This is a genomic window from Phycisphaerae bacterium, from assembly GCA_035384605.1.
Lineage (GTDB): Bacteria > Planctomycetota > Phycisphaerae > UBA1845 > PWPN01 > JAUCQB01.
Map to the genome: position 1 here is coordinate 1 of DAOOIV010000023.1, position 52438 is coordinate 52438.

At 60.7% G+C, this 52438-nt stretch carries 33 protein-coding genes and 1 pseudogene; 21 read left to right on the forward strand and 13 right to left on the reverse strand.

The window, feature by feature from the left end:
* Window positions 1–437: 437 nt before the first annotated feature.
* Entirely contained in the window at window positions 438–3122 is a 2685-nt protein-coding gene (locus PLL20_07600; protein ID HPD29842.1) for a hypothetical protein, read from the reverse strand.
* 221 nt (window positions 3123–3343) lie between these two features.
* Here PLL20_07600 and nadB point away from each other — a divergent pair, with 221 nt between their 5' ends.
* A complete protein-coding gene (nadB, locus tag PLL20_07605; GenBank protein HPD29843.1) occupies window positions 3344–4981 on the forward strand; it encodes an L-aspartate oxidase in 1638 nt (545 codons plus the stop codon).
* A gap of 540 nt (window positions 4982–5521) precedes the next feature.
* Here nadB and mtnA read toward each other — a convergent pair.
* Window positions 5522–6586, reverse strand: a complete 1065-nt coding sequence (gene mtnA, locus PLL20_07610) for an S-methyl-5-thioribose-1-phosphate isomerase (GenBank protein HPD29844.1) — start codon at window positions 6584–6586, stop codon at window positions 5522–5524.
* On the reverse strand, window positions 6579–7088 hold the full coding sequence (purE, locus tag PLL20_07615; GenBank protein ID HPD29845.1) for a 5-(carboxyamino)imidazole ribonucleotide mutase: 510 nt from the start codon (window positions 7086–7088) through the stop codon (window positions 6579–6581). The genes mtnA and purE overlap by 8 nt, the downstream gene beginning before the upstream one ends.
* Before the next feature lie 809 nt (window positions 7089–7897).
* Between purE and PLL20_07620 the strand changes: the two genes are divergently transcribed.
* From PLL20_07620 to PLL20_07630, 3 genes are all read left to right on the forward strand, one after another.
* Window positions 7898–8725: a FliA/WhiG family RNA polymerase sigma factor gene (locus PLL20_07620; protein ID HPD29846.1), complete on the forward strand. Its 828-nt coding sequence runs from the start codon at window positions 7898–7900 to the stop codon at window positions 8723–8725.
* A gap of 641 nt (window positions 8726–9366) precedes the next feature.
* Window positions 9367–10362 (forward strand): glycoside hydrolase family 130 protein, encoded by a 996-nt coding sequence (locus PLL20_07625; GenBank protein HPD29847.1) that lies wholly within the window; start codon window positions 9367–9369, stop codon window positions 10360–10362.
* 478 nt (window positions 10363–10840) lie between these two features.
* Entirely contained in the window at window positions 10841–13765 is a 2925-nt protein-coding gene (locus tag PLL20_07630) for a hypothetical protein (GenBank protein ID HPD29848.1), read from the forward strand.
* Window positions 13766–13846: 81 nt separating this feature from the next.
* Here the strand turns inward: PLL20_07630 and PLL20_07635 are convergent, their stop codons facing one another.
* Window positions 13847–14812, reverse strand: coding sequence for a magnesium transporter CorA family protein (locus tag PLL20_07635; protein HPD29849.1), 966 nt, complete (start codon window positions 14810–14812; stop codon window positions 13847–13849).
* A gap of 482 nt (window positions 14813–15294) precedes the next feature.
* Between PLL20_07635 and PLL20_07640 the strand changes: the two genes are divergently transcribed.
* Both PLL20_07640 and PLL20_07645 read left to right on the forward strand, forming a co-directional pair.
* Window positions 15295–17175, forward strand: a complete 1881-nt coding sequence (locus PLL20_07640) for a carboxypeptidase-like regulatory domain-containing protein (protein ID HPD29850.1) — start codon at window positions 15295–15297, stop codon at window positions 17173–17175.
* Window positions 17176–17438: 263 nt separating this feature from the next.
* Window positions 17439–18281, forward strand: coding sequence for a hypothetical protein (locus PLL20_07645; GenBank protein HPD29851.1), 843 nt, complete (start codon window positions 17439–17441; stop codon window positions 18279–18281).
* 25 nt (window positions 18282–18306) lie between these two features.
* On the opposite strand, the gene PLL20_07650 is transcribed toward PLL20_07645, so the two are convergent.
* The 3 genes from PLL20_07650 to gspE all read right to left on the reverse strand — a co-directional run bounded on the left by PLL20_07650 (window position 18307) and on the right by gspE (window position 22726).
* Window positions 18307–18465 carry a hypothetical protein gene (locus PLL20_07650; protein HPD29852.1) on the reverse strand — a complete coding sequence of 53 codons (159 nt, stop codon included), beginning with the start codon at window positions 18463–18465 and terminating at the stop codon, window positions 18307–18309.
* A gap of 178 nt (window positions 18466–18643) precedes the next feature.
* Window positions 18644–20641, reverse strand: coding sequence for a S8 family serine peptidase (locus PLL20_07655; GenBank protein ID HPD29853.1), 1998 nt, complete (start codon window positions 20639–20641; stop codon window positions 18644–18646).
* A 399-nt stretch (window positions 20642–21040) separates the two neighbouring features.
* Window positions 21041–22726 (reverse strand): type II secretion system ATPase GspE, encoded by a 1686-nt coding sequence (gene gspE / locus PLL20_07660; GenBank protein HPD29854.1) that lies wholly within the window; start codon window positions 22724–22726, stop codon window positions 21041–21043.
* 374 nt (window positions 22727–23100) lie between these two features.
* Here gspE and PLL20_07665 point away from each other — a divergent pair, with 374 nt between their 5' ends.
* The 3 genes from PLL20_07665 (at window position 23101) to PLL20_07675 (ending at window position 27999) form a co-directional block, all read left to right on the forward strand.
* The gene (locus PLL20_07665) at window positions 23101–24417 is read left to right on the forward strand and encodes a PmoA family protein (GenBank protein ID HPD29855.1); all 1317 of its coding nucleotides are present in this window, start codon (window positions 23101–23103) and stop codon (window positions 24415–24417) included.
* Between the two features lie 85 nt (window positions 24418–24502).
* On the forward strand, window positions 24503–27205 hold the full coding sequence (locus PLL20_07670; GenBank protein HPD29856.1) for a glycoside hydrolase family 38 C-terminal domain-containing protein: 2703 nt from the start codon (window positions 24503–24505) through the stop codon (window positions 27203–27205).
* A 257-nt stretch (window positions 27206–27462) separates the two neighbouring features.
* Complete coding sequence (locus tag PLL20_07675) at window positions 27463–27999, forward strand: prepilin-type N-terminal cleavage/methylation domain-containing protein (protein HPD29857.1); 537 nt, start codon at window positions 27463–27465, stop codon at window positions 27997–27999.
* A gap of 250 nt (window positions 28000–28249) precedes the next feature.
* On the opposite strand, the pseudogene PLL20_07680 reads toward PLL20_07675, so the two are convergent.
* From PLL20_07680 to PLL20_07700, 5 genes and pseudogenes are all read right to left on the reverse strand, one after another.
* Window positions 28250–31425: pseudogene (locus PLL20_07680) on the reverse strand (efflux RND transporter permease subunit).
* Between the two features lie 13 nt (window positions 31426–31438).
* Window positions 31439–32638 (reverse strand): efflux RND transporter periplasmic adaptor subunit, encoded by a 1200-nt coding sequence (locus tag PLL20_07685; protein HPD29858.1) that lies wholly within the window; start codon window positions 32636–32638, stop codon window positions 31439–31441.
* Between the two features lie 64 nt (window positions 32639–32702).
* Entirely contained in the window at window positions 32703–34448 is a 1746-nt protein-coding gene (locus PLL20_07690; protein ID HPD29859.1) for an efflux transporter outer membrane subunit, read from the reverse strand.
* A gap of 58 nt (window positions 34449–34506) precedes the next feature.
* Window positions 34507–35121 carry a TetR/AcrR family transcriptional regulator gene (locus PLL20_07695; protein HPD29860.1) on the reverse strand — a complete coding sequence of 205 codons (615 nt, stop codon included), beginning with the start codon at window positions 35119–35121 and terminating at the stop codon, window positions 34507–34509.
* Between the two features lie 558 nt (window positions 35122–35679).
* Window positions 35680–36648, reverse strand: a complete 969-nt coding sequence (locus tag PLL20_07700; protein HPD29861.1) for a polyprenyl synthetase family protein — start codon at window positions 36646–36648, stop codon at window positions 35680–35682.
* Window positions 36649–36866: 218 nt separating this feature from the next.
* Between PLL20_07700 and PLL20_07705 the strand changes: the two genes are divergently transcribed.
* Window positions 36867–38258, forward strand: a complete 1392-nt coding sequence (locus tag PLL20_07705) for an alkaline phosphatase family protein (protein ID HPD29862.1) — start codon at window positions 36867–36869, stop codon at window positions 38256–38258.
* A 23-nt stretch (window positions 38259–38281) separates the two neighbouring features.
* A complete protein-coding gene (locus PLL20_07710; protein HPD29863.1) occupies window positions 38282–39400 on the forward strand; it encodes a uroporphyrinogen decarboxylase family protein in 1119 nt (372 codons plus the stop codon).
* 160 nt (window positions 39401–39560) lie between these two features.
* Here PLL20_07710 and PLL20_07715 read toward each other — a convergent pair whose 3' ends face one another.
* On the reverse strand, window positions 39561–39836 hold the full coding sequence (locus PLL20_07715; GenBank protein ID HPD29864.1) for a glycogen-binding domain-containing protein: 276 nt from the start codon (window positions 39834–39836) through the stop codon (window positions 39561–39563).
* Between the two features lie 802 nt (window positions 39837–40638).
* Here PLL20_07715 and gap point away from each other — a divergent pair.
* The 10 genes from gap (at window position 40639) to PLL20_07765 (ending at window position 52230) form a co-directional block, all read left to right on the forward strand.
* Window positions 40639–41658, forward strand: coding sequence for a type I glyceraldehyde-3-phosphate dehydrogenase (gene gap / locus PLL20_07720; GenBank protein ID HPD29865.1), 1020 nt, complete (start codon window positions 40639–40641; stop codon window positions 41656–41658).
* A gap of 313 nt (window positions 41659–41971) precedes the next feature.
* Window positions 41972–42607: a hypothetical protein gene (locus tag PLL20_07725; protein ID HPD29866.1), complete on the forward strand. Its 636-nt coding sequence runs from the start codon at window positions 41972–41974 to the stop codon at window positions 42605–42607.
* 272 nt (window positions 42608–42879) lie between these two features.
* A complete protein-coding gene (pgk, locus tag PLL20_07730; protein HPD29867.1) occupies window positions 42880–43023 on the forward strand; it encodes a phosphoglycerate kinase in 144 nt (47 codons plus the stop codon).
* Window positions 43001–43201: a hypothetical protein gene (locus tag PLL20_07735; protein HPD29868.1), complete on the forward strand. Its 201-nt coding sequence runs from the start codon at window positions 43001–43003 to the stop codon at window positions 43199–43201. The genes pgk and PLL20_07735 overlap by 23 nt, the downstream gene beginning before the upstream one ends.
* A gap of 61 nt (window positions 43202–43262) precedes the next feature.
* Window positions 43263–43994: a nucleoside-diphosphate kinase gene (locus PLL20_07740; protein HPD29869.1), complete on the forward strand. Its 732-nt coding sequence runs from the start codon at window positions 43263–43265 to the stop codon at window positions 43992–43994.
* Window positions 43995–44595: 601 nt separating this feature from the next.
* Window positions 44596–45834 carry a phosphoglycerate kinase gene (locus PLL20_07745; GenBank protein ID HPD29870.1) on the forward strand — a complete coding sequence of 413 codons (1239 nt, stop codon included), beginning with the start codon at window positions 44596–44598 and terminating at the stop codon, window positions 45832–45834.
* Between the two features lie 100 nt (window positions 45835–45934).
* Window positions 45935–46624 carry a ribulose-phosphate 3-epimerase gene (gene rpe, locus PLL20_07750; protein HPD29871.1) on the forward strand — a complete coding sequence of 230 codons (690 nt, stop codon included), beginning with the start codon at window positions 45935–45937 and terminating at the stop codon, window positions 46622–46624.
* A 228-nt stretch (window positions 46625–46852) separates the two neighbouring features.
* Window positions 46853–49885 (forward strand): integrin alpha, encoded by a 3033-nt coding sequence (locus tag PLL20_07755; protein ID HPD29872.1) that lies wholly within the window; start codon window positions 46853–46855, stop codon window positions 49883–49885.
* Between the two features lie 343 nt (window positions 49886–50228).
* The gene (gene aroA, locus PLL20_07760) at window positions 50229–51506 is read left to right on the forward strand and encodes a 3-phosphoshikimate 1-carboxyvinyltransferase (GenBank protein ID HPD29873.1); all 1278 of its coding nucleotides are present in this window, start codon (window positions 50229–50231) and stop codon (window positions 51504–51506) included.
* Between the two features lie 79 nt (window positions 51507–51585).
* Window positions 51586–52230, forward strand: a complete 645-nt coding sequence (locus PLL20_07765; protein ID HPD29874.1) for a histidine phosphatase family protein — start codon at window positions 51586–51588, stop codon at window positions 52228–52230.
* The last annotated feature ends 208 nt before the right edge of the window (window positions 52231–52438 follow it).

A 52438-nucleotide genomic window follows, 5' to 3' on the forward strand; every position in this document is an offset into this window, starting at 1 on the left:
CGATTAAACACTTAAGGAAAACCGTGGCCGGTTCCCCGTCATCCGATCCACCCCGAACGCCTCGCCCAACCTCCCCGCCCCCCCACATCCTTGGCCGGAAGGACGCAGACTTGCCGACGATCAACGGCCCCATCGCCATCCCGACGACCGAGCCTGCGATTGAGGCACACGATTCGGCCCGCCGGTTCACAACCACGGCCGGCATCGGCGGCGCGACAAGAGGACCGCTCCCCGCCGGCCAGACGATCCTGGTCACGCCGTCGCTGACCATCTCAGCCCAAACCCGGAACGCACCACCTGACCCTGATCGATGCTCAGTTCGTCGACACGATCCATGTGACGTACCCCGCCTCGACCGGCCACCCGCTGGAGATTGCGGTCGGACCATAAGGGTCCGAAAGAGCGGGTGCAACCAGAGGAGATGGTGTCGGTGTTGCTCAGGGCACGGTGATGACGCGGTTCCAGATTCGGGTACCTTGAAGCTCGTTGAGGCCGACTCGTATTCTCTTGCCGACCAGGTCGCCGGCGTTGTCGATCAGAAACTCTTTGCGAGCGCTCTGCCCCGAGACGATGTTGATGAAGCGGCGACCCATGCGTTTTCGGGCGGGGGCGACGACGTATCCCTCAAAGCTGACCGGTTGGTCGGTGCGGTTGGTCATTGTTTGCTGCACCACGACGCGGGTACCGAGGCGATAGACGTTTACGTTGACGTCGATGTTTTCGAGCCCAAGCTCGAACCATGCCGGCGTGACGATCTGATATCGTTGGTCTGCATCGATCTCGAACTCGCCGACCAAGGGTGTGACCGCAGCCTCGGCGTTGATCGGGAAACGGATCTGTACCGGTGACCGTAACACCTCATTCGGCTGCAGAGCGAAGGGGATGCGATTGGGTCGCACGTCCCAGTCCGGCGGGGTGAGCAGGCGCAGCAGACCGCTGATCGGCTCGTGATAGGTGTTCCGAAAGATCACGTCGCGTTCGTATGCGTCAAAGCTGAACTCCACCATCGGCGGAGCCAGCACGAACTGGCGGCAAAACTCCATCAGCCAGGTTGGAACGTTGATGATGAACGTCGGCACCGGACCGATGGACACGAGCCGGTACTTGCCCAGCGGTTGCAGCGGCCGACGCACGCCCCACAGGTCGACCTGTTCGGCGTTTTCGCCCAGCCACAGCGTATGTTCCCGCCCCCCCGGCGGGGCGTATTCGTCCCAAACCATCATGATCGCCCGGCCGTTGCGATCGAAGAGCATGCATTTGGCCTGCCCGTCGAGGCTGCCGCGTGAAACGGGTTCCGTTCCACCCAGCAAATCGGCGATGGTGCGGAACACCACATAGTCCTCACTCGGGTCGACTTGCGCGGACAGCAGGTCAGCGTGTGCCGCCCAGGGGGCAGTAAGAAAGACGCCGCCTGTTTTCTGAAAATGAGCCTCGACAAGACGGCGCGACAGATCGCTGAGTCGCTGGAGACGCGGATAGCGACCTTCCGGCGGAGCCTCGACGGTGATCCAGGTTCTGGAGCGTTCCTTGTCGAGGAAGGGGGCAAGATGTCTTTCGACATCATCGAGCGGCACGTCGGCCGAAAGCAAAACGGCGTTGTAAGACGCCAACGGCTCAGCGGGCGGCACATACTTTGTGTTGATCGTTGAGGCGAGCAGCGGGTCGGTCATCAAGCTTTTCATCTCACGAACCAGAGCGGGCAGGATCCGCGGATACTTGTGATCCAAAAACGTCGACGCGTCGCCGTCGGCGCCCACCTGCCAGACGTGAATCAAGCCGGCATAACGCGACCAGAGACCTGCGATCAGCGGCTTCCAGCCGATCGGATCCTCGCTGAAGATCTCGAGCATGGAGCGAGTTTGTTCATCCGGTCTTTGGGCACCGGGCGGACAACCGTTGGCCAGAATGCCCACGGGATCGGCCTGCGTCTCGGCGATCATTTCCAGATAGTGATCGATCGCCAGATCCTGTTCGGTGGAGCCTGTGATTTGGCCTGACCACCACACCGGCACCTTGACGAGTTCAGGATGCAGATTCAGAAGCAGGTCGCGTTGTCCAGCCACGACACCCAGGCTCATGTCCTGCAAGACAATGCCGAATCCCCGACCGCTTTCGGTCGGGGGAGTGATTTGCGATGCCAGTCGGACAAAGCCGAGCTTGCGACGCACCAGGTCAGCCCCATCATCGGAAACAACGTCAAGTTCGGCAGTGTATGCTCCCACCGGCAGATTTCGGTAGACGGCTGCTTGCGGCTCAGTCATGTGGGTCGTCCGAACCGAAACGGGGCGCTCTTCGACCACTTGGCCCTCGGCGTCCCTGATGGCCAGCTTGGCCGACAGGTTCAAGCCATCCGGATCGCTGACCTCCGGATGGAGCGTCACCGGTTCCATCTCGGTGAACACGTTGCCGGGTCTGCTCGTTCGGAGACAGACTCGAGGCAGGCGATAAACGGTGATGTCGTCGAACCAGGCAGATCCTTTGATCTCCTGAAACTCAACAGACCGCATGGGTCGGGCGTTGGTGTTCCAAGTGCTTGCCTGGGTCAGCCAGACCGATATCCCAATGTAGCGGGAGTCCGGCACGTTGCCGGGCAGGCCGATCATCAGAGGCACCCATTCCTGAGGCTCACCGGTTCCTCCAAGGAGCTCACTGCACCGCTGCGTTCCCTCGATCACGCGGCCTTTGCGATCCAGGTAACGAGCAGTGACGTATGCTCTTGCCCAGGTCAAAGGTGACGTCTTGCACCAGGCCACTACGAGGTAGTCGCTGTTTGTGCGAACCGATATATCGCGCCCGACATAATGGAACGCGATTGACCCGCCATTAAGGTCGAGTCTGAAGCTGGGCGCACGATCGTGCCCTTCATTGGCGTCGAACTTGCCTTCAAGATAGAGTGGGAAACCTGCAGCCTCGTGCTGCTTCCAGTACATCGGGTACGGGTCGTAATTGCCGAAGCGCTGCTCGTCGAAATCGAAATGTTTGACCACCCTTCGGCCGGCAATCGCCGGACGTTCGATGGGCTCAACGTTCCTATCCGGCTGGGACGTTGCCGTGGTGGTCGCTGTTGAGGCCGGGAGAGACTGAGCGGCAGACTGAAACGTCCAGGGCCCCAGTGTCCCCAAGACTGTAATCCATACTAGTGCCTTTTTCGGCAAGTCAGTTATGCACCGGCGGGCAATACGCCAGTGGCATCTCCAGAGTGCCGCACAGACCCGCTCATCGGACCGGCGCGCAGCATAACCTCTCCTCGATGGTTCCTACCGAAGTTATCGGCTGATCCAGCGGCGAGAATCAGTCTTGGGCATTGAAGTCAGAGCCCCACCGACTTAGCATATGTTCCGAAATGACAGAGCTATACGACACAAGACGCTATCTGACTCAGTTTGACGTAAGGCGGATTCCCAACCTGTTTGCCGATGTACTGGTTATCGGTAGCGGTGTGGCCGGCCTGCGGGCGGCCATCGAGGCCGCCAAATATGCTCCCGTTCTTCTGGTCACCAAGGGGCGGGTTGACGAGTCCAACACCGCCAGGGCTCAGGGTGGCATTGCGTCGGTCATGGCCCCTGATGATACCTTCGACGCCCACATCGAGGACACGTTAAGGGTCGGTTGCGGGTTGTGTGACCGCGCAGCGGTCGAGCGGATCGTCCGCGAAGGACCGTCGCGGATTCAGGAGCTGATCGAGTGGGGGGCGATATTCGACCGGCGACAGAGTATGCTGAGCCTTGGCTTGGAGGGCGGGCATTCGGCCCCTCGTATCGTGCACGCGATGGGCGACGCAACGGGCCTGGAAATCGCCAACACGCTTATCCGCGTTGCCAGGGCTTCCGAGCAGATCCGAATCTTTGAAGACTGTTTCACCATTGACTTGCTTGTGGATGAGGGTCGTTGCTGCGGCGTCACAACGTTTCATCGTCACTTCGGGCACCAGATCTTCTGGGCCAAGCAGGTCATTCTGGCCAGCGGCGGTTATGGGCAGGTTTACCGCGAATCGACCAATCCCCCGATCACAACGGGTGACGGGCATGCGATGGCGTATCGTGCCGGCGTTCCCTTGCGCGACATGGAGATGGTTCAGTTTCATCCAACGACGCTCTATGTGGCCGGGGCGACGCGGGCGCTTATCAGCGAGGCCGTGCGAGGCGAAGGCGCTTATCTTGTCGATCGCGAGGGACGTCGCTTTATGGAGGCGTATCACCCCGACATGGAGCTGGCCCCGCGCGACGTGGTCAGCCGGGCTATTCTCAGCGAAATGGCCAGACAAAACGTCACCTGCATGTACCTGGACGTCGGCCACCTGAACGTGGACAGGTTCCGCAAGCGATTCCCCACCATCTGTCGCTTGTGCGAGGAGTTTGATATCGACATCAGCAAGGATCGCATACCGGTGCGGCCGGCGGCACATTACATGATCGGCGGCTTGGTGGTGGACGAAAACACACGCACGCCGATATCTGGCCTGCTGGCATGTGGCGAAGTCGCCAGCAGCGGCGTTCACGGGGCCAATCGGCTGGCCAGTAATTCCCTGCTCGAAGGGCTGGTGTTCGGCCGGGTCGCCGGGACGGTCGCCGGCGAGGCGGCCGCCGGGACTAACGGACCGGCTCAACCAAAGCTGATTCGCAGCGAGGTAGAGCGGTCGCAACGAACTTCGCTTGACCTGGCGGATGTTCTGAATTCTCTCCGCAGCGTGATGTGGCGCAATGTCGGGATCGAACGTACGGGCGCCCGACTCGCCGAGACGGAGGAAATCATCCAGTTCTGGGGTCGATACATGATGGACAAACTGTTTGATGACCAGCTCGGCTGGGAGACGCAGAACCTGCTCACGGTCGCCCGGTTGATGACTGCCTCAGCACTGGCCCGCCAGGAGTCACGAGGTGTCCACTTTCGTACCGACTACCCGAATACGGATCCCAATTGGAACGGCCGACACGTCATCGTTGAGCGATGCGGTGGAAAGTTGAAGGTGGATGTGCAGTGAAGCCGACAGAGTCTTGGCTGCCGATCCGTGTCGACGCGCCTTCCTGTGCGGAGCTGCCGACGTTTCCTGAACCCATTCGCGGGTGCTTCTATGGCGACCATGTGCAGCAGTGAGATGAACACGGCACGATCAGCAACCCCTCCGCGACCACACGGTTCCACGTAGAGCCCGTTCTTGACCCGCAAGACCAATTCAGGATGACGGACATCGTAGCGATCCCCGCTGCTGGTAGCGGTGCGGAAAGACTCAAACGGCTTGCGCCTCAAGAAATCGTCAATGGCGTCAAGCGCCACAACAGGATCATTGTAGCTCAGCTCGATGCCAAGATCGCAGGCTATCTTGTCAAGTCTCGGGGATGAGAAACAAGATGGGATTCGCCGGAAGGGTACCGACATACCAGACCGTGCTGGTGTTCGTTGTGCCGGTTTTGGCGCCTTTGCCGATGTTGTTGCGCATGTTACGGAGTTGGGGACGGTCAGTTATTCCCGGGCTTGCCGGAAGGGCACGCTGCTTCGCAGGGCAGTAGCGGGCCTTGGTTAGTCATCCCCCTGGTCGGCCGATGGTTGTACGGACTTGTTCGGGGGTTACCGGTCGGATGAGGCCGCGGTCGGTGATGATGCCGTGAATCAACCCGGCAGGCGTGACGTCGAAAGCGGGATTGTAGCACTTGACGTCTTCGGGGGCGGTGAGCCTGCCGAAACCACGGCGGATCTCATTCTCGTCGCGAATCTCGATCGGGATGGCCGGGCCGTCGTCGATGGAGAGATCAAAGGTCGATCTCGGGGCCGCGATGTAGAACGGGATGCGATGGGCCTTCGCCAGAACCGCGAGGGAATAAGTGCCGATCTTGTTGGCCGAGTCGCCGTTGGCGGCGATGCGGTCGGCGCCGGTGATGACCAGGTTGATCTTGCCTTGAGCCATCAGCAGGCCGGCCGTGTTGTCGCAGATCACGGTGACGTCGACGCCCGCTCGCGACAGTTCCCAGGCCGTGAGGCGGGAACCCTGCAACAGCGGCCGTGTTTCGTCGGCGTACACGCGGAACCTGCGACCGAGTTCGTGTGCCCGATAGATCACCGCCAGGGCGGTGCCGTATTCGGCGGTGGCAAGCCCGCCGGCGTTGCAGTGCGTCAGGACGCCGGCTCCGTCGGTGATGAGATGCCGGCCTGCATCACCGATCGCCCGGCACATGGCGGCATCCTCGTCGCGGATCGCGCGAGCCTCAGCCAAAAGTGATTCCTTGATGTCGGCGAGCGGTCGGCCCCGGAGCGTTTGAGCGCGGCGTTTCATCCGATCCAAAGCCCAGAACAGATTGACGGCCGTGGGACGGCTGGAGGCCAGATAATCGCAGGCTCTTTGGAGCCGGGCGTACAAATCTTCGTCCGTCGTCGCGTCGCGGACGCCCAGGACCGCGCCCATGGCCGCGGCCACGCCGATAGCCGGCGCTCCGCGGACTCTCAGGACTCTGATCGCCTCCCAAACCGATTCGACGTCGTGGCAGGCGATGACTGAGAACCGTCCGGGAAGGAGCGTCTGATCGATCATCTCGATATGGCCGTCGAGGCCGCCGATCCAATCGAGTGTTCTGTGAGGGGCAAGATCAGGCACCGGCAAGTTTTTCCTTGAGACTGCGGTTCTTCTGTTCCATGGCCGCGGCCTGTTCGCGTCGCAAATCAGCCAGAGCCTTCTTCAGACGCGGGTCGCTCAACGCCAGGATCTCCGCGGCCAACAGGGCGGCGTTTTTCGCCCCCGCAGAACCAATGGCGACCGTGGCGACGGGGATACCGGGCGGCATCTGCACAATGCTCAGAAGGCTGTCCACGCCTTGGAGGACACCAGACGGCAAGGGCACGCCGATCACCGGCAGGGTAGTGTGAGCAGCGACCACTCCGGGCAGAGCCGCGGCCATGCCGGCAGCGGCGATGAACACTCGCACGCCTCTCTGCTCGGCGGCGGCCACAAACTCCGTCACCCGGTCGGGCGTCCGGTGGGCGGAGATGACTTCCACGACCACCGCGATCCCCAGCGACCTGATCTGCTGGTAACAGGCCTCCATCACCGGCCAGTCAGAGTCGCTGCCCATCACGATTGCCACCGTCGCGTCACTCATTCTCTTCGGCTCCACAAGAGACAGACCGACCTTGTCGGCGAGCTTACCAGCGGTGGATCATTGTAATCGCCAATTGGCGCCTGGGAAGCCGTAAGGTGGTTGCCGGCGTCGAACCGGGCCTTTCCGGGGTGCGGGTGTTCGTTTTTGCCACGCGCGGGCGGTCCTACGGCCGTCGGAGGGAGGAAATCTCAGGGCTTTTTTTCGAGGCGCGTTATCGGCCGCTTATTGGAATCTCCCCCAAGCGGTCGTCGGGGAAGCCTGCGTGGAAAACCATATGTGGGGGGGCTGTGATTTCCGGCGACGCGTCCCATAAGCCGAGAGCCTAAGCACTTGCGTTTTCAGGCCTTTGCGCCGCTTGCTCATCGCAAAACTCGTGCTATTTTTACCACGGTGGGCGAGAGATTGTGACTTACGTGCGGTGCCAGGATCGACCCAATCCAAGGCACCGGTTCAAGGAAGGCATGTGATTGAAGTCACGAATCTGCTCACCACCTTCCCTCGCCGTGTCACAGGGACACGATTCAATGTTCGACAGTCGGCAGGAATCAGCACATCAGGTGCGAACGAGTCGTTCGCATCGCGACCTGAGAAGGCGTCATGAGCTTCAGGCCTGCCGCTCGTCGGCCTTCGGAGACTCAACTGAACGCATCGAGGTTGATACGGGCGGGAGGCGAGGTCGAACCCTGAGGCAAACGGTCTTCTTGCGGGGTGCAACCTGAGCGCACTGCGATCCGGAAACGTGCGCACAAGCCGCACAGATGTCTGGCCGTAGGGTTTTAACCGGGCACTCGTGGAGCATAGCCAACAATATGACAAGAAAGAGCCGACCAAACGAAGTGTCGTATGGAGCGAAGCCGGGGATCGATGACACGAAAGCAGTATGGAGAGAGTTTCTCAAGAACCGGAGGCGCGAATATCGCAATCTGCTCGTGGAGCGTTATGCGCCGCTGGTACAGATGCAGGCGGCCAGGCTGACGAGAAAGCTGCCCGCGCACGTGACCTACGAAGAGCTCTGCAGCGCCGGCTATGACGGCCTTATCGAGGCGGTAGAGGCTTACAACCCGAACAAGAAGGCCAAGTTTGAGACTTTCTGCCAGCAGCGGATTATTGGGGCGATCATGGACTGGCTGCGTTCGCTGGATCCCCAATCGCGGACCATCCGGGCATTCGAGAAACGATGCTGTCAGGTGACCGAGATACTGGAAAGCCGCCTTGCAAGGCCTCCGACGCAAGAGGAAGTTGCCGAGGCGATGCATCTTTCCGTCGAAAGGTATTCAGAATTGAGTCGCATTTCGCAGCGAGGCCGGGAGGTGCATTTTTCCGCGCTGGAGCCGCGAGGCGGTGCCGGGCTTAACCGCCAGACCGGCAGGCGCGTCTGGGACATCGGCGACGAGCGGCAACGGGATCCTTCGGAGCGCCTGTCTCGGGCAATGCTCATCGACCTGATCACCAGAGGTTTGACCCGGGAGGAACGGCTGGTGCTGATTCTGTATTACTGCGAGGATCTGACCATGGCCGAGATCGGCGCGGTGCTTGACCTATCGGAATCGAGGGTTAGCCAGATCCACAAGGATCTGCTGGAACGGCTGCGGAAACGATACAAGAATCGGCTTGCGCAGGGCCAACTCGTGGCCTGAGGCATGCCAAGGCGGACCGCCCTTTTTGCGGGCCGCAACCCAAGCGTTCTGCGATCCAGAAACACGCGCGCAAAATGCGCACCAGTTGCGACGGAAGAGACTAAAGGGACATTCCGGGGGAACGCACTCCCTTCGACTCTTGTCGTATCTCACGTTGCGAGTTGCCGGGGCAGGCGAAGCCGGCTTGCTCTGGCAAGACAAAAAAACAGAGAGCATGATCGGTCCGACGAGAACTCGAAGCCGCTGCTCTCTGGTTTTCGCACTTGCCGCCAGAGTTCGTCGGAGCACACACTCCGGCCTCACAAGCCCATCTGCTGCGGCGAACGTTGCCGGCTGCATGGCGAGACGACCTTTCCCCTGGTCGCACTCTTATTGTATCGGACAGAAAGCTCCGGTTCCAGGGATTATCCGAAACGAGAGTTCGGCATGGTAGCGCGGTTCGCATCGGAGTGCGGCTCGACAGGGCTCAATCGCCGATACTGCTCTGCATAAGTCTTTGCCTAATGAACAGTTACGTTCCAGTTGGCCATACGTTCAATGCGAAGTCTTGACGGGCTCTGTCGTCGTCCGGTAGGTTTGCGGCCCGATGCGGAGTGCTGGGCCGCCTTCTCGCAGACCCGTAGTCGAAGGAGTATCGAACGGTGGCGGTACGGAATTCAGGAACCATCGTGGGCCCCGCTTTGCCCAACATTCCATGGGAGGACCGGCCGCCCGGTTGTGGTGAGGTGGTCTGGCGTTACAGCCGGAACCCGGTTATCCCTCGTGATCTGATTCCCTGCGCAAACAGCATTTTCAACAGTGCCGTCGTGCCTTACAGGGATGGTTTTGCCGGTGTCTTCCGGGTAGACGATCGCCGTCGTTATATGCGTTTGCACAGCGGTCGGAGCAGCGATGGAATCAACTGGCGGCTGAACCCCGAGCCGATCGGGTTCCTGGGCCAGGATCCGGAGGTTTGCCGATTCGAGTACGGCTATGACCCTCGCGTTTGCCGGATCGACGATCGGTACTACGTCACCTGGTGTAACGGTTACCACGGTCCGACGATCGGGATGGCTTATACACAGGACTTCGAGACGTTTCACCAGTGTGAGAACATTACCCTGCCCTACAACCGCAACGGCGTGTTGTTTCCTCGCCGGATCAACGGGAAGTACTACATGCTGAGCCGCCCGAGCGACACTCGTCACACGTCGTTCGGCGACATTTTCTGCAGCGAGTCGCCCGATTTGGTGTACTGGGGCCGGCACCGCTTTGTCATGGGCACTCGCAAAGGTTGGCAGAGCACGAAGATCGGCGCCGGGCCGGTGCCGATCGAGACGCAGCACGGCTGGCTGCTGATCTACCACGGCGTGCTGACTTCCTGCAACGGTTACGTATACAGTGCCGGGGCGGCCTTGCTGGATCTCGATGAACCCTGGCGGGTCATCTACCGCGCGGCTCCGTACATTCTTTCACCGCAGCGCGACTATGAGTGCGTGGGCGACGTGCCAAACGTGGTATTTCCGTGTGCCGCCCTGGCCGACGCCGACACCGGCCGCATCGCCATCTACTACGGCTGTGCTGACACCGTTACGGGCCTGTGCTTTGCCCAGGTGGATGAGCTCATCGAGTTCATGAAGTGTCATTCAGAGGTATAGCCTTGCCTGTCTGGCCGAGCGGCGGCGGTCCGGAGGAAGGCCCCGCGGCGGACCGCCTTCTTGCGGGCTGCGGCCCAAGTGCATTGTGATCCGGAAACATGCGTGCAAGCCGCACAGATGTCCGGCCGTAAGGCTGTAAAGACGCCCCGCCCCGGTCTCCAATTCGATCCACCTGAACCCTTCTAGAAGGGTGCACAAGAAGCGTGACGGTCGCAAGGGGGTATCTGAAGAGCTTTTAATCCCCCGATGGTTCTTCACCTTTGCAGCAACGAGTATTGCTCTGGATGAATCAATTATATCCTGGGTGTATTTCCATCGACATGAGCAGACTCGGCTGTTGAGGATTTCGCCTGCTGCCGAAAAAAAACTTGCGACAGTTTCAGAGGATGTGGTATGCTATCAGGTGTTCACCTGAGGATCGCGGTTGAAAACATGGATCGGAGTCCCGATACAGGGCAAATCAGAGGAGGTTCATGATATGAAGCGCATTGGGCAGAGAGGTTACTGTGCGGCGGTGGTATACGTATTGGTTCTGGCGGCGCCCGTTCTGGCGGCCCCAACACAATTGCTGCAAAACACCAGTTTCGAGAGTCCGATCAGCGGCTCGCCGCCGGATTACTGGACGCTCGGGCCTGACGTGGATTACTGCAGCGCCCCGACCTACGGAGCAAGCGCACGCACGGGTAATCGCTTTGTCATGAATCCCAGCAGTTACAACTGTGATATCGGCGTTCTTGAGCAGACCGTTTCCGTCGTGCCCGGGTACTATAACCTGGCGCTGTCGTTTTGGGCGTGGGTGTATGACACGGGGGCTTGGCCAAGCGTTGTGGCAGGCGAGCTTCTCGTGGACGACGTCGTGGTGGCCGCAGCGGTCAAGAGCAGCACGGACGGCGTTCCGCCCTCGCAATCATACCAGCAGGTATGGGCTACCTGGGCGGGCGAGGTGGCCAGCGGCTGGGTGAAGGTGCGGTTCACGCTGGTCGGGGACGGCGCGGGGGGAACCGGGTGGGGCATTGCCGCGCTGGATGATGTGGAGTTGTTTGCATGCAGCGAAGGCACTTGTGCCGGCCAGCACGATGTCACGGACATCGAGCCGAACGTGATCAGCACGCCGGTGGCCACCGATACGACGGTAACGATCACCGGCACCAACCTCACGAATGTGACCGGAGTGCATCTCTGGAAAACACAGGTGGGAATGTGGAACAACAACGGAGCCAACGGCGTGTTAATTGCCGGCACGATTACTGCGCAAACCGCCACGTCCCTGACGGTCAGTCTTGCGACAGCGGGGCAAGCGGCAGGCGTGTTCGACTTGGTGGTCGAGCAGGCGGGCGTCAATCCGGTGGTCATCTCCAACGCCTTCGAGATCCTTGATCCGAGCGTGCCACAGAACCTCCTGGCGAACCCGAGCTTCGAGGTGGTGAACGTCGGCTCGGACGGGAAACCGCTTGCTCCCATGGATGCCGTGGGCAATGCGGCCATGTGGTTCGGAGATTACGTCAAGAACCCGGCCGCGAACCCCAACCCGACTTCCATCGACTACCGGACGGACTATTTTGGCATTTACGGTATCTGGTCCACGAGTCGGGGGCATCCCGGCACTTCCACGACATCCATGTGGCAAACGGTGCCGATAGCCCCGGGCTCGGCCGTGTCATTCAGCGGTTGGCTGGACTGCAATCGCTTCGGCACGTCTCAGGCCAAAGCGAAGGTCACCCTGTATGACGGCGACAAGACCGGCTCAACCATCGGCAGTCGAAGCATCGACCACACGACGGCCGGAGCCGGCGGGGATTATGGCACCTGGGTCGGGGTGACGATCAACGGGACGTCGTATTCCGGCTATGTGACGGTGGAACTGGCGACGGAATTGGTCTGCCCGGGGTACAGCGCGGCCGGCGCATTTGCCGACGCATTCAGCCTGACCGCCTCGCCGGCCTGCACGGGTCCGTTGCATCCGTGGATCGCTTATCCGGTGAGGGGACCGACAAACGTGGATCCCACCCTCGTGATCACCGGGGGATCGAATCTGGACGAGGTAAGCGCGGTCAAGCTCGTCTTCGTTGACCGCAAGGCTTCCGGAGATCAGGCGGAGACGGTGGTGCCGGGGACGATTCTCACCCACAGTCCGACCAAGTTGATCGTGAGCTTCCCGATGCATACCAGCGGTGCTCATGCCGACCTCTACAACCTCGTTCTTGAGAAGCCGAACGCTCCGCCGGCGAACCTCGAGTTCTATCGCGTGCGTCGAAGCACCGGCGCCGGTTCGCTGCGATTCCACGACAACGTGCCACGGACTTTCGTGGACGCTTTTGACCTGTTCTGCGTCGACCCGGTGACACTAACCGGCGTGTCGCCGAGCGCGATCGTGGTCCGCGAGGGGCAGACGGAATTGAAGATCACCGGTACGAATGTGACCGTCTTGGCCGACTCGGCCAACAGCATCAAACTCGTGCAGGGGGCGACCGAGCTGGTCGCGACGAATGTGGTTCCCAGCGGCAGCGACGTGGTGGCGAGATTCGATTTTGCTTCGGCGCCGGCGGGCTTCTACGACCTGGTGGCCGTTCGCGGTGATCAGTGTGACAGCCCCGCCCCGCTGCCCCTGGCGTTCCGCTACTCGCCTCCCGGCAGCCAGTTGCTGCCCAACGGCGACTTTGAGCTGGAGGGCCCCAAAGGCGGGGATGCCACACCGGTGGCCTTCTGGACCTCATATGAAACCGCCGTGCCGGTGCGGTACAACAATCAGTCATGGGTCCCTTCACCGTCGACGCAGGGCGGCTCCAATCGTGGCGGTATCTCGGAAGGAGGCGTCGGGGCGTCGATGCAACGAGTGATTCAGACGGTGCCCGTTCTGCCTCGCTATGAGCTCACGTTGACGGGTTGGATTTACGGTGGTGCGAGCGCGGGCCTGATCCACGATCATCAGGTACTCATTCGCGACGGTGGGCCGAACGGCCCCATCATCGGTTTCTTCTCTGTCACCGATCCGGCAAGCGTCTGGACCCCCTTTACGATCAAGGCCGCACCGACCACTTCCGAGGTGACGGTGGAGTGGGGGCACGTGCCTGATTCGGGGAATCCGGGCAACCCGCCGGGGACTGTTGCGACCCATGTCGACGAACTGTTTCTGGTGCAATCGGCTTCTCCCTGCTCTTTCCCGGTGGCGGCCGACGTCGACGGCGATGGTGACGTCGATCAGACCGATTTCGCCGTTTTTCAGTCGTGCTACACCGGCGCGGGGGGAACTGTGCCGGACGAACCGGCCTACTGCATCTGCTTCGACGTCGAAGGTCCGGGAGGCATACCGGACAACGACGTCGATCAGGCGGACTTGAACTGGTTCGAGTCGTGTGCCTCCGGTCCCGGTGTCCCGCTTGATGCGAACTGCATCAATCAGTGACGGTGCGGAAATCAAGGATCACAAGCCGAGCAGCCCCGGGCCGTCCGGCGTGCGGACCTTTTCGTCGGTACAGAAACGCAGCTATGGCCGGTACCTGCGCCAGCAGAGCATGAACAACAGGACCGACAAGAGTGCCAACCCCATGATGATCTCGAAGGCATAAGGGAGATGCTGCATCGGGATGGCGACATTCATGGAAAAAGCGCTGACCACGAACGTCGGCACCATGATGGCAATGGTGATGATGTTCAGCGTCTTCATCAACACGTTGATGTTGTTGCTGACGATCGAGGCCCGGGCATCCATCAGGCTGGCCAGGATGTTGGAGTACATCTCGGCCTGCCGATAACACTGATTGTTTTCGATGATCAGGTCATCGAGGAACTCGACCTCCTCGGTGCTGAAACCGAGGCGGGCGGCATTGTTCTTCAGCCGCTCCAGCACGGCACCGTTGGAATTGATGGCATTGACGTAGTAGACGAGGCTCTTCTCGAGGGTGAACATGTTGATGAGGTGCTTGTTCTCCATCGAGGTGTTGATCTCTTTCTGCAGCTCGTCGGAGATCATGCTGATGCCCTTGAGATGCTCGCGGAAGTGAATGACCGACCGGGCGATCAGCTTGAGAATGACATCTGCCGGGGAATGAACGCGGGTCAGGGGCACGCCGTCGAACAACGGCACGTCTTCTGATACGACGATCTTGACGCGATCCTTGAACAGGAAAGCGCCTACTGACCCGACCTTGAACAAGAACTGCTCTCCGCCGGAGTAGTTTTTCGGGCGCTTGAAAATCACTGCCACGTGTTCGGGCTCGAACTCCAATCGCGAGAGTTCGTCGGGGTCGAGAGCGCTATTGAAGGTGTGCTCGTCGACCTTCAGCTCGTCAATGAGGTACCGCTTCTCGTTCTCGTCCGGGTTGCTAAAAATGGTGACGTGCGCATGCTCCTCCTGCACCTCGGACAATCGGCGGTCGAGAATGTTGTACTGCTTCCTCATGGGGTCCGGAGTGTAGCCGTTTTCCGGTTCAATGAAAACAGGCGCGGCCATGCCGGGAATCCTGGAAGGGGCGGGCGTCTGCCGTGGTGCGACGATACGGTCCCGCCCGCCCATTGCCGCCGTGTCCCCCGGAGGCGTTCAGCAGCGGTGTCGGTGAACCTGACGGGCCGGGCCGTGACCGTTGGGCTTGGTTACGGCGCGATCCTGTGCCACGATGAACCAGCGACGGACTGGAAAGCCTCGCTTTCTGTCGGAGTCGCCGCTGCCGACGCGGGCGTAATCCGCTTTGCGGCAAGCGTGGTCCGGTTGTTCGTCGTCGGCTGCGGGGGTATGAGACGCGGGCCTGGATGCAGCGTCCGCAAAAGAAATCATCAAAGTAATACTGAAGCTATTTGCCCGTCCGACGACCTTGTGATATTCTTGTTTCATGTCGCGGAGTTGATTCAACGAGGATGAACAGGATCGCCGATCCATCTGAGTCGACCGTTTTGTGACGGCATGCGGAATTGAGGTCATTCGAGGGAGGTGCTTTGATGAGCCGAAACATGGGCCGGTTTGCCCTGCTGCTGGCGGTGACAGTTTCGGCAAGCTTGTTTGCCGGGACGGCCTGGGCCGCCGTTTCAATCACCGGCCACGGCCGATACGAGAAGATCAAAGGCAAGCCCGGCATGGGGTACGTCGAGCTCTACGAGGCGAATCTGTTCCTCTCGCCGCCGAGCAGTTCCTTCGTGGGGCCCTCCAGCCGTCTGGGCGGATCCGCTTATTACACCGGAACGGCGTGCGTCAGCGGCACGACGCATGACGGCGTGTATTGCTTTGAAAACGTTCCGGCCGGCCAGTACTCGATCTTGGTCAATCAGCCTCTGTTTTACATCGCTCCCAAGGTGGTGAGCAACATCAGCATCACCAGTGGTCAAACGGTCACCGTCAATCCGGAGCTGCCCATCGACTATTCGACTTACTTCAAGAATGCCTGGACCGGTCCGGCGAACCGCTGGTATCAGACCTTCGTGGCCACGGGCATTTCGATCCGCGGCATCATGTTTGCGTATGCCGGCGACGATCCGGACAATGTCGAGGTGGCGGTGCTCAAGGACAACGGAAACGCCAACGTGGTCAACTGGCAGTTCATTGGGGCGCGCATCGAGCCGCAGGTCGGTGATGTGACTGACAACTGGGTCCGGTGGCGATCGGGAGAAATCCCGACGGTGCCGGGCGCGCGATATGCGGTGCGTCTGACGGCCAACGGCGGCAGCGGCAATCTGCAACCCTACAAGCGCGATAAGGATGCCAACAGCTACGCCAACGGGCGGGCGTATGATGCTCAGGGCAATCCGCAGAACTTTGACCTCAACATCACAGTGTTCTCCGACAACGACGGCACGATTGTGACGATGAACAGGCGGGTCACCGGACTGGGCTACCTGTGCGATGGGGGCTTTTTCGGGCCCCGCTGGGGACAAACGTTCGTTGCCAAGGGGAAGGGCCTGGCCGGGGCCGACGTTTGGGCGGCGGGGGCCGAAAGGAAGTGGAACTTGGAGTTCCTATGGAAGGTCCGGCAGGGAGGCCCGACGGGGCCGCAGATAGGACCGGACAAGATCACCCTCGCGGCGTACCAGGCTTTCGGCGTGGGGCTTCACGGCGTCAGCTACAACCCCGGCGAGGTTCCTCTTACCAGGGGGCAGACCTATTTCATTGAGTTCAACATTCACAATCCGCCGCCCGAGTCCCCGGGATTCAATCCTTACCTGATGAAGCCGGCGTCCGGGGCTTCCTGCGGCGGTGGCGATGATCACGACAGCTACGCGGACGGCATCGCCTATCGGGACAACGTGCCTCGCCCTGATGATGATCTGGCCATGACCATCATCGAGTACGCCATTCAGGGTCCGGAGATCACGCTGAACAAGGACACGCTGGCACACAGCGTTTTCCTTGGCGATTCCCAAGGCAACGACACCTTCACGATCGTCAACGGCGGGGACGGAACGCTCAACTACGCGATCGAGGAGATTCCTCCGGTGAGCTGGCTCGATGTCACCCCGATCAGCGGAACCGCCACGACCGAAACCGACACCATCACAGTCAGTTATACGACGGCCTCCTTGCCCGTCGGGCACTACACCACCGTCATCCGCGTCAGCGGCAATGCCGCCAACAGCCCGCAGGATATTGCCGTGACGATCGACGTCCACAGTGTCAAGGCCGATTATGACGGCGACGGTGACGTTGACCAGGACGACTTCGGCCGCCTGCAGAAATGCTACGGTGGTGCAGGCGTGATCATCACCGATCCCGACTGTGCGGATGTTTCGCTGGACAGCGATGAGGACGTGGACGGCGATGATTTTCTCGTCTTCGAGAATTGCATCAGCGGCAGCGATGTGAAGGCAGACCCCAACTGCGCCGGGTGAGACCGACCCCTCTTGCCGCTTTCAGAGCGCCTCATCTTCGGGTTGCGATGGTATGATCGTGACCCGAGTGTCATAGCGGCGCAAAAGCACCTCTTGAAACGCTTGAGAATCGTCTTTTGGAAGGTCTTATGCGCTTATTTCAAGCGGAGGGAATGAGAAGATCTAACGCTACATAGGGTTGTACAAGGGCGCATAGCGCTGTACAATGGCAGCAGCATTCGGTGGGCTGATCAGATTCTGGGCCGGAAGGATCATGTTTCTGTATGACTCCGTTCAAGACGGCGCCGTTGAGCGATGATCGGAGGTGGATCGTGGAAGGGTGCCTCACGACCGGCTTGAAGCTTGCAGCCGCGGCGTGGCTTGGGCTGTGGCTGGTGCCGTCTGCAAATGCGCAAGACTGCAATTTCAACGATGTTCCCGAGGCTCAGGACATTGCGGTCGGCACAAGCCAGGAGTGCAACGGCAACGGCCTTCCCGACGAGTGCGAGATGTACGAAGAGGCCAAGCTGACGGCATCCGACACCGAGTCGCAGGACGATTTTGGCTACTTCCTTTCGCTCGATGGTGATCTCTTGGTTGTCGGTGCCTACGGCGACAATGACCGTGGAACCGGTTCCGGATCGATCTATCTCTTCCGGCACATCAGGGCCGGCTGGATTGCATGGGCGAAACCGACGGCCGCCGATGGCACCGCAGGTGACTCCTTCGGTGCCGTAGATTCGCGCGGACAGACCCTGGTCGTTGGCGGGCCGGGTTGGTTGCAGAACGTCGGTTCGGCCTACGCGTATCGTCTTCAGGATCTCGACTGGGACCGCACGCCGGATACCTGCGACCTTTGCCCCGCCACGATCGGTGGGGTGCTCGTCGACATCAATGGTTGCCCGCCGTTCGTGCCGGGCGACTTCGACCGGGACGGCGACGTGGACATGAATGACTTAGCGGTTTTCGAGGCCTGCGCGACGGCCCCGGCCATTTCGCAGCCAAGCCCGGATTGCGTGTGGGCCTGCTTCGACACCGACGATGACATCGACCAGGCGGACTTCGCCGTCTTTCAACGGTGTCTCAGCGGGGAGAAGCCGGCGGCCGATCCGAACTGCGCGAGTTGATTCGGACGCGGCGATGGCAGACCACTCAACTTGTCGGCTTGGTGACTGTCGACAACTGCCGGCCCAGCTTGGCCAGGTACTTGGCGGGGTTGGCCTCGAACCTGTTCTTCCCGGGCTTGCAGCAGAAGCGCGTCCGCCGGCCGGGATGAGCGAGATGGACGGCCGGCTCGGTTTCTTTGCCCATTGCCGGGGAGGTCTTCGGGGCGACAGCCGGCCAAGGGGATGAGTGGGCGATACAGCAGAGCCGTTACCTGCCTTGTGGTTGACACGCGTTTACCCGTTGCGTTGACGAACGCACCATCGCTGACATGGAGCATATGTGCCCGGTCGTCATTTCATCTCTTGTGGGGCGGGGATGCGGTCTATTCGTGCGGGCGGGGAATGCCTCCTTCGCACGTGTTCTCGAGGTAGTCAATGAAGGAGTCTTCCGCTCCGGCCAGCACCAGGAGAGGCACACTAAAGGACCCTTCGAACTCATGAAACGTGGGGGCGCGGTCGTTGTGGGCCATCTGGAGTACGCCTGCGAACGCCCCGCTCAGCCGCACGATCCATGGGTTGATGCCGTCGAACGGACTGCGCTGGTCGATTTGGCAGGCGTCGAAGGTGATTGACCCGGCCATACCCATGCCGCTCTCGCCGGTAGTAAAGTCGGTGAACGATGCGGCGGCCGTGTCCGGACCGGCCTCCTCGGGGGTCGTAATGATGTAGGTGCCGAGGACGAATTGAGTCAGGCTCAGACTCGTAAAACCAATGGAGGCGTCGCCGTCTCCGCCGCCGCACGTGAACGATGTGCCGCCGAAGGACCCCGCGATGGCGGGGCGGTGGTCTGATTCCGTCTCGTAGTAGGTCTGGTAGGTGCCGTAGCCATCAACCGTGTAGACGATCCCCGCCGGACATATCCTGCTCAGCACCAGGCCGGAGGCGCCAAAACTGCCCAGACCCATGGGATCGATCCAGGAGCGAATGGGATCGCCTACACCCATATCGATCAGCAATTGGCAGATTGAGTTCGTGAACATCAGGCGGCCGAAGGGATTGCCATAGAGGGGGTGGGCGCAATCGACAATGTAGTGCTTGACCTGAGCGGGTGTAAGTGTGGGCTGGATTGACTTGAGAATCGCCGCCAGCGATGCCACCATGGGCGTTGCAAAGGACGTGCCTGAACCGGTCACGTACACACCGTCGAAGACCACGGGAACATCCTCGGCGGGTGCGGCGACATCGACGACCGGGCCGTAGTTGGTGAAACTGGCAGGCCTGTCAGGCTCACAGCGGGCCGTGCCCGCCACGGTGATCAGATTAGGCAGGCCGATGCCGCCGGGGGCGCTATTGTTTCCGTCCAACTCGGTGGTCTCGTTTCCCGCCGCAGCCACAAACACGACACCAGGCAGGCGGGCGATCCTTCTCTTCCAGGTTTCCCGGATCACTCTGAAATGCGGGTCGGACGGTTCGTAGCCGATGCTCAGGTTGATGACCTGTGCCCCCGCTGCTGCGGCCACGAACGTGTAAAGCATCTCGTGGGCGACGCAGCTCCCTGTGGCCGAGGTGCCAAGCTGGATACCCTCCCAACCGGCCACCGCCAGACTCAGGTTGTCCAGCAAGAACCGCGACGCGATGCCGTTGATTCCTTGCATGTCGTCGTCGGCAGCGATCATGCCGCATACCATCGTGCCGTGCCTGTCTGGATCGCTGTCAACGGGAGGTCCGCGCAGGTTGTTGAGATAAAAGACATCCGTATTGTCGAACTCTCCGGTCGTCGGGTCCAGCCCGGAATCTATCACGGCCACAGTGACCGGATTCAGCGCGAGGTGCGGGCGGAAGAAATCAAACATGGTCAGGGCGTTGTAGTATTCCGTTTCGGTGAACGCACACTTGTCGATGTTGAAGATTTCAGCATTGTCGTTCGCCGCCGGACAGCTCTGGTTCAAGCGTGAGGCCACGTTGTAGCCCGCGGCGGTGACGTTCGGGTCCTCCTCGGCCTGAGCAACGGCCGCATCGAGTTGCGCCCGTGTCGTCGTGGACAGCTCGATCTGATAGAAATCAATGTCCGGCACCTGGCCCACGATGGTGCCGCCAAGCCGGTGGGCCAACGCCTCGACCGTCGAACGGGTAGTGCCCTCGTTCATCAGGAGCACGAGCTGGTTGACCGCGAAACGGATAGTTGCACCGGTGCCGGTGGTTTGCTCGATGATCATGGCCGGGTCGACAGCGCCGGCGTAAACATTCGGATCCGGCACATAGTGGTCAAACGGTCCACCGTCGTTGCCGCCATCGGGCACGACATTCCTGCCGCAACCCGACGACCAGAGCACCATCAGTCCCATCGCAAGCCCACCGGCAATGCGGGTGATCGTGGTCATGGGAGCCTCCGGTCGATCAACGGATCATGAAGAAGAATGCTTCATTTGCACCGGCCCCATTGGCGACAGCCGGCTCAACCGTTCCCGGCCTGGACCGCCGCGAAGCAAGAAGTGAACTCGTCAGATGCGGCCCGCCATTGCCAGCAGTGACCGATATTAAGTGTACTTGGAGAGCCGGCGCGGATCAAGAGTCTCGTTTCGTTTTCTGAAGCGGTTCGAAGTCGCTCGTCGGTCCTGAAGGCACACGGACCTTATGTCGGAATACCGTATTTGCCTCAAGTGCTGCTTCTCAAGGAAGACATACCGCGGTCTTGGGCCATAAGTCCACGTTCGAAGTCTTGTGTGTTTTCCCTCTTCATGATCGGTGTGCGCAGCCAGTTTCAGCGGTATGATCGAACATCACCCGACATTGGTGACGCGGAGGACCTCTTCGCAGGTGGTGTGGCCGGCGAGGACCTTGTCCCAGCCGTCCTGGCGGAGCAGCCGCAGGCCGTTTTGCATCGCGACCTGTCGGATTCGCCCGGCGGAAGCCCGTTGGACCACCAGTTCGCGCAGTTCGTCGTTCATCACCAGCAGTTCGTAGATTCCGATACGCCCACGATAGCCGATCTGCCGGCATTCGCGGCAGCCGACGCCGCGGTACAGGACCTGCCCCTTCTCGATGACGAAATCCTGCGGCAGGGCGTCGCGGTCGGGCTTATAGGCCTCCTTGCAGTGAGGGCAGATGGTCCGCACGAGTCGCTGAGCCAGGATGCCCTCGAGGGAGCTGGAGACCAAGAAGGGCTCGACGCCCATGTCCAGGAGACGCGTGGTTGCGCCGGCCGAGTCGTTGGTGTGGAGGGTGCTGAACACAAGGTGACCGGTCAGTGAGGCGTTGATCGCCACCTCGGCGGTCTCGCGGTCGCGGATTTCGCCGACCAGGATCACGTCAGGGTCGTGACGCAGGAACGAACGAAGCGCCCGGGCGAAGTTGAGGCCGATCTTCTCGCTCGTCTGCACCTGGTTGACGCCGTCGAGGTAATACTCGATGGGATCTTCGATCGTGAGGATCTTGATCTCATCGGAAACGATGGTATGCAATGCGGCGTACAGCGTGGTCGTCTTTCCGCTGCCGGTCGGCCCGGTGACCAGGATGATGCCGTGGGGCATGTTGATCAGCCGCTGGAACTGGCTGAGCACATCCGGCCCCATGCCCAACTGCTGGAGCGACAGGTTGATGGATTGCCGGTCGAGGATACGCATGACCACCGCCTCGCCGTAACCTGTTGGGATGATCGAGACGCGAAAGTCGATTTCGCGGCCGTGAATCCGAGCCTTGAAACCGCCGTCCTGCGGAAGACGCTTTTCGGCGATATTCAGGTTGCTCATGATCTTAATGCGGCTGATGATGGCCGCCTGAAATCGCTCGATCTTGGGCGGCAACACGGTGTTCTGCAGAACCCCGTCGATTCGATACCGGATCTTGAGGGTATGCTCGTACGGCTCGATGTGAATATCGCTGGCCTTGTCGCGAATGGCTTCGGTCAGGATTTCGTTGACCAGGCGGACGACCGTGGCTTCCTGGGCCATCTCGACCAGGTCGCCGTTTTCGTCAACTGATTCGCTCAGCAGCTCGACGTCTTCGTCTTCCGGCTGGTCCTCGATCATCTCGTCGATGGTGGAACCGCCGACGCCGAAGTGCTGGCGGATCAGCCGCTGGATCTCGCTTGCGCTGGCCAGCACGGCCTCGACCTTCAGGCCGGTAAGCATGCGCAATTCATCCAGGGCCGTGAAGTCAAAAGGATCCGCGGTGGCTACCCGAAGGGTGTCCGCGGTCTTTTCGATGGGAATCAGGCCTCGCTTGTGAACCAGGCGTGTTGGCATCAGCTTGAGCAGATCTTTGTCGATGGTGATCTGCGTGAGGTCCACCACCGCGATGCTCATCTGCTCGCCGAGCGCCTCGAGCACGTCTCGCTCGTCCACGAAACCCATGCGAACGAGGATCTGATCGATTCGTTCCTGTGGGTTCTTGCGCGCCGCTTGGGCTGCCTGGAGATGCTCCGGCCGGATCTTGCCCCGCTCAAGCAGGATTTCGCCGACACTCACTGGTCAATCCCCACAAGCCCGCTAATTACCCGTGTCCCAACAACCGGTTCTGGTTCGGCGCCCCGCCGCTGATCGTCGGCGTGGGCGCACCTCACCCCCGGTCTCCAGATTGCTTATAAAGCGGCCGTCGGGAAAAGTTGCAGGGCCCATCCCAAAAACCGTCCCAGACCGCGAGACGACATTTCGCCGCCGGTCCTTCTTTATATCGGTTGATGTTGATAATCTATTTACCTGCAAACATTTATGCTCCGATTGACCATCGCGACTCGCCCGCTTGGTTATCGGCCGACGACGCCTCACGAGCACCTGTGCGCCAATACCCACGCCCGGTATCATGCGATGCCGAGGTCTCATAGCGCGGGAAACACAGAATTATGAACGAAGCTCGCACCAAGAGTCGGCCCGAGAGTCTTTGGGGACCAGTCAAAACGCTCATCGTACTGCTGAGTGCCTGCGTTGGCTGTGTGAGTCCAAACCAGAGGATTGCGGGTATCGTGCCAACGGATTGGCCGGCGGACCTGCCAATGCCCGTCGAAGTGCCTCTCCCCACAATGCCCGTCGGGGTATCACCTGATGGGTTCGGGGCCAAGCGGCTGCTGGTGCGGGTTTCCATCGGGCACCGCCCGGCCACACTCCAACCCGCCGACCTTGGCCGGGCCGATCCCTTTGCCTCCCGCGGCGAAGCAGTATTGAGAACATATCTCAAGCTCAAGGAGTCGGACCGGGGACAACCGATTGAGATCCTCATGCCGGATCATCGGAGGGCCGGGGCCGGCGTGTGCTGCAAGGCACGGTACGAGGAGCCTTTTCTCCACGTTGCCGCAGGGCCGGACAAACCGATATTGTCCTACTGGCACGGTCCTGCAAACTCAAAGAACGCCAAGAGCCATCCTCTGAACGACTTCATTCATCCGGTGACCGGGCTTGATGGCGAGGAACTGACGGCGGCTTCGCCGGGGGACCACATACATCATCGCGGGATCTTCTGGGCCTGGGTTCGCTCGGAACGACAAGGCAAATGGCAGAATGAGTGGTGGATACCGAGGGAGTTCGTCGCCGAACCCGGGCGCCTCGAATATGACCGAGAGGGAGCGACATCGTGCCGTTTCACGGCGGAGCACTTCTGGACGTACCGGCCCGCCGATCCGGCCCGAAACGAGAGATTTGTTCGAGAAATGGTGGATTGCCGGGTTTATTGCGGCTCGCCGAGCGGGCGGGCAGTGGATATCGATCTGACGCTGACCGCGCTTGTTGATGGCATTCGGATTGGGGGACAGACAGCCGCGGACAAGGGATACGGCGGAATGACGTGCCGTTTCGGGTCAGCGACGGAGGTCCGGATGGAAAACGACCGGGGCCCGATCAGTGGCGACAGCCTGAACCACGTGGTCGCGAGGTGGGTCGATTGGAGCGGCAGGTTCATCGGACCAGACGGGCGGCGTCTCCCGCATCGGAGCGGCGCTGCCCTGATGGTTCACCCCTCGCACCCGACGTGTCCTCCGGAATGGATCGTGCGCGCCTACGGTCCGATCGGCGTGGCGTACCCGGGTCTCGAAATGATCGATCTGCCTGAGAACGAACCGCTTCATCTGCGATATCGGCTCTGGATCCACCGGGGCGACGCGATCGCTGGGAAGGTTCCGGAGGCATATCAGGCCTACGTCGCCGACTGGCAATGGAAGACGGGGTAGATACCGGTCGGTTGGCATCCTTCCGCCCTGTCGGCTTATGATCTTCAGCCCCAAGAGACAAGAATCAGCAACAGGAGGCCTCAGCTTGTCTACATCGAAACGCATCGGACATTACGTGGCCAGCACGCACTGGGACCGCGAATGGTACGAACCCTTTCAGGACTATCGTTTTCGCCTGGTCAACCTGCTGGACGAAGTCATCGACACGATGAAGACCGATCCCGATTTCAGGTATTTCCAGATGGACGGGCAGGTCATCACGATCGAGGATTACCTGGAGATTCGGCCTGAGCGGGAGGCCGAGATTCGGCAACTGGCGCAATCCGGCCGTCTCAAGCTGGGACCCTGGTACGTTCTGCCGGATGAGTTCCTGGTGAGCGGCGAATCGATCATCCGCAATCTGCAGATGGGTTTGAGGTTGGCGCAGCGGTTCGGCGACCCATCGAGAGCGGGGTTTTTGTGCGACATGTTCGGCCACATTTCGCAGATGCCTCAGATCCTGCGCGGCTTCGGGATCGATAACGCCTTTCTCTGGCGAGGGGTTAACGAAGTGACCCACGGGGCGATGTTTCGCTGGCAGTCGCCGGACGGGAGCGAAGTGATCGCCTACCGGTTCAGCCCGCGCAGCGGTTACTGCGCCTACGCCTTCAGGGTACGACATGGTCACGAGCCCGACGTGATCTTCGACATCGAGACGGCGACAAAGGATTTCCGCGAGTATCTGGACTTTGAGACCGCCCGGTGCCCGACGAGCGCCTTTCTGGTCTTTGACGGCGGCGATCACATGGAGATCGAGCCGCAAACGACCACGCTGCTGGCCGAAGCCAACAAGCGGTTTGCCGATGTGGAGATCATCAGTTCGACTCTTGACGCGTTCGTGGAGGACATTCGCAAGGAGTGCGGCAGGATCACGAAGGTGTTTTCAGGGGAGCTGCGCGATCCGGCGGTGCTCGGCGACGAACAATGGCTGATCCCGGGGGTGCTCAGCAGCCGCGTTCATCTCAAGCAGGCCAATGCCCGGTGCGAAACCGAGTTATGCCTGTGGGCGGAGCCGTTCAGCGTTTTCGCCGCGCGCACGGGCCGCCCGTATCCGGAGGCGTTCCTCAACACCGCCTGGCGATACCTGCTCCAGAACCATCCGCACGATTCGATGTGCGGCTGCAGCATTGATCAGGTCCACGACGACATGCTTTACCGCTTCAATCAATCGGCATTGATCGCCGCCCACGTTACACGGGATGCGCTGCGTCACATTGCCGAGCGGGTCCGGCTCCCGGAGATGGGGGAGAAGGACATCGCCGTGGTGGTCTTCAATCCTTGCGGAGAGCCGATCGACGGACCGGTCGATCTGACGCTGCGGTTTCCCGAGTGCATGGACGCCGTCTATCAGGAGTGGTTCGGGTTCGAGAAGAAGATCGGTTTCAGGCTTTACGATGCCGACAACCGCGAACTGCCGTATCAATACGTCAATCAGCGCCAAGGGCGATACGGTTTCCGACGTCCGCTGCGCAAGTTCCCGGTAGCGGACGTCCGGCACGAAGTGGACGTGAGCGTTCCCTTGCGAGTGCCCGCATACGGCTACACCACCATCATCTGTCGGCCGGTCAAGGAGCCCACGCGCTATCCGGGCACACTGGCGGTCGACGACCATACGATCGAGAACGAGTTCCTCAAGATCGGCGTGAACTCCAATGGCACGCTGGTTCTGACCGACAAGAGAACGGGACAGGTCTATGACCGCCTGTTGACGCTCGAAGACTGTGCCGACATCGGAGACGGCTGGTATCACGGCACGGCAGTGAACGAACAGGTTTTCACCTCGATCGGTTCGTCGGCCGACATCGCCCTTACCGCCGACGGACTCTGCAAGGCGACACTGACCGTCCGGGTCACCCTCAACGTTCCGGAGCAGTTCCAGTTTGGCTCAAAGATGGCCCGCGCCGGGTCGTTGAAGCCGTTGATCGTCGTTCACCACGTGACGCTGCGCAAAGGCGGCGACGCGGTCGAGGTCCGCACCGAGGTGGATAACACCGTGCGCGATCACCGGTTACGGGTACTGTTCCCGACGGGCTGCAAGGCGACGACGTACCTGGCCGACCAGGCGTTTGACGTCGTGGAGCGCCCCATTGCTCTGCGGGCCGACAACGCGAAGCTGAAGGAGATGGAGGTCGAGACCAAGCCGCAACAGACCTGGACGGCCGTCTATGACGAGCGTCGGGGCCTTGCGGTGATCACCGTGGGCTTGCGCGAATCCGCGGTGCGCGACCAGCCTGAGCGGCCGATCGCTTTGACCTTGTTGCGTTCATTTGTCCGGGCGGTCCTGACCAGCGGCAACGAAGGCGGGCAGATCCAAGGGCGGCATGAGTTCCAGTACCGAATCGTACCGTTGTCAGGCAGACCTGACGTCGCCCGCCTGTGCCGCATGGGGCAGCAACTTGCCGCCGGCGTTCGGGCGGTGCAACAGGAGCACCGCGACATTGTTGGTGATCGGGAGGGCGGGCCGGCGGGGCGAACGCTGCCCGCCTCGCAAGCCTTCTTGACCGTGGCGGGACGGGACGCGGTGGTGACCGCTCTTTACCGCCGGCATCCGGGCGAGGATGCATCCGTTCGGGTCTTCAATCCGACCACCCGCCCGATGGAGGTTGCCATCACCATGCCCGGCACCCGGGGACAGGCGAAGCTCACCGATTTTGCGGGGAGGACGATCGCCGCAGCACCTCGTGAGGGAGACAACGTTTGCGTCAGTCTCAGGCCGAAGCAGATCGCCACGATTCAGTGGATCGGCTGATAACCTCCGGGCCGGCGAGATCGGACACATGCGCGGCGTAATTGGAGGTTGTGGTGGTCCGTGTTCCTTTCCCGTGTTTATGGGGCATCCTCGCCACCCTGGGCCACACCCGAGGGCCGGGCGAGCAGTGGGAAGTAAAGCAAACCGGCGTGTTAGTCGAAGAACCTGGTGACGAACCGCACGAGCAGGCGCGCTCGACTTGAGATGACTCTGCGATGGTTCTGCGCCGGTTGATCGTTGCGGAGGAGCCGGTAAACATGGGTTCGGGCGGAAGGGAAAGGCGGACGGTGCGCCGGGGGGTGAATCTGGTCGAGTTGCTCCTCGTTGTCATCATTATCGGCATCATCGCCTCGATAGCCATCCCGCGGGCCAGTCGCGGGTCACGCATCACGACTGAACCCGAGTTGGTCAACTGCCTGGCAATTCTGCGGATGGCGATTGAGGAGTATGCCGCGGATCATGAAGGGCGATTTCCAGGAACGAATCCGGATCGGACGGCCGGCGATCCGAAGCTCTTTGCCGACCAGTTGACGAAGTTCACGTCGGTCGCCGGCGAAGTATCGGAGACGCGGACTTCGATCCATCGATTCGGCCCGTACGTCCACCGCCGGATTCCGGCCGTTCCGGTGGGGACCAACAAGGGATCATCGCAGGTGGCCATCGATATCGACAGCTTGATGCCCACGGTGAATCTTGGCAACCCGGCCGGATGGATCTACAACCCCCTGACCGGCGACATCATCGCCAATGCTGAGGGGGCTGACGAGACAGGATTGCTGTACTGCAACTACTGATTACAGAATCCTCGTTCGACCCGAGGGTCGGCGAGTTCGACGAGACCCGAATCGGGCCCCCTAATATCTCCTGGTATCTGGGGACCGACAGCGCAGGCGGCCGTGAGCCGGATTCACGACGGAACTCACGGCCGCTTGTTTCTGGACGTCCGTCGGCCAAGCACCCGCAAGCAAAAACACGCCGGCGAAGAAGCCATCCCCCTTTCGACCCAGGACGACAACGTGTGTGCAGCCTGCGCCCGTGCTGCCGTCATCCGGTTGCGAGTTCGCTCGTCGCTTGCTGCGAAGCCGCCCTTCGAGCGCGTTCTTCCACTTTGAACAATCGCGACACGAGAACAAAGGACAGCGGAATGAACAGAAGATCGATGAACGTCGCGGAGAGCATTCCGCCGGTCACCGCGGTGCCGATGGCATTCATCGCGCCGGCGCCCGCACCGGTGGCAATAGCCAACGGCAAGACGCCGAAAAAGAAAGCCAGCGAAGTCATGATGACCGGCCGGAACCGGACTCTCACGGCCCCGAGGGTCGCCTGGATCAATCCTTCTCCGCGAGCCAAGCGCTCCTGCGTGAACTGAATGATCAGGATGGCGTTCTTGGTGGTCAACCCGAGGGTGGTGAGAATCCCGATCTGAAAATAAACGTCGTTGGGCAGCCCCGCAGCCATGTGGCCGCAGTCGCGCCGAACGCCCCCAGCGGCAGCATCAGCATGTTTGCCAGCGGGATGGGCCAGCTTTCATACAGGGCGGCCACGCACAGGAAGATGACCAGGATGGAAAAGGCGTACAGGATGGGTCCCTGTTTACTGGCCATTCGTTCCTGATAGGACAGGCCGGTCCAGTCAAAGCCCACCCCCTGAGGCAGCTTCTCAACGATCTCTTCCATGGCCCGCATCGCGTCGCCGGAGCTCTTACCGGGAGCCGGCTCGCCCCAGATGTTCATGGAGGGAAACCCGTTGTAGCGCTCCAGTCGGGCAGGGCCGTACGCCCAGCGGCCGGACGCGAAAGCGGACAAGGGTACCATCTTACCCACGTTGTTGCGGACGTAGGTCTTGCCCAGATCCTTGGGCAACATGCGGTGAGGAGCATCGAGTTGAACATAGACCCGCTTGACTCGACCAGCCTGAACGAAGTCGTTCACGTAAGCCCCGCCGAAAGCTGCCGAGATGGTGTTATGAATGGAGGTGATCGGGACGCCAAGGGCTCCGGCCCGCTCCCAATCCACGTCGAGCCGGTATTCGGGCACATCCTCCAGGCCGTTGGGGCGAACGACGGACAGCCTTGGGTCCTGGGCGGCCAACGCCAGAAACTGGTTGCGGGCCTGCATCAGCTTTTCGTGGCCCAGGCCGCCCCGGTCGAGCAACTGAAAGTCAACGCCCCTGGCGTTACCGAGTTCGACCACGGCAGGCGGCGGAAAGGCGAACACCAAGGCATGGCGCATCCGGGAGAAGGTCTTGGTAGCCCGTTCGGCAACGGCTTTTACCCTCAAGTCCGGCCGGTCGCGGAGACCCCAGTCCTTGAGCTTGATGAAGACCATGCCGTTGGCTTGGGACCTTCCCGAGAAGCTGACCCCGCAAATGGTCATGCAGGATTCAACCGCTTCCTTCTCATTTTCCTGGAAGTGGGTGCGAACCTCCTCCAGGACTCCTTGAGTCTGCTCTAGCGTGGACCCGGCGGGCAGAATGATTTGAGCGAGCATCATCCCCTGATCTTCGTCGGGCACGTAGCCGGTGGGCAGATGACGGAAGAGAAACCCGACGGCTGAGACGATCAGGACGTAGACCAACCCGTAACGCAGTTTCTTCCCGAAAGACCGCCCGACGATCCCGACATAGATGTCCCGGATCCTGAAGAAGATGCGATCGAACAGCCTGAAGAATGGACGGAGGAAGAAGATCGCGGCCTCGGCCGGCTCATGCCCAGCCGGTACCGGCTTGAGCAGGGAAGCACACAAAACGGGAGTCAAAATCAGTGCCACAACCACCGACAGCATCATGGAGGAGATAATGGTAATGGAGAACTGTCGATAGATCACACCGGTTGAACCCGCGAAGAAGGCCATAGGGCCGAAAACCGCCGAGAGAACCAGGCCGATACCGATCAGAGCGCTGGTGATCTGTCCCATCGATTTCTTGGTGGCCTCCCTGGGCGAAAGTCCCTCCTCGCTCATGATCCGCTCCACGTTTTCCACCACGACGATGGCGTCGTCCACCAGAAGCCCGATGGCCAGCACCATGGCGAACATGGTCAGCATATTGATGGAGAAACCGAAGATGCTCAGCGTTGCAAAGGTTCCCAGAAGCACTACCGGTACCGCGATGGTCGGAATCAGCGTGGCCCGGATGTTGCCCATGAACAGCCACATGACCAGGAACACAAGCCCGATGGCCTCGAAAAGCGTCTTGACCACCTCCTCGATAGCCACCTCCACAAACGGCGTGGTTTCGTACGGATAGACCACCTTCATGCCCGGAGGGAAAAACCGGCTCATTTCTTCCAGCTTGGCCTTGACCGCAGCCGCGGTGTCCAGGGCATTGGCCCCAGCCACTTGACGGATCGCCATGGCGGCGGAGGGTTTGCCGTTGTACATGCCCTCGATCTCATACGAGTCGGTGCCCAGCTCGGCCCATCCCACGTCGTTGATCCGCACGATCGAACCGTCGGGATTAATGCGGAGGGGGATGGATTGGAACTCTTCGGGCGTTTTGAGCAGGCTCTGAACGATAATGGAGGCGTTCAAACGCTGTCCTTCAACCGCAGGAGCCCCGCCGAACTGGCCTGCGGAGACCTCCACGTTGTAGGCTCGGAGGGCCATGACGATGTCCTCCATCGTCAGGGCGTACTCGGTCAGGCGATCGGGGTTCAGCCATATGCGCATCGCGTACTGAGATCCGAAGTTCTCGACCTCGCCCACGCCCGGCACGCGGGCCAGCACCTTTTCCAGGTTGGACTGGGCGTAGTCTCTCAAGTCGTGACCGTCCATGCTGCCGTCTTCCGAGATCAGACCGACGATCATCAGCCAGTTGCGGGTGGCCTTGCCGACCGTGACGCCTTGCCGCTGAACCACCTCGGGCAGGCCGGCCATGGCAAGTTGGAGCTTATTCTGCACCTTGGCCCACGCCAGATCCGGGTCGGTTCCCGGAGCGAAGGTCAGCTCGATGCGCGAGGCTCCCGCCGAGTCGCTCGTGGCCGAGAGGTAGATCATCTGGTCGAGCCCGGTCATCTTCTGCTCGATGATCTGGGTCACACTGTTCTCCGTGGTCTCCGCCGAGGCTCCGGGATAGAAGGATTGAATGTAGATCGAGGGTGGCGCGATCGGTGGATATTGGGACACGGGCAGGTTATAAATCGCCAAACCGCCCGCCACCATGATGATGATGGCGATGACCCAAGCGAAGACGGGGCGATCGAGAAAGAAGTTGGACAACATCGTGGTGCTCCGCTTAATTCGCGCTGGGGGCCGACTGGACGCCTTGTTCCGCCAAACCATCGTTCTGACCGGCATCGAACGGCACGGTTTTGACGGGCATGCCGGGCCGCACTTTCTGGAGGCCTTCAACGATCACGCGATCGCCGGGCTCGAGGCCGGAGGAGACCAGCCACTTATTGCCGATGGCCCGGTCGGCCGCGAGGGTCTTCTGCTGAACCTTGCCTTCCGCATCGACGATCAGCGCCACGGGATTCCCCTTGTGATCACGGGAGACGGCTTGCTGCGGGACGAGGATCGCGTTCTGAACAATCCCCTCCCTGACGAGAGCCCGAACGAACATGCCCGGCAGGAGCAGATGCTCCGGATTGGGGAACACGATGCGAAGAATGAAGGAGCCGGTCGATGGATCGACGGTCACGTCACGGAATTGCAGCGTGCCATCGAGTGGATACGGGGTTCCGTCCTCCAATCGCAGGCGCACTCTTCTTTGATTCTCGTCATCCTTGCTGAGTCTGCCGGTTTCCATGCCTTGCTTGAGACGAAGGAGTTCAGCGGTGGACTGAGTTACGTCGACGTAAATGGGGTCGATCTGCTGGATCGTCGCGAGCGGAGTCGGCTGATGGGCCGTGACCAGTGCGCCAACGGTAATGTTCGATTTGCCGATGCGCCCCGAAATCGGCGCTTTAATCGGCGTATACGACAAATCGATGCGGGCGCTCTCGACCTCCGCCCTGCGCAGCTCGATCGTGGCCCGAGCCTGTTCCAAGGCGGCAACCGCTTCGTCATAATCCTGCCGGCTGACCGCTCGTTCGGCCAAAGCGTTCTTGTAGCGTTCCACCCGAGCCTTGACGGCAGGGAGATTTGCCTCGGCCGCCGCGAGTGCGGCCTTGGCCCGGCTGTAAGCCGCCTCGTAAGGAGCCGCGTCGATCTGGTACAACACGTCCCCTGCTCGGACGTCGCTTCCCTCCTCGAATAGTCGCTTCTGGATAATGCCGCTCACTTGGGGACGGACCTCGGCCACCAAGTAAGGCCATACGCGGCCCGGCAGCTCGGTAATCAACTCGATCGGTTCCGGGGACATGGTAGCAACCGCGACTTCGGGCGGGCCTTGCGGCCGAGGCGGTGCCTCTTGTGTATTGCAGCGCAGCACGTTCAAGCCTGCGGCGAGGAAGCCCAAGAGGCTTATTCGTGTGAAAGAATCCGTTATCAGCATTCAGCACCTCACATCCTCATTTGAGGAATGCAGCGTTTTCTCTGTGGCCGTATTCAACTCAGGGTTACTCCGGGTTGGTCGAATTCGGTCCCGTCTCGGGTTGCTCGTCAAGATGGTTTTCCCACGGCAGGGTCCCCTTGCCGCCGGAGAAGAAGAAGCCCATAGGGTCGGCAAGCACGCCCGAGCTGTCATCCAGGAATTGCTCCTGTGGCATGGCGTCCGTCGACCAACCGCCGCCGAGCGCCTTGTACAAAGCAATGAGATTGACGGCGACTTGCCCTCGGCTCTGCGCAAGGGCAGTCTCCAGATTCACCAGCGAACGCTGGGCAATCAGTACGTTCTGGAAATCGGTCAGGCCATCCTGGTAACGTTTCTCGGCGAGTTGGGCCGAGCGGCGGACGGCCTCCGTTGCCCGCACCAGCGCCGTGTAGCGGGCCTGCTCGCGCGTGTAAGCGACCAGCGCAGTCTCGACGTCCTGCAGGGCCTGCAGGAGCGTTTGCTCGTAGAAAACATACGCCTGATGGGTCACCGCCTGTTGAGCGGCGATCCGGTTGAGATTCCGCAGTCCGTCGAAGAGGTTCCACCGCAATGCCGGACCGAATCCATACGTGACGCTCCGGGAGTCGAGCATGTGATTGATGTCCGTCGCCTGGAACCCGAAAGTGCCCGAGAGGGTGAATCTCGGATAAAGGTCGGCGGCGGCTACGCCGATTTGGGCGGTTTGCGCGGCCAGACGCCGCTCGGCCGCGCGAATATCGGGACGGCGTCGAAGAAGATCCACCGGAACGCCGATGAGGGTTTCCGCCGGCGGTTTGGGAATATCGCGTACCTGCGACAACTCGTCGTACAGCGCCGCCGGTTCCCGGCCGACCAAAACGCTCAGGCGATAGATTGCTGCCGACAAAGCGGCCTCGATCAGCGGCAATTCGGACTCCGTGGTCGCCAGATTGGTCTCCGCCTGGCGGACATCCAGCTCGGACACAAGATCGGAATCGAACTTCACCTGTGTCAAGGCCACGGTTTCCTTCTGAAGCTTGATATTGCGTTGGGTCGCTTCGATCTGGCTCTGAAGCGAGCGAACATCGACGTAGGTCGCAGCCACCTCGGCCAGGAGGCTGACCAGCACGCCGCGATAGTCCTCAACGGCCGCGGCCAGAACAGCATCTGCCGATTCGAGGTTACGCCGAATGCCGCCAAAGACGTCGATTTCCCAAGAGGCATCGAAGCCTGTGGTGTAGAGGTCCATCGCCTCCGTTTTTGCCAGTCTTGTGGGGGTGGGAAGCAAGCCCATCAGCCCGCCGGCCAACGAGTTTGTCACGGCGGGCGCGCCCGGGAAGGCAGTGCCCAAGCCCTCGCTGAGAGCACTGCTCGCGATGCCGCGTGCCATGGTGTTGGCGAATTGTGTTCCCTTGCCGGGAGCCTGCACGGCGCCGCCCATAAGACCGTTCGCACTCGCCCTCGAACGTTGCCAACCGCCTTGGCCGGCAAGCGAGGGCAGGAGTCCTCCGGCGGCGATGTTTCGCAGCGCACGGGCCTCCCGAATCCGAAGAACCGCCAGACGCAGGTCAAGGTTTCCCTCAGCGGCACGTTTGATCAGGTCAGAGAGAAGGTCATCCTCGAACACGTGCCACCACTCCTGCAGGTCGGCGTTTTCCTCAGCGGGCCCGCCCGTCGTGGTTTGATGCCACGCCTCCGGCAGCTCAGGCGTCGGGGCGCGATAGCCGGGCCCGACGCTACAACCTGAGGGGAGGCAACACAGGCAGACGATCACCATGAAAGAACACGCAACAACCGGTTGATGTCCTGTCATACGCAACTCCTCGGCTGCAATACCACGCATCCGGAACAGGCAGGTGAGCCGTCCGCAATCACGAGCGCTTTTCCTCCGCTTGCGGATGAGTCATGGAAAGCAGCCTCTCAATCACCCGCTCCCGCAGTTCGCCTTCGGGTATAGGAACTTTCAGGAGTCGGCCGATTGCCAACCCGTCAACCGCAAGCCTCACGATGGTTGCCGTCACTTGGTCGATACCGTCCGACTCCAACCTTTTCTGCCACTCGGCGATGCGCCGGCGAAGCGGGTCTAGGTAATCCGGATTGGTGCCAATCGCCGCCAAGACGGCCGTGTGGATCGACTCCCTTTGTGGGTCGGGTGGGTGGGTCCGGACGGTGAGGTAGGCACGAATGAAGGCCCCGCAGGCCTGGGGATCGCTGGCAACGGCCTCGGCCTGCCTCGACTCGCACCGAATCGCGAGTCTCTCGACAATAGCGGTTATCAGCGCCGCCTTCGCGGGGAAGTGGTAGAGCAGCCCTCCCTTGCTGACGCCGGCCTCATGAGCCACGGCCTCGAGCGTCAGGCGTGAGACCCCTTCCCGGGCAACTACTGCCTCTGCGGCATCCAGAAGCCGGTCACGAACGGAAACAGAAGCTCCGTTTTCGGGCGTTTCATTCATAATGAGATACTGTACCGTCCAGACGGTACACATGCAAGGTTCCTATGGATCCAACGAAATGGCACCGATTCAGGCTGCTCTAATAACTTATCTGTAAACAACTTACGATACATTTGGGCTGCCAGCTTTTGCTGATGGCAAGGCAGTCGCGGATCCGTTGTGACAGGCTGAGCCACTCGAGAAACCACTGTACCTGGAAGCAGATGATGGCATCGAGTTTATTTTCCTGACCAGTCAATCATCAGCATCTGTGAATTTTTGCGACGGTCCTTGGGAGGAAACGCCGTGGATGCGCCCGGCGGCGCCGAACCGGGGCGACGAGAGTCCAATTGATGGGTCGCGTCGAAGCCTGGCAATGGGCAAGGGACCCGGAACCGACATCACGGCACCTCGGTGGAGGGCACGCCATGCCACAAGAAAAGCATGTCCAAGGAGACGGGTTTATTACGATCGCTTCGGCAAACCGGGGTCGCGGTTCTGAAAAATCGTCCGAACGAGCCGTGGCGGTTTCCCCCGCCAATGCCGTCGCGCACTCGAATGCGATCCATGGCGATCTCTTTCGCCGGTCAGGAAGGGTGCAAGTGATCCGGCTTATTGCTCTCGCGAAATGATCAGCCTGGCCAGTCGGGAGAGGCTGTGCCGGGCCTGCGATGGCGGCAGGTCATCCAGGCGGGCGATGGCCGACTCGATATAGTCCCTGGCGGCATGAAGGGAATAGTTGATGCTGTCAGTCGTCTCCAAGAGGTTTCGCAGGCGGTTGCGGTCAGGATTAGACCCTGCCAGGAGCAGATGCAACTCTTTTCGGAGGGTATCGTCGGCCCGCGTGAGACAATGGATAACGGGCAGAGTGAGCTTGCTCTTCTGAAGATCGCGACCGAGGGTCTTGCCCATCCGTTTCTCGGAGCCGATGATGTCGAGGATGTCGTCGGTGATCTGGAAGGCGATGCCGACCGCCAGTCCGTACCGCTCAAGGTTGGCGGCGGTTTCAGTTCCGGCTCCCGCGAAGTGGGCTCCCAACCGGCAGCACGCACCGGTTAAAGAAGCCGTCTTGCGGGTAATGATCTGCAGGTAATCGTCGAGGCCTAGATTGAAGTCACCACGATGGTGGACCTGTTGCAGTTCGCCTTCGCAGACGATGTTCGTGGTCGCGGCGATGACGCGCGAGGCGTGTTGGGAGCCGAGAGAACTGCACAGGTGGAAAGCGTGGCTGATGAGGTAGTCGCCGAGCAGCACGGCGGCCTCGTTACCTTCCAAACGGTTGATCGTAGGGCAACGTCGGCGCAGATCGGCATCGTCGAGCACGTCGTCGTGAACCAGTGTGGCCATGTGCACCATTTCGACGACGGCCGCGAGGGTCAGGTGTACGTCGGTGGTCTTGCCGCAGGCTTTGCCGGACAACAGCAGCAGAGCCGGGCGAAGAAGCTTGCCGCGGTACTGCCGGACATGAGCACAAAGATCGTTGATCAGCGGGAGGTCGGAAAACAGTTCATCATCAAAGATCTGGCAGACTTTCTCCAGGTCCTTGGCGATAGGCTCATAGAGCGTGGTCAGGACGGCCATGCAGTTTGTCCGCAGGATTCAGCGGGGCGTCTCATTTGCGCCGGCCAAAACATTGTACGTGACGAACGGTCGCTTGGCGAGGGGGTCGTACCACTCGTTTTCCCGCCGATCCGGGCCGCCCTGAAGGGTGAGATGTCCCCGCGCTTGTCAGATGATCGTGACGACGTTACAAGGAGCCGTTCGGCTTTTGTCCGCCCGGGGCATGAAGAGAGGGAACAGTGCCTGACATCAAGAGAATAGCGATCATTGGTCTGGACTGCGGGGAGCCTTCTCTGGTCTTCAACCGCTGGTTGCCGGATCTGCCGAATCTCCGCCGGCTGTGTGAGACAGGACAGTATGGGAACCTGCTAAGTTGCACTCCCCCGATAACCGTCCCGGCCTGGTCTTGTATGGCGGCCAGCAAGGATCCGGGCCAATTGGGCATCTACGGGTTCCGCAACCGCGCTGATTACTCGTATGAGAAGCTCTCGATCGCAACTTCCTTGGCGGTTCGCGAGCCTCGCTTGTGGGATATCCTGAGCGCCCGCGGGCGCGAAAACATCATCCTGGGAGTGCCGGGTACATTCCCCATCGCGCGGCCGCCCAAAGGCCTCATGGTGACCGGTTTCCTCGCCCCGGACACCAATTCCGACTACACCTATCCGAAGACCCTCAAGGACGAGATTTCGCGGGTGGTCGGGGATTACATTATTGACGTTAAAGACTTCCGGACCGACAACAAGCAGTGGCTCCTGGACCAGATCAACGAGATGACCGACAAGCGGTTCAAGCTGGCTCGTCATCTGATCACCACGCGGCCCTGGGACCTGTTCTGGATGGTCGAGATGGGCGTCGACCGGATCCACCACGGGTTCTGGCAGTTCATGGACTCAACCCACCATCGATATGTACCGGGAGGGCCGTTCGAGTCTGCGATTCGCGACTACTATGTCCGGCTTGACCGGCTGGTGGGAGAGTTGCTGGAAGTCATTGATTTCGAAACCACGGCGGTATGGGTGGTGAGCGATCATGGTTCGAAGTGCATGATCGGCGGCTTCTGCTTCAACGACTGGCTTATTCGCGAAGGCTATCTGGCGTTGAAGGAGCCTCCCTCCAAGCCGACCAAGTTTGACATTGCCAACGTCGATTGGTCGCGGACCAAGGCCTGGGGCGAGGGCGGATATTATGGCCGGTGTTTCCTGAACGTTGAGGGGCGGGAACCGCAAGGCATCATACCCCGCGACCAGTACGAGGCGGTACGCGACGAGCTGATCTGCAAGTTGCAGGCGTTGCGAGACCACAATGGCCACGTGATGGGCACGCAGGCCTTCAAGCCACAGGATGTCTACAAGAAGGTCAACGGCGTACCGCCGGACCTGATCGTGATTTTCGGCAATCTGAACTGGCGAAGCGTCGGGCGGGTGGGCAACGACTCGTTATACACTTTCGAGAATGACACGGGACCTGATGACGCGAATCACGCTCTGGAGGGCATGTACATTCTGTCGCATCCGTCCCTGGAAGGGCGGGGTCGTTGCGACGACGCTACGCTCTACGACGTGGCGCCGACATGCCTGAAGATGCTGGGCTACCCGGTACCCGCCGACATGATCGGCAAGCCGCTGGTGTGACCGTCGGCCGATGCGAGCGAACCATGACCTCAAGAGAGCGATTATTGACCGTCCTTCGTCGAGGGCGACCGGACCGAGTGCCGGTGACGATCTATGGCTACTCGAAACATGACGACGCGTGGTACAACCATGAGCCATCCTACGCCCCGCTGATCGAGCTGGAGAGTCGGTACGGCGACAGTTTTGTCACTGCCCCGATCGATTGTCCGGTCTTCCTTGGAGATCCGAACGTCGTTCACGGTCAGGAAGAAATTCATCCCGACGGCTCGGTTGTGATGACGACCGAAATCAACACCCCGAAAGGCAGGCTGCGGGCCGTCTCTCGCAGAGATCCCGGCCTGATGACCAATTGGCAAGTCGAACCCCTGATCAAATCGGACGAGGATATCGAACGATTGCTCTCGATGCCGGATCCCCCGGCCGAAGTCAACGCCCAACGAATCGCCGACCTGCAGGCTCGGGTCGGAGACGACGGCATTCTCTGTTTCAGCGTGGGCGATGCCCTTGGCCACGTCGTGGGTTTGTTCGACTTTGAAGACTTTGTGCTGCGGTGCTACACCGACGACGGCCCGATCCGAGCCCTGCTTGACAAAGCTCAAGGGCAGGTTCTTCGGACAATCAAGGCGATCGGGCCGTTGGTGAGGAATGCCGCGTTCCGGCTTTGGGGACCGGAATATGCCGGCGCGCCGCTGATGGATCCGGCGGTTTACTTCGCCCGGTATGTCGTAGGCAGGGACCGCGAGGCGACCGAAGCCATCCACGCCACGGGCAACTTCTGCGTGATCCATTGTCATGGTCGTCTGCGCGATCTTCTGGACATGATCGCCGACATCGGGGCCGATGCCTTGGAGCCAATCGAAACGCTCCCTATGTCCACCGCGGACGTGACGCTGGCGGAAGTGAAGGAGCGGATCGGGCGGCGGATGTGTTTGATGGGGGCAATCCAAGCCCACACTCTTGAAACCGGCATGCCCGAGGATGTTCGCCGTGAAGTACGGGATGCAGTGGAGACAGCGGCCGGCGACGGGGCTTTTGTCTTGCTGCCTACTTCGCCGCCGTTCATGGTGCCCTTGGCCGTCAAGTCGCTGGAAAACCTCCGGGCGATGTATCTGGCAGCCCACGAATTCGGCATCTACGACTGACCGCCAAAAGATGTACCGGGGCACACGCCGTCAGTTGACACAACCCATTGTGATAATTGAGATTACAATGATCCGCTTTGGCAGGATACGGGGATCACCCTTCAGGCATCGCGCCCGCCAATTCGCTCGAAGCAACAAGCTCTATCTGACCGGCCCGGCTCTACACCACAACGACCGAGTCCCGGGTGCCAAACTCGTTTGTAGTCTGCTTTTCAGCTTGGGGGTCCTCGACCCACTGGCTATCGACCACGAACTTGTAGCGATGCTCGCCGGGTCGAAGCGTGATCCGTTTGCGAAACGTACCATCCTTCTGGCGAGTCATCTTGCCTTTGTCCGGCTTCCAGTCGTTAAAGGAACCGGCCAGCGCCACGTCGCGACACGCAGGGTGCTCAGGCCGGTAAATGAAGGTTACCGTTTTGCCATTCTTCACTACCATGGCCCGCTCCTTTGTCAGGTAGGACGAACGATTCTTCCAATCCAGATTCTATGACGCCCTCGTGGGCGTTTCCAACCTTGCGGTGACCCCGGAAACCTCCGGGCCAGCGAGTCCCGGGTTCTGCCCGCATCTTGCTGAGCCGTAAGGCTTTTCGGCAGCCGCTTGCAAGAAAGCAGTCCGCCTTGGGCAACCGTGTTCCAGGTTGGCCTCGCCCCCGTACCTTACATATCGACCGAGAGGGGCTTCGTGCATCGACGGTCTTTTCTCATCTGTCGCCGCGAACGGCGCAGCGGCTTGGCTTTTGAGCGACCGGTGCGCCGTCTTGTCTTGCGCAAGGATTTGTTCGTTAAGGAGTTGAATGTGCCGGGGCGTTCCAGCACAAGCTCAGTCTCCCGGCTGACGCTTTTTCGCCACCAGTTGAGTATGAAGGAAGCATGGAACGTCGAGGAAGTTGTACAGATTCGTTTCCAGGGTGATCGTTCGGACAGGGTTCCAACCACCTCGGCCAGCGACTCCAAGCTGCGTCGTCCATAGGAATGCGTGCCCTCGCGCTGAGCCTAACCCCTGCGGCGCCGTACCAGATGGGGGGCATCTCCGTTGCCGTCGGCTCGGCGAATCGGGCTTGCGGCTCTGAACGAGCCATCCTGCCCGTCGCGGACATTCGCGAGCGAGCAAGCAGCCGCGGCGCCGAGCCTTGACCTGACCGCCCAAAAGCCGTATCGTCTCGACTCCGCAGTTGGAAATCCAGCAAGGTATACCCCCCAATTGACGGAGACAGGTTACAGCATCAGGAGAAAAGACAATGGCGATTCGTGTAGCGATCAATGGCTTCGGGCGTATCGGCCGGCTCGTGCTTCGGGCGGCGATGGAAGACAGGGATATCGAGTTCGTGGCGGTGAACGACGTAGTTCCGGCCGAGAATCTGGCATATCTGCTGAAATACGACTCGGTCCACGGCCGGGCAAAGGTGGAGGTCAGGCAGGAAGGTGACAACATCGTGGTGGCCGGCCGGAAGGTCAAATGCGTATCAATCCTGGACCCGGCGCAGTTACCGTGGAAAGACCTCAAGGTCGATTACGTGGTCGAGTCGACGGGGAAATTCACCGACAGGGCTGGCGCCGGCAAGCACCTGACCGCAGGGGCCAAACGGGTGATCATCTCCGCTCCGGCCAAGGATAAGGATATCCCGACGTTCGTCATGGGTGTGAACGAGCAGAGGTTCAACCCCGCGACGGATACCATCGTGTCGAACGCGAGTTGCACAACCAACTGCCTGGCGCCGATCACCAAGGTCGTCTTGGACAACTTCGGCATTGTTGAGGGTCTGATGACCACGATCCACGCGATGACCGCGACGCAACCGACGGTGGACGGGCCCAGCAAGAAGGATCTCCGCGGCGGCCGCGCGGCCGGCCAGAATGCCATCCCGGCATCGACCGGTGCCGCCAAGGCTGTGGGCTTGTGCATTCCCGAAGTCAAAGGCAAGCTGACGGGCATGGCCTTCCGTATCCCGACTGCCGACGTGTCGGCCGTGGACCTGACTGTCCGCACGGAAAAGGCGACGAGCATGGCCGAGATCAACGCCGCGATGAAGAAGGCCTCGGAAGGTCCCATGAAGGGCATTCTGGGCTACACCGAAGAGCCGGTGGTGAGCAGCGACTTCATCGGTTGCCCGCTGTCGAGCATCTACGACGCGACGGCCGGCATCGAATTGAACGCCAACTTCTTCAAGCTCATTTCCTGGTACGACAACGAGATGGGCTATTCCTGCCGGGTGAACGACCTGATGAAGTTCATCGGGAAGAAGGATGGGTTGTTGTAAGGCGACCGGACGAGCGTCTGACGAACGGACTCAGGGGGCACAGCCGAACAGGCGGCCCCCTTTTTTTGGAGCGGCTGTCGCCCGAGTGGAGCGATGGAGGAGGTCCGCTGTCGGGTCCTTGCGCCACATGAGGCGGGAAAGCCATGGAACGACGCGATCCGTTCGCACCGTTCCAGATCACCAAGAAGAGCCGGTTGACGACCAAGAGCGACCAATGGCTTGATGATTCGGAGTACCTGTGGAAATCGAAGCGATATGCCGCCGCCCTGTACTTGGGCGGTTTCGTCATTGAGGGTCTTCTCGAGGCCGGCCTGTGCGATCGGCGGTTCGAGCCCCAGATCCGCCGTTGCTCTATTCGCACGATCTCAGTGCATTGCGGGCCGCCAACACAGAACTGGACCGCAGAATGCAGGCCGACCGCTTGGGCGTCCATGAGCAGTTCGCGCCCCTGTCGAACTGGACCGTCCGAGTGAGGTATGATCCAAGAAGGGTCGCGAGGCAGGATGCCGACTTTGTCGTGCAACTCCAGGGACGTTCTGTCGATGAGGTCTTCGCTCCTTTGGCAAGTCAATTCAAAGTCGACCCGCAAACGTCGTTCGAGACGGTCACCGGCACAATCAAGCACGTCCTGTGGACGCCGGACCATGCGCTTGTGATTGGGCTGTTCGAGTTGAGCCAGGATGAACATGATCAATCGCGGTTCGGCCGGCCTGTCGTCGTTCGCGCGATGAGAGGAGATGCCTATGTGCCTGCGCCCGAGGACGTAATCATTACCAAGCTCCTCTGGTACCAAAGGGAGCGTCGCAGCAAGGGGCTGAACGACGCCCGCAACATCCTTGCCACTCAGCAGAAACTCCTGGATGCGGCATGCCGTGAACGCTGGTGCCGCACCCACGGAACACTGGAGCTGCTGCCGCAGCTTCGGGAGCAATTCCCGCCTCTTGCCTGAGGCGGGCCGCTGCCACTGTCGCCATCTTCGCTCCTGCCGACTGGATTTGTCTCGGGTTTTGGACCAGAATATCCGCCGTTGTAGGGTTTGGACTTCGAGGGTCTTCGTGCATCGATTGAAGGTGTCAAGATAGCGAAGCAAACGATTGCGGATTAGTCTCTTCCGTCGCGACTGGTGCGCATTTTGCGTGCATGTTTCCGGATCGCAGAACGCTTGGGTTGCGGCCCGCAAAAAGGCGGACCGCCTTAGACGGCAGGGGAAAGACTGTGTTGATGCCCGTGGACTTCAACGTCCCGCAGGATGATGCCGGGAACATCGCCGACGACCGCAGGATTCGGATGGCGATGCCGACCATGCAACACGTGATCACCAACGGGGGGCAAGGTGGTGCTGATGAGCCACTTGGGCCGGCCTGAGGGCAAGGATCGGACGGCCGACGCGAAGTATACGGTCAAGCCGTGCGCCGATCGGCCGTGCAAGCCGCTGAAGTCCGTGGGCGACTGCCTCCCCTGCCCGGCGGCCGCCCAAGGAAGGCGGCCAGGAAGGGGGACGACAACATCGCGGGCGAAACCAGGTGACTTCTTGTTGCTATAGTGTCTGCCTTCAAAGAGCCATTAACAAGGTATGAATATCACCATCGAGAGGTACGATTCTTATGAATCCACAAGAGTTTGAGCAAACACTCGTTCTGATCAAGCCGGACGCCTTGAAGAACTCGGTTACGGGCTTTATTCTGTCGCAATTGTCCGAGGTGCATACCGGCTTGCGTTTTGCCGCGGCCAAAATCATCCACGTCAGCGAGATGCTGGCTGCTGAACACTACGCCGAACACGCAGGAAAGCCCTTTTTCCCCGCACTCATCCAGTATATTCGCGGTTATGCTCACTATCCCGATGAACCCTGGAAACGTCGAGTGATCGCCATCGTGTATCACGGCCACAACGCCCTGCGGATCATCCGGCAGATGGCCGGCCCCACCAATCCCCATCGGGCCAGGGAGGAACAACCCGGTTGCCTGCGGGCTCTGGGCACGGTCGTTACACTCAAGGATGAGAACGGCAAGGAGATCGGCGAGCGCCTGGATAACCTGATCCACGCTTCAGCCAACCACGAAGATGCTGAACGGGAGATCAAACTCTGGTTCACACCCTCTGACATTCCGCCGCTGATGCAGGTTTACCCTACCGAAGTTTGCAAGGAGCACTACTACTTCAAGGACGGTCGGCTTTGTGATACGTATGAGCCGGATAGCGTGTGTCTGCTGGCACCGGGTATGATTGCCTGGGAATCCGATTTGGCGGCACTAAGGGCTCTTAGCGCGAACAAGCCTTCGGCTCGTTCGCTCAATGCCGTCGCTGCCAAATACCTCATCAATCGCCCGGATTGACGATAACGGATAGGGACTAGGCGATCGAGATTGCCTCAGAGAGGTCCGTCAGAGAGTTGCGACAACAACCGGCGGATGCGGCCGATCCCTGGCCCGCTGCTGTCAACTCCATGCGCTGGCTGATGGCACAGAATCGACACAATCTCGGGATGCGCGAGGTGAGCATCAACTGCAACGGAATTCACTTGTCTGCCGGCCCCCTGGAAGGCATGGTCGAGGTTATCCGTTTCTTCGCAAGCACGATCGAAACAGGAGAACCGACCTGGGTAGCAACCGCTTTCGGACAACCGCCCGGCCGGGAGGGATTGGCGCCCGGCGACATACGGGAATTGGCGATGAATCCGACCCTCGAACACCAGGGACAAAGGCTGTCCGCGTTTGACCTGACGGAGCAACGGGATGCACGTGATGTGGTCAGCTTGCTGCGAGCTGCGGCGAAACGGCAGGACACCAAAGCCGTTGGTGGTCGTCGTTGTCCCGGTCTCAGGTCGCTTGATCAGTCGCCTGGGCCTGGACTTTCAGGGCACACTCTTGCACAATACTCGGCTCACGATTACCCGTTGAGGGGTCTGATAAACGTTGGTTATTGAGGATGGACAACATGGCAAAGAAGACAATTGCTGACATTGACGTCAAAGGCAAGACCGTCTTGATGCGCGTGGACTTCAACGTCCCGCAGGATGATGCCGGGAACATCACCGACGACCGCAGGATTCGGATGGCGATGCCGACCATCCAACACGTGATCACCAACGGGGGCAAGGTGGTGCTGATGAGCCACCTGGGCCGGCCGGAGGGCAAGGATCGGGCCGCCGACGCGAAGTACACGATCAAGCCCTGTGCCGAGCGCTTGGGCAAGCTTCTGGGCAAGCCGGTCCGGTTTGTGCCCGATTGCGTGGGCCCTGAGGTCCAGAAGGCTGTGGCGGCCTTGAAGCCCGGTGACGTTTTGCTGCTGGAGAATGTCCGCTTTTATGAGGCGGAGCAGATCAAAGATAAGAAGGCCAAGGAAGATCCGGCCCTGGCGGAGAAAAAGAGGAGCTTCGCCAAGCAGCTTGCCGACCTGGCGGATGTGTACGTGAACGACGCGTTCGGCACCTGCCACCGCGACAATGCCAGCATGTTGACCGTTCCGCAACTGATGGGCGGAAAGCCCAAGGTGGTCGGCTTCCTGGTCAAGAAGGAGCTCGAATACCTCGGCGATGCGCTCAACAGCCCCCAGCGGCCGTTCGTGGCCATCCTGGGCGGCAAGAAGGTCTCGGACAAGATCGGGGTCATCGAGGCCCTGCTCAAGAAGTGCGACACCATCCTGATCGGCGGAGCCATGCAGCACACGTTCATGCTCGCCCAGGGCCGCAAGATCGGCAAGAGCCTGATCGAGGCCGAAAAGGTCGAAGAGGCCAAGCGGCTGCTTCAGTTGGGCGGCTCGAAGCTCAAGCTGCCGGTGGACGTGGTCTGTGCGGCCGAGTTGAAGCCCGGGATCGCCACCAAGGTAGTCGAAGGCGATATCCCCGATGATCTCAGCGGGTTCGACATTGGACCCAAGGCCATCGAAGAATACAAGAAGATCATCATGGGGGCCAAGACCATTGCCTGGAACGGCCCCATGGGCGTGTTCGAGACCAAACCGTTTGACGTCGGCACCTACGCGATTGCCCATGCCTTGGTGGATGCCACGGCCAAGGGGGCGATCACGGTTATCGGCGGCGGCGACAGCGCGGCGGCCATCGAACAGGCCGGCCTGACGGACGGGGTCAGCCACGTCAGCACCGGCGGCGGGGCCAGCCTTGAGTTCATGGAGGGCAAGCCATTCAAGGCCGTCGACGTGCTCGACGAGGCGTAAGTCAGAAAGCGAATCTGGTTCTGATTGACGAGGCCCACGGGTTGCGATGTCGATCCGTGGGCCTTTATCATGCTGCGGCTATTCCGGGAGGCAAAGTACTATGGCTTCCAATAACGACTGGCCACTTGCCCAGCCCCGCATCCGCATGGCTCCGTCCCTGCTGTCGGCAGACTTTGCCCGGCTCAAGGACGAGATACAAGCGATCGAGGCTGCCGGTGCGGAGGTGCTGCACCTCGACGTCATGGACGGGCACTTCGTCCCGAACATCAGTTTCGGCGTTCCGGTGATCGAGAAGCTGCGTCCGGTATCCAAGCTGTTCTTCGATACCCACCTGATGATCAGCGATCCGGTCCGATATGCCGAGGCGTTCGCCAAGGCAGGCAGCGACCTACTGACTTTTCACATCGAAGTGGCGCCGGAACCGATGGCCATCGCCGACCATATCCGGTCAACCGGGGCACGCGCGGGGATAACCTTGAACCCCGACACCCCGGCATCGGCTCTTCGCCCGGTTATCGGAGCAATGGATCTGGTGTTGGTTATGAGCGTCTGGCCGGGGTTTGGCGGTCAGCAGTTCATTGAGTCATCGCTGGACAAGCTCCGGGAACTGCGGAAGCTGCTCAGGCCCGACCAACGACTGGAAATCGATGGAGGCATCGGCCCCTTGACGGTGCAGTTAGCGGTCCAGGCTGGGGCTGACACCTTGGTGGCCGGGTCCGCTATCTTCGGTCAGCCCGACCCGGCGGCGGCCATGAGGGATCTGCTTCGGCTGGCTGAGACAAGGGGCTAGGTTTGTTCTCTCTGCTTCGGCTTTGATAGGTCATCCGCAAACTCTTTATTGGCCATGCAATCCCAGCGGGTTACGTTTCCTTGACCTGACTTTTGCGGCTGACATAGAATACGGCAACCCCAGGGAACGTGACGGGGTAAGTGTGTCGGGAGGGGTCTGCGGGCGGATGGAGCTGCCAGCCTTAATGCCCGTTATGGCAAGCCCTTACGATAGATAAGGATCGCATCGATGACAAAACCTCGCCAGATCCGAAGGAGCGGCCTCTCGGTTCTCGTAGCGTTGCTTTCGGCGGTGCCCTTGCTGGTTGGGCAGGGCTGCCCGCCGATGAACTGGATATGGCCGGGCGGTGACCCCGTTGGCGGCACCGGTTCCGACAGCGGCTCGGGCAGTGGGCAGGACATTCCGGGCGGCACGAACACACCTCCCTATTTCGAATTCACCAAGCCGCTGAGCGACGTCATGCGGGAAGTGGGCGACATCATCGAGATTGCCTGGCTTGATGGTGACCCCGATGACAACGCGGTAATCTCTCTGTACGTTGACCCCGACAAGATCTTCGGAAACGGTACCGAGATCCTGATCGAATCGAATATCTCCGAGAACGCCGACAATTCTCAAGGTTTCTATTATCTGAATACGACTGCCAAGGGCCTTCAGCCGGGCGAGTATCGCATCATTGCGAGTATCACCGACGGCGTGAACCCACGCGAGCTGATTGTGGCACCGGGTCTATTGATGCTCTTCCCGCCTGGAATGGTGCCAGGCAACCTGTCGCCGGCGGTCGTCGCGCGAGAGCCCAGCGTGAACTACAGCGTCGGCCACAACAGCGAGGTGCCCATCAGTTGGTGCGTGTCTGATCCCGACGATGGTGAGAATCAGGTACTTCCGGACATCGTGATTCTGCTGGATCTGGATCAGAACCCATTGAACGATCTGGTCTTCAGCGGCTCGAACGCCGAGCGGAACCTGGCCGAGGCCTGTTTCGCCGTCCAAGATCCGCTGGATGGGCCTTACCCGGTCATGGTCGACGGCGAATTGCGAGCTTACGTGCTCGGCTGCTTCAAGGACACCGTCGGCGGCACCCTTGGCGAATGTTCCAATCCGACCACACCGGGAGGGAGCTTCCCGCCGAACGGCACTTACACCATCAACGCGATGAAGCTCCCGCCGCGGGTGAACGGCGAGCCTTATCGCGTTCGCGTGACTGCCTGGGACCACACCAACCCGCCGGTGAGCCGTTATGCCTGGGGCGGTGTCACGGTCTCCTCCACGGCCACGGGTAACGCGGGGCTGGTCGACTTGGCCGAAGTGGGCCGCACGATCCGCGGCGCGAAGTTCTATGGATTCGACGAAAACGGACAATCCGGCTACACGGGTGTGGGCGTCGGTGATATGAGCGGCGACGGCATTGATGATTTTGTGATCGTCAGCCGCTACGGTCGGGGCTATGGCATGGACGCGATGGGGTCCGCCCACCTGGTGCTGGGCATGGCTGGACAGCAGTTCGGGGGGGACATCCCGCTGAACAGCATCACCACCACCTATGCCGGTGCGCTGTTTACGATGCCCTACTCAACGAAGAGCCAGGGCCTCGTGTCCGTGGCCCGCGTGGGCGATGTGACCGGTGATAATCTCTCCGAGATCGTTTTCGGAGCGCCCTACACTGAGGTGTTCTACGATCGCGTGGACGATGATCCATGCGACAGCAGTCCCCCATCGTGCTATTTCGACTATATGCCCAACCCCTACTCGGATCAGCCGCCGGATAACGACGAGATGGGGGCATACGACTGGCACGAAGACTTGATCGTACCTCAACCGCCGCCTGATCCGCCGCCACCACCCTATTTGTGTTCCAACGACGAGGACCTCTTTGTCCAGACACCCATCGCCAGCGGCTACGCGATTGTTGTGGGGAGCAACAACTCCCTGAATAACGACATCTACGGGTTGGAAGATGTGGGACAGGCCTTGGGCTTTAACGGTGCACGATTCAGGGGAGCCTACTTCGACGACCTCGATATTCCGGGAACCCTCACGGGTTCGGTCAATCGCACGTGGCCGTACTCGATCATTCCGGACAACCTGTTCGGGCTGACCGTCAACAGCATGCCCAGCATCTCCGACTCGACGCCGGGCCTGACCGCCCGATGGGGGCCGAGCCTGGTGATTTCCTCACCGAAGAACGGCCGCAACCGTGGTCGCGTCTGGTATTTCGAGTGGTTTGACTACACCAGCCGGTTGCCCGGCTCCACGACTCCGGACATCCAGTCGTTCCCGGCGTTAGTGGGTTGCGGGTTCCGTACGCGGATTATCCCCGGCGGAACCGATGGAACCGGTCGCTCTGGAAGCCAAGTCATCACCGGCGAAATGGCCGGCGATCTGTTCGGTTATGCGGGCCCGGCCGGTGATTTCAACCGCGACGGTTCTCAGGATATCGTGGCGGGCGCCCCAGGTGCCGATCGTAACGGGCTGATCGACAACGGAATCGTTTATGTCGTCTTCGGCCGACCCGATTTCGACAATCCTGATATGACCAATCTTGAGGAATTTGATCTGGATATTTGGAACAGCCCGCGCCTGGAAATCCATGGAGACCGCAACAACGACCGGTTTGGTGAATCGCAGACGCTGATCGGCGATGTGAACCAGGACGGTCACCCGGACATCGCCTTTGCCTCGCAATATGCCGGCAGCGACGGTATCGGCGGTCCCGAGTCGGGGTTCATCGGAATCGTATTCGGCGGTCGGCATTTTGCCGGAGTCAACAAGTTCAACGTCGGCCACGTGGGCGGCCCGACGTTGCCGGGCGTTCGGATCTACGGTCGCCAGGCCGGTGGGCACGCGGGCGCGGTCATCAATGACGTCGGCGACTTCAACGCGGACGGTATCGATGACTTGGTGATTGTGGCCCCCGACGAGATCCGACTGATCAACGGCTTACGCCGTCAGGGTGTGGCCTACCTGTTGTTCGGCGGGCCGCATCTGGCCAACAAGACGATCAACCTGAGTCAGGTCGGGTCGACCGTGCCAGGTTTGGTGTTCGTAACGCCTTATGGCATGACGGATGCCAACGCCGCTCGTATCACGTGGGCCAGCGGCGCGGGCGACGTCAACGGCGACGGGTTTGACGACATCCTCCTGGGCCTGCCCGAGGCTGATACGGTGTACCCGTACAACCCGAGTCTTCGCAAGGTCGATACCGGAGAGATGTATCTGATTTACGGCAGCAACTCCGGAACCAATGGCATGAGCTGGTAAACCGGAGCCGAAGGAGTCCATTCCGAAGGGGTACCGATCCTCAAGTCGGTGCCCCTTCTTCTTCATTTGCCTGGTTGGGCAGTGTCGCTTTCGGCCATGAGCTCAAGCCGAATGGAGGCCTTCGGGGCGACCGAGCCCGCCGTTCTCACCGATCATCCGACAGGCCTTTGCTGCCTACGGCGGCACGGCCCTGCTTTGCGAAATACGAGCAAAGCCCAGTGACTCAGGCCGCCTCTGCGGCTATAGTGTCCCTACAGGGCCGACGGATAAGACGCCGCTCCCACATAAGACGTGGTCGTACATCGGATGGCGGTCCCGCATGTTGCGCTGGAGGAAAGGTCAGATGCGTCTGGTTTGCTTGCGGTCTCGGTTGTCTGGAGCCGTCGACATTCCCGGCTCGAAGTCGCATACCATACGGGCAATTACGGTCGCGGCCCTTGCCGATGGAGAGAGCCGTATCGAATCGCCGCTGATCTCGGCCGATACTCTGGCGGCGGTGGACGCCTATCGGGCGCTGGGCGCTGAAATCGACGCCACTCGGCCGGAGTCATGGGTAGTACATGGTTTTTCGGGCAGGCCGAAAGCTCCTGCCAACGTAATTGACGTCCGCAACTCAGGTACAACGCTGCGCATCGCCACGGGATCAGCGGCCCTGCTCTCGAATGGCCTGGCCGTGTTCACGGGCGACCATCAGATTCGCCGGCGTCCGATCGGGCCGCTGGCACAATCGCTCAATGACCTCGGTGCTTCGGTCACGAGCACGTTGGGGAATGGCTGTGCACCGCTGGTGGTCGGCGGCCGTCTCCGCGGGGGAAAGACCAGCATCGAGGCCGTCTCCAGCCAGTACCTGACCAGCTTGCTGATGGCTTGTCCCCTGGCCGACGGCGACAGCGAGATCGACGTGCCTCTGCTCAACGAGGCGCCTTATGTGGAGATGACGCTCGACTGGCTGAAACACAGCGGTATCACACTCGAACGTGATGAACTGAGGCGGTTCCACGTTCCGGGTGGCCAGCAGTACCGCCCGCTCTCGCGGCGGGTGGCGGCGGATTTCTCCTCGGCGACTTTCTTCCTTGCTGCCGGCGCGCTGGGCGATAACGATGTGCTGGTCCGCGGGCTTGACATGAACGATCCGCAAGGGGATAAGGCAGTGATCGACTATCTGCGCCTGATGGGGGCCCGGATTGACGTTCAGCCCGACGGTATCCGCGTTCGACCGGGTGAATTGAAGGGTTGCGAGATTGACCTCAACGCTACCCCTGACGCCCTGCCGATGATGGCGGTTGTCGGATGCTTTTCTTTTGGCAAGACGTCGCTCGTCAACGTTCCGCAGGCCCGGCTCAAGGAAACCGATCGCATCGCCGTCATGGCCGCGGAACTGTCCAAGATGGGCGCCGTCATCCGGGAAAGGCCGGACGGCCTGGAGATTGAGCAAAGCCGTCTGCGGGGAGCGGAAGTCGACGGCCACCATGATCACCGCGTGGTCATGGCTTTGGCGGTGGCCGGGTCGGCCGTCGAAGGCCGGACCATCATTCAGACCGCAGAGGCGATGGAAGTGACCTTTCCCACCTTTGTGGACTGTATGAGCCGACTGGGGGGGCGGCTGAGCCTGGAGCAGTAAAGAACGGTAGGGCAAGGTCGCAGCCCTCCGTGGTCCTCGGGATGAAGGAGAACGCAGACCTGCCCCATCAGCCTTGCCGATGACACCGACACCAAGCACCGAATTGATCATCGTTCGCCACGGCGAGACCGAGTGGAACCTCGACGGCCGCATGCAGGGACACGCGGACAGCAACCTGACGCCGCGCGGCTTTCGTCAGGCCGAAGCGGTGGCGGCACGACTGGTGCAAGAGCGCATCGACGCGATTCACAGCAGCGACTTGGGCCGGGCGATCCGGATGGCGGAGGTATTGGGCAGGGCAAAGGGCGTGACGGTCATCCCCGATGCCCGTCTTCGCGAACGCAACATGGGCATTTTTCAGGGTTTGACCGTCGAAGAAATGAACCGGCGATTTCCGGTGGAATATGACCGTTTCGCCTCGCGTCAGGTCGATTATGTCATTCCTGACGGGGAAAGCATGCGACAATGTCACGATCGCGTGATCACAGGTCTGCAATCGATCGCCGACCGGTACCCGGGCCGCAGAGTGGTGGTGGTGACCCATGGCGGCCCGCTCAGCGCCGCCTTTCGCCACACGATGCAGTTGCCGATCAATGCCCCGCGGCGATGGAGCCTGTTCAACGCGAGCATGAATCGGTTTGAGGTCCAGGGAACGCGGTGGCGACTCCTGGTATGGGGCGATCTGACGCACATGAACGGGCTTGCAAGCCAGGATGACTTTTAGAACCTTACGGCCAGACATCTATGCGGCTTGCGCGCATGTTCTGGGATCGCAGAGCGCTTGGGTTGCGGTCCGCAAAAAGGCGGTCCGCCTTAGTCCTTTAGGCTGCTAGACTATTAGGAGCTTGGATGCCCGGTTCTTCCTAAGAGTCTAAGGGTCTAGCGGACCTTTCCGACTTATCCTACCGCTTCTCATATTTCTGAACAGGCTG

Excerpts from the sequence above, each read along its gene's own strand:
- PLL20_07690 (HPD29859.1), bottom strand. The coding sequence starts at position 34,448 with ATGACAGGACATCAACCGGTTGTTGCGTGTTCTTTCATGGTGATCGTC.
- PLL20_07645 (HPD29851.1), top strand. The coding sequence starts at position 17,439 with ATGACTCCGTTCAAGACGGCGCCGTTGAGCGATGATCGGAGGTGGATC.
- PLL20_07700 (HPD29861.1), bottom strand. The coding sequence starts at position 36,648 with ATGGCCGTCCTGACCACGCTCTATGAGCCTATCGCCAAGGACCTGGAG.
- gap (HPD29865.1), top strand. The coding sequence starts at position 40,639 with ATGGCGATTCGTGTAGCGATCAATGGCTTCGGGCGTATCGGCCGGCTC.
- PLL20_07740 (HPD29869.1), top strand. The coding sequence starts at position 43,263 with ATGAATCCACAAGAGTTTGAGCAAACACTCGTTCTGATCAAGCCGGAC.
- PLL20_07650 (HPD29852.1), bottom strand. The coding sequence starts at position 18,465 with ATGGGCAAAGAAACCGAGCCGGCCGTCCATCTCGCTCATCCCGGCCGG.
- purE (HPD29845.1), bottom strand. The coding sequence starts at position 7,088 with ATGAGTGACGCGACGGTGGCAATCGTGATGGGCAGCGACTCTGACTGG.
- pgk (HPD29867.1), top strand. The coding sequence starts at position 42,880 with ATGCCCGTGGACTTCAACGTCCCGCAGGATGATGCCGGGAACATCGCC.
- PLL20_07665 (HPD29855.1), top strand. The coding sequence starts at position 23,101 with ATGAACGAAGCTCGCACCAAGAGTCGGCCCGAGAGTCTTTGGGGACCA.
- nadB (HPD29843.1), top strand. The coding sequence starts at position 3,344 with ATGACAGAGCTATACGACACAAGACGCTATCTGACTCAGTTTGACGTA.
- PLL20_07630 (HPD29848.1), top strand. The coding sequence starts at position 10,841 with ATGAAGCGCATTGGGCAGAGAGGTTACTGTGCGGCGGTGGTATACGTA.
- rpe (HPD29871.1), top strand. The coding sequence starts at position 45,935 with ATGGCTTCCAATAACGACTGGCCACTTGCCCAGCCCCGCATCCGCATG.
- PLL20_07620 (HPD29846.1), top strand. The coding sequence starts at position 7,898 with ATGACAAGAAAGAGCCGACCAAACGAAGTGTCGTATGGAGCGAAGCCG.
- PLL20_07695 (HPD29860.1), bottom strand. The coding sequence starts at position 35,121 with ATGTGTACCGTCTGGACGGTACAGTATCTCATTATGAATGAAACGCCC.
- PLL20_07710 (HPD29863.1), top strand. The coding sequence starts at position 38,282 with ATGACCTCAAGAGAGCGATTATTGACCGTCCTTCGTCGAGGGCGACCG.
- PLL20_07655 (HPD29853.1), bottom strand. The coding sequence starts at position 20,641 with ATGACCACGATCACCCGCATTGCCGGTGGGCTTGCGATGGGACTGATG.
- PLL20_07765 (HPD29874.1), top strand. The coding sequence starts at position 51,586 with ATGACACCGACACCAAGCACCGAATTGATCATCGTTCGCCACGGCGAG.
- aroA (HPD29873.1), top strand. The coding sequence starts at position 50,229 with ATGCGTCTGGTTTGCTTGCGGTCTCGGTTGTCTGGAGCCGTCGACATT.
- PLL20_07635 (HPD29849.1), bottom strand. The coding sequence starts at position 14,812 with ATGGCCGCGCCTGTTTTCATTGAACCGGAAAACGGCTACACTCCGGAC.
- PLL20_07745 (HPD29870.1), top strand. The coding sequence starts at position 44,596 with ATGGCAAAGAAGACAATTGCTGACATTGACGTCAAAGGCAAGACCGTC.
- PLL20_07640 (HPD29850.1), top strand. The coding sequence starts at position 15,295 with ATGAGCCGAAACATGGGCCGGTTTGCCCTGCTGCTGGCGGTGACAGTT.
- PLL20_07735 (HPD29868.1), top strand. The coding sequence starts at position 43,001 with ATGAGCCACTTGGGCCGGCCTGAGGGCAAGGATCGGACGGCCGACGCG.
- PLL20_07685 (HPD29858.1), bottom strand. The coding sequence starts at position 32,638 with ATGCTGATAACGGATTCTTTCACACGAATAAGCCTCTTGGGCTTCCTC.
- PLL20_07755 (HPD29872.1), top strand. The coding sequence starts at position 46,853 with ATGACAAAACCTCGCCAGATCCGAAGGAGCGGCCTCTCGGTTCTCGTA.
- PLL20_07715 (HPD29864.1), bottom strand. The coding sequence starts at position 39,836 with ATGGTAGTGAAGAATGGCAAAACGGTAACCTTCATTTACCGGCCTGAG.
- PLL20_07675 (HPD29857.1), top strand. The coding sequence starts at position 27,463 with ATGGGTTCGGGCGGAAGGGAAAGGCGGACGGTGCGCCGGGGGGTGAAT.